General features: G+C 71.7%; 51 protein-coding genes and 2 pseudogenes (1 of these 53 cut by a window edge). 36 read left to right on the top strand and 17 right to left on the bottom strand.

The genetic code is table 11. The features are described 5' to 3' along the window. Positions 1-744 carry the 5' portion of a DUF1015 family protein gene (locus tag ACWDS7_RS07425; RefSeq protein WP_451928543.1) on the bottom strand. The gene continues 567 nt to the left of window position 1, outside the view, so only the first 744 of its 1,311 coding nucleotides appear in the window; it begins with the start codon at positions 742-744; its stop codon lies beyond the left edge, outside the window. A 101-nt stretch (positions 745-845) separates the two neighbouring features. On the opposite strand from ACWDS7_RS07425, the gene ACWDS7_RS07420 reads away from it, so the two are divergent. Beyond that, positions 846-1,295: a tetratricopeptide repeat protein gene (locus ACWDS7_RS07420; protein WP_451928542.1), complete on the top strand. Its 450-nt coding sequence runs from the start codon at positions 846-848 to the stop codon at positions 1,293-1,295. A gap of 25 nt (positions 1,296-1,320) precedes the next feature. Then, positions 1,321-2,337 carry an HAD-IIA family hydrolase gene (locus ACWDS7_RS07415; protein ID WP_306868777.1) on the top strand — a complete coding sequence of 339 codons (1,017 nt, stop codon included), beginning with the start codon at positions 1,321-1,323 and terminating at the stop codon, positions 2,335-2,337. A 99-nt stretch (positions 2,338-2,436) separates the two neighbouring features. Here the strand turns inward: ACWDS7_RS07415 and ACWDS7_RS07410 are convergent, their stop codons facing one another. After that, complete coding sequence (locus ACWDS7_RS07410) at positions 2,437-2,784, bottom strand: SCP2 sterol-binding domain-containing protein (protein ID WP_306868779.1); 348 nt, start codon at positions 2,782-2,784, stop codon at positions 2,437-2,439. Between the two features lie 565 nt (positions 2,785-3,349). Here ACWDS7_RS07410 and ACWDS7_RS07405 point away from each other — a divergent pair. The 12 genes from ACWDS7_RS07405 (at position 3,350) to pssA (ending at position 15,783) form a co-directional block, all read left to right on the top strand. Then, the gene (locus tag ACWDS7_RS07405) at positions 3,350-3,523 is read left to right on the top strand and encodes a hypothetical protein (protein ID WP_451928541.1); all 174 of its coding nucleotides are present in this window, start codon (positions 3,350-3,352) and stop codon (positions 3,521-3,523) included. Then, positions 3,520-4,338 (top strand): TlyA family RNA methyltransferase, encoded by an 819-nt coding sequence (locus ACWDS7_RS07400; RefSeq protein WP_451928540.1) that lies wholly within the window; start codon positions 3,520-3,522, stop codon positions 4,336-4,338. The genes ACWDS7_RS07405 and ACWDS7_RS07400 overlap by 4 nt, the downstream gene beginning before the upstream one ends. A gap of 25 nt (positions 4,339-4,363) precedes the next feature. Continuing rightward, complete coding sequence (locus ACWDS7_RS07395) at positions 4,364-5,269, top strand: NAD kinase (protein ID WP_306868788.1); 906 nt, start codon at positions 4,364-4,366, stop codon at positions 5,267-5,269. 90 nt (positions 5,270-5,359) lie between these two features. Beyond that, the gene (recN, locus tag ACWDS7_RS07390; protein ID WP_451928539.1) at positions 5,360-7,072 is read left to right on the top strand and encodes a DNA repair protein RecN; all 1,713 of its coding nucleotides are present in this window, start codon (positions 5,360-5,362) and stop codon (positions 7,070-7,072) included. Between the two features lie 118 nt (positions 7,073-7,190). Further along, on the top strand, positions 7,191-8,402 hold the full coding sequence (gene steA, locus ACWDS7_RS07385) for a putative cytokinetic ring protein SteA (protein ID WP_451928538.1): 1,212 nt from the start codon (positions 7,191-7,193) through the stop codon (positions 8,400-8,402). Next, positions 8,399-9,370 (top strand): copper transporter, encoded by a 972-nt coding sequence (locus ACWDS7_RS07380; protein ID WP_451928537.1) that lies wholly within the window; start codon positions 8,399-8,401, stop codon positions 9,368-9,370. The genes steA and ACWDS7_RS07380 overlap by 4 nt, the downstream gene beginning before the upstream one ends. A 4-nt stretch (positions 9,371-9,374) precedes the next feature. After that, positions 9,375-10,241 carry a hypothetical protein gene (locus ACWDS7_RS07375; RefSeq protein WP_306868795.1) on the top strand — a complete coding sequence of 289 codons (867 nt, stop codon included), beginning with the start codon at positions 9,375-9,377 and terminating at the stop codon, positions 10,239-10,241. Then, a complete protein-coding gene (gene murJ, locus ACWDS7_RS07370) occupies positions 10,238-11,887 on the top strand; it encodes a murein biosynthesis integral membrane protein MurJ (RefSeq protein WP_451928536.1) in 1,650 nt (549 codons plus the stop codon). Before ACWDS7_RS07375 ends, murJ begins: the two co-directional genes overlap by 4 nt. Continuing rightward, positions 11,880-13,001, top strand: coding sequence for a glycosyltransferase family 4 protein (locus ACWDS7_RS07365; protein WP_451928535.1), 1,122 nt, complete (start codon positions 11,880-11,882; stop codon positions 12,999-13,001). The genes murJ and ACWDS7_RS07365 overlap by 8 nt, the downstream gene beginning before the upstream one ends. Positions 13,002-13,197: 196 nt before the next feature. After that, positions 13,198-14,190 (top strand): TerC family protein, encoded by a 993-nt coding sequence (locus tag ACWDS7_RS07360; protein WP_306868800.1) that lies wholly within the window; start codon positions 13,198-13,200, stop codon positions 14,188-14,190. Positions 14,191-14,318: 128 nt separating this feature from the next. Further along, entirely contained in the window at positions 14,319-14,966 is a 648-nt protein-coding gene (locus ACWDS7_RS07355; RefSeq protein WP_451928534.1) for a phosphatidylserine decarboxylase, read from the top strand. Then, positions 14,953-15,783: a CDP-diacylglycerol--serine O-phosphatidyltransferase gene (gene pssA / locus ACWDS7_RS07350; protein WP_306868802.1), complete on the top strand. Its 831-nt coding sequence runs from the start codon at positions 14,953-14,955 to the stop codon at positions 15,781-15,783. Before ACWDS7_RS07355 ends, pssA begins: the two co-directional genes overlap by 14 nt. A gap of 288 nt (positions 15,784-16,071) precedes the next feature. Here the strand turns inward: pssA and ACWDS7_RS07345 are convergent, their stop codons facing one another. Both ACWDS7_RS07345 and ACWDS7_RS07340 read right to left on the bottom strand, forming a co-directional pair. Then, positions 16,072-16,713, bottom strand: a complete 642-nt coding sequence (locus ACWDS7_RS07345; RefSeq protein ID WP_306868804.1) for an MBL fold metallo-hydrolase — start codon at positions 16,711-16,713, stop codon at positions 16,072-16,074. Continuing rightward, the gene (locus ACWDS7_RS07340; protein WP_451928533.1) at positions 16,710-17,516 is read right to left on the bottom strand and encodes a maleylpyruvate isomerase family mycothiol-dependent enzyme; all 807 of its coding nucleotides are present in this window, start codon (positions 17,514-17,516) and stop codon (positions 16,710-16,712) included. The genes ACWDS7_RS07345 and ACWDS7_RS07340 overlap by 4 nt, the downstream gene beginning before the upstream one ends. Before the next feature lie 230 nt (positions 17,517-17,746). On the opposite strand from ACWDS7_RS07340, the gene uvrA reads away from it, so the two are divergent. The 12 genes from uvrA (at position 17,747) to ACWDS7_RS07280 (ending at position 30,929) form a co-directional block, all read left to right on the top strand. Next, complete coding sequence (gene uvrA, locus ACWDS7_RS07335; RefSeq protein ID WP_451928532.1) at positions 17,747-20,587, top strand: excinuclease ABC subunit UvrA; 2,841 nt, start codon at positions 17,747-17,749, stop codon at positions 20,585-20,587. A gap of 107 nt (positions 20,588-20,694) precedes the next feature. After that, positions 20,695-21,102, top strand: a complete 408-nt coding sequence (locus tag ACWDS7_RS07330; RefSeq protein WP_451928531.1) for a Rieske (2Fe-2S) protein — start codon at positions 20,695-20,697, stop codon at positions 21,100-21,102. A 121-nt stretch (positions 21,103-21,223) separates the two neighbouring features. Further along, entirely contained in the window at positions 21,224-21,679 is a 456-nt protein-coding gene (locus tag ACWDS7_RS07325; protein ID WP_451928530.1) for a Rieske (2Fe-2S) protein, read from the top strand. A gap of 139 nt (positions 21,680-21,818) precedes the next feature. Then, entirely contained in the window at positions 21,819-23,768 is a 1,950-nt protein-coding gene (gene uvrC, locus ACWDS7_RS07320) for an excinuclease ABC subunit UvrC (protein WP_451928547.1), read from the top strand. Continuing rightward, on the top strand, positions 23,765-24,640 hold the full coding sequence (gene rapZ, locus ACWDS7_RS07315) for an RNase adapter RapZ (protein ID WP_306868812.1): 876 nt from the start codon (positions 23,765-23,767) through the stop codon (positions 24,638-24,640). The genes uvrC and rapZ overlap by 4 nt, the downstream gene beginning before the upstream one ends. Next, positions 24,637-25,572 carry a gluconeogenesis factor YvcK family protein gene (locus tag ACWDS7_RS07310; protein ID WP_451928529.1) on the top strand — a complete coding sequence of 312 codons (936 nt, stop codon included), beginning with the start codon at positions 24,637-24,639 and terminating at the stop codon, positions 25,570-25,572. The genes rapZ and ACWDS7_RS07310 overlap by 4 nt, the downstream gene beginning before the upstream one ends. Before the next feature lie 92 nt (positions 25,573-25,664). Continuing rightward, a complete protein-coding gene (whiA, locus tag ACWDS7_RS07305) occupies positions 25,665-26,645 on the top strand; it encodes a DNA-binding protein WhiA (RefSeq protein WP_012892507.1) in 981 nt (326 codons plus the stop codon). Between the two features lie 398 nt (positions 26,646-27,043). Beyond that, the gene (gene gap, locus ACWDS7_RS07300; protein ID WP_451928546.1) at positions 27,044-28,048 is read left to right on the top strand and encodes a type I glyceraldehyde-3-phosphate dehydrogenase; all 1,005 of its coding nucleotides are present in this window, start codon (positions 27,044-27,046) and stop codon (positions 28,046-28,048) included. Beyond that, complete coding sequence (locus ACWDS7_RS07295; protein ID WP_451928528.1) at positions 28,048-29,235, top strand: phosphoglycerate kinase; 1,188 nt, start codon at positions 28,048-28,050, stop codon at positions 29,233-29,235. The genes gap and ACWDS7_RS07295 overlap by 1 nt, the downstream gene beginning before the upstream one ends. Before the next feature lie 121 nt (positions 29,236-29,356). Continuing rightward, positions 29,357-30,118 (top strand): triose-phosphate isomerase, encoded by a 762-nt coding sequence (gene tpiA / locus ACWDS7_RS07290; RefSeq protein ID WP_306875663.1) that lies wholly within the window; start codon positions 29,357-29,359, stop codon positions 30,116-30,118. A 135-nt stretch (positions 30,119-30,253) separates the two neighbouring features. Continuing rightward, positions 30,254-30,484, top strand: coding sequence for a preprotein translocase subunit SecG (gene secG, locus ACWDS7_RS07285; RefSeq protein WP_306868819.1), 231 nt, complete (start codon positions 30,254-30,256; stop codon positions 30,482-30,484). Positions 30,485-30,581: 97 nt separating this feature from the next. Further along, positions 30,582-30,929: an RNA polymerase-binding protein RbpA gene (locus ACWDS7_RS07280; RefSeq protein WP_012892502.1), complete on the top strand. Its 348-nt coding sequence runs from the start codon at positions 30,582-30,584 to the stop codon at positions 30,927-30,929. 218 nt (positions 30,930-31,147) lie between these two features. Here the strand turns inward: ACWDS7_RS07280 and ACWDS7_RS07275 are convergent, their stop codons facing one another. Beyond that, positions 31,148-31,795: a TetR/AcrR family transcriptional regulator gene (locus ACWDS7_RS07275; protein WP_451928527.1), complete on the bottom strand. Its 648-nt coding sequence runs from the start codon at positions 31,793-31,795 to the stop codon at positions 31,148-31,150. Between the two features lie 116 nt (positions 31,796-31,911). Between ACWDS7_RS07275 and ACWDS7_RS07270 the strand changes: the two genes are divergently transcribed. From ACWDS7_RS07270 to ACWDS7_RS07260, 3 genes and pseudogenes are all read left to right on the top strand, one after another. Further along, the gene (locus ACWDS7_RS07270; RefSeq protein ID WP_451928526.1) at positions 31,912-32,124 is read left to right on the top strand and encodes a hypothetical protein; all 213 of its coding nucleotides are present in this window, start codon (positions 31,912-31,914) and stop codon (positions 32,122-32,124) included. Positions 32,125-32,186: 62 nt separating this feature from the next. After that, positions 32,187-33,152: pseudogene (locus tag ACWDS7_RS07265) on the top strand (RNA polymerase sigma factor); the annotation flags it as partial. Positions 33,153-33,601: 449 nt separating this feature from the next. After that, positions 33,602-34,771, top strand: coding sequence for a UDP-N-acetylglucosamine--N-acetylmuramyl-(pentapeptide) pyrophosphoryl-undecaprenol N-acetylglucosamine transferase (locus tag ACWDS7_RS07260; protein ID WP_451928525.1), 1,170 nt, complete (start codon positions 33,602-33,604; stop codon positions 34,769-34,771). A gap of 42 nt (positions 34,772-34,813) precedes the next feature. Here ACWDS7_RS07260 and ACWDS7_RS07255 read toward each other — a convergent pair whose 3' ends face one another. The 4 genes from ACWDS7_RS07255 to ACWDS7_RS07240 all read right to left on the bottom strand — a co-directional run bounded on the left by ACWDS7_RS07255 (position 34,814) and on the right by ACWDS7_RS07240 (position 39,675). After that, positions 34,814-35,176, bottom strand: coding sequence for a DUF488 domain-containing protein (locus ACWDS7_RS07255; RefSeq protein WP_451928524.1), 363 nt, complete (start codon positions 35,174-35,176; stop codon positions 34,814-34,816). A 41-nt stretch (positions 35,177-35,217) separates the two neighbouring features. Beyond that, entirely contained in the window at positions 35,218-36,477 is a 1,260-nt protein-coding gene (locus tag ACWDS7_RS07250; protein WP_451928523.1) for an MFS transporter, read from the bottom strand. A gap of 128 nt (positions 36,478-36,605) precedes the next feature. Continuing rightward, positions 36,606-38,219 (bottom strand): amidohydrolase, encoded by a 1,614-nt coding sequence (locus ACWDS7_RS07245; protein ID WP_451928522.1) that lies wholly within the window; start codon positions 38,217-38,219, stop codon positions 36,606-36,608. A gap of 55 nt (positions 38,220-38,274) precedes the next feature. Beyond that, positions 38,275-39,675, bottom strand: coding sequence for an NAD(P)/FAD-dependent oxidoreductase (locus ACWDS7_RS07240; RefSeq protein ID WP_451928521.1), 1,401 nt, complete (start codon positions 39,673-39,675; stop codon positions 38,275-38,277). Between the two features lie 166 nt (positions 39,676-39,841). Here ACWDS7_RS07240 and ACWDS7_RS07235 point away from each other — a divergent pair, with 166 nt between their 5' ends. After that, on the top strand, positions 39,842-40,876 hold the full coding sequence (locus ACWDS7_RS07235) for an N-acetyltransferase family protein (RefSeq protein WP_451928520.1): 1,035 nt from the start codon (positions 39,842-39,844) through the stop codon (positions 40,874-40,876). Positions 40,877-40,987: 111 nt separating this feature from the next. On the opposite strand, the pseudogene ACWDS7_RS07230 reads toward ACWDS7_RS07235, so the two are convergent. Then, positions 40,988-41,524, bottom strand: a pseudogene (locus tag ACWDS7_RS07230) (Clp protease N-terminal domain-containing protein); the annotation flags it as partial. Positions 41,525-41,772: 248 nt separating this feature from the next. Here ACWDS7_RS07230 and add point away from each other — a divergent pair. The 4 genes from add (at position 41,773) to ACWDS7_RS07210 (ending at position 44,833) form a co-directional block, all read left to right on the top strand. Beyond that, a complete protein-coding gene (gene add, locus ACWDS7_RS07225) occupies positions 41,773-42,795 on the top strand; it encodes an adenosine deaminase (RefSeq protein WP_451928519.1) in 1,023 nt (340 codons plus the stop codon). Between the two features lie 219 nt (positions 42,796-43,014). Further along, complete coding sequence (locus ACWDS7_RS07220) at positions 43,015-43,347, top strand: YnfA family protein (RefSeq protein ID WP_451928518.1); 333 nt, start codon at positions 43,015-43,017, stop codon at positions 43,345-43,347. Positions 43,348-43,517: 170 nt separating this feature from the next. Continuing rightward, the gene (locus ACWDS7_RS07215; RefSeq protein ID WP_451928517.1) at positions 43,518-43,847 is read left to right on the top strand and encodes a hypothetical protein; all 330 of its coding nucleotides are present in this window, start codon (positions 43,518-43,520) and stop codon (positions 43,845-43,847) included. Next, positions 43,844-44,833 (top strand): BtrH N-terminal domain-containing protein, encoded by a 990-nt coding sequence (locus ACWDS7_RS07210; RefSeq protein WP_451928516.1) that lies wholly within the window; start codon positions 43,844-43,846, stop codon positions 44,831-44,833. Before ACWDS7_RS07215 ends, ACWDS7_RS07210 begins: the two co-directional genes overlap by 4 nt. A gap of 118 nt (positions 44,834-44,951) precedes the next feature. Here the strand turns inward: ACWDS7_RS07210 and ACWDS7_RS07205 are convergent, their stop codons facing one another. The 7 genes from ACWDS7_RS07205 to tkt form a co-directional block, all read right to left on the bottom strand. Then, positions 44,952-45,611 (bottom strand): class I SAM-dependent DNA methyltransferase, encoded by a 660-nt coding sequence (locus tag ACWDS7_RS07205; protein ID WP_451928515.1) that lies wholly within the window; start codon positions 45,609-45,611, stop codon positions 44,952-44,954. Positions 45,612-45,865: 254 nt separating this feature from the next. Further along, positions 45,866-46,639 (bottom strand): 6-phosphogluconolactonase, encoded by a 774-nt coding sequence (gene pgl / locus ACWDS7_RS07200; protein WP_306868845.1) that lies wholly within the window; start codon positions 46,637-46,639, stop codon positions 45,866-45,868. A gap of 70 nt (positions 46,640-46,709) precedes the next feature. Next, the gene (locus tag ACWDS7_RS07195) at positions 46,710-47,621 is read right to left on the bottom strand and encodes a glucose-6-phosphate dehydrogenase assembly protein OpcA (RefSeq protein WP_451928514.1); all 912 of its coding nucleotides are present in this window, start codon (positions 47,619-47,621) and stop codon (positions 46,710-46,712) included. Then, positions 47,622-49,304, bottom strand: coding sequence for a glucose-6-phosphate dehydrogenase (gene zwf, locus ACWDS7_RS07190; RefSeq protein WP_451928513.1), 1,683 nt, complete (start codon positions 49,302-49,304; stop codon positions 47,622-47,624). Further along, positions 49,305-50,933: a glucose-6-phosphate isomerase gene (locus tag ACWDS7_RS07185; RefSeq protein WP_306868850.1), complete on the bottom strand. Its 1,629-nt coding sequence runs from the start codon at positions 50,931-50,933 to the stop codon at positions 49,305-49,307. Positions 50,934-50,938: 5 nt separating this feature from the next. After that, entirely contained in the window at positions 50,939-52,042 is a 1,104-nt protein-coding gene (gene tal / locus ACWDS7_RS07180; RefSeq protein WP_451928512.1) for a transaldolase, read from the bottom strand. A gap of 2 nt (positions 52,043-52,044) precedes the next feature. Then, a complete protein-coding gene (tkt, locus tag ACWDS7_RS07175; RefSeq protein ID WP_451928545.1) occupies positions 52,045-54,078 on the bottom strand; it encodes a transketolase in 2,034 nt (677 codons plus the stop codon). Between the two features lie 385 nt (positions 54,079-54,463). On the opposite strand from tkt, the gene ACWDS7_RS07170 reads away from it, so the two are divergent. Further along, positions 54,464-55,417 carry a heme o synthase gene (locus ACWDS7_RS07170; protein WP_306868854.1) on the top strand — a complete coding sequence of 318 codons (954 nt, stop codon included), beginning with the start codon at positions 54,464-54,466 and terminating at the stop codon, positions 55,415-55,417. 89 nt (positions 55,418-55,506) lie between these two features. Beyond that, positions 55,507-56,742: a PrsW family intramembrane metalloprotease gene (locus ACWDS7_RS07165; protein ID WP_451928511.1), complete on the top strand. Its 1,236-nt coding sequence runs from the start codon at positions 55,507-55,509 to the stop codon at positions 56,740-56,742. Positions 56,743-56,752 lie beyond the last annotated feature (10 nt).

Below are 56,752 nucleotides of genomic sequence, written 5' to 3'. Positions count from 1 at the left end.
GGGCTCCGCCGGGTGCTGGGGAACGGCCGTGCCGTCCGTGTCCCGCTGCCCGCGCAGAAGGACGTGGTGCTCACGCTGGAGGGCAAGGTAGGTGGCGTAGCGGTGGTGGCCGTCGGCGATGAGGGCCTGCCGGGTGCGGAGATCGGCGTTGAGGGAGGCGAGCTCGTCGGGGTCGGTGATGGCCCACAGCCGGTGCCTGAGACCGTCACGGGTCTCCGCCTCGACCAGCGGCTGCCGGGAGAGGGCGACCTGGTCCACCAGGAGGCTGGCGGCGCCGCCGGCGCCTTCGTAGAGAAGGAAGATGGGCTCCAGGTTGGCCTCGGTCGTGCGCATGAGCGCCAGCCGGTCGGCGACCGGTCCGGGCATGACGTCCTCGTGCGGCAGGATGACATGCTGCTCCGGGCCTGCCAGGCCCACGTCGCCGATGAGACCGCGCTGCACGACCCCCGGGCCGATCTGCTCGTAGACGTATACGGCGGGTGTCTCGTCGGGGACCAGCACACCGGAGGAGAGCCAGGTTTGGAGGGTCTCCCGGGCCTCGGCGTAACGGTGGCGGTCGGCTCCGGGAAGGATCAGCCGCACCACGTTGTTGGGATGGGAGTCGAGCAAGTTTCGCACGTCGGCTTCTCCGACCAGGTCGTAGGGCGGAGAGGTCACCCTGGCCAGATCGTCGACCGTGAACCTCACGCCGTGAAACGGGCGTAGCACCAGCCCGTCCGGCACCGGCAGTTCAGGATTCGCCATAGGGGGCATGCTGCCATAAAGGCCTGAAACGTCCAGGGACCGCTCCGATGGCGCGGTGGTGCCCGGGCCGTCAGGAAATCGGCCAGAGCTGTCGTCTGTCGATGAAGGAGGCCTCACGTATGGTCCAAGGACGTAGCGGTCCGTCTGATTCCCCCAGCCCCGAGACGGGCGCTCCGGCCGGGGACGTCTATGACTGGTTCCAGCGAGGGATGAAACTTCTGGCGGAGGGAAGTCCGGCGGCGGCTGTCGCGCTGCTGGAGCGCGCCGCCGACGCCGAGCCGGAATCACGGAGTATCCGCGAGGCGCTCGCCCGCGCCCAGTTCAACTCCCGGCAGTACTCCGACGCGGTTGACAGTTTCCGCTGGATCGTCGATGCCAATCCGGCCGAGGACTACGCCTATTTCGGGCTCGGCCTCGCCCTGTGGCGCACCGGAGACATGGAAGGGGCCCAGGAGCCGCTGGCCATCGCCGCGGCCATGCGTCCCGACCAGCGGCACTACGTGTCGGCGTTGAAAAGCGTCCGGGCCACGTTACGCGCCCGCCGGACGTGATCCTCATGGGTGATGAAATGGGCAGGTGACTACAGAGACGCTGATAACCCCGTATGACACCCTTCTTCTCGACCTTGACGGCGTGGTGTACCTCGGGCGCGACGCCGTGCCCGGGGCTCCCGAGTCGTTGCGCGAGGCGGCGGAGCGCGGTGTGCGGCTCGCCTACGTCACCAACAACGCCTCGCGCACCCCGGGGGCGATCGCCGAGCACCTGAGCGCGCTCGGCGCCCCGGCGGCCCCCGAGGACGTGGTCACCTCGGCCCAGGCCGCCGCGCGGCTGGTGGCCGAGCGGTTCGGACCGGGCGCGGCGGTGCTGGTGGTCGGTGGGATGGGGCTGCGCAGCGCCCTGCGCGCGCACGGCCTGCGCCCGGTCAGCACCGCCCTGGACGGTCCGGCCGCGGTGGTGCAGGGCATCGCGCCCGGCCTCACCTACGGCCTGCTGTCGGAGGGCGCGCTGGCCGTACGGCAGGGCGCGCTGTTCGTGGCCGCCAACGCCGACTCGACCATGCCGACCGATCGGGGCGAACTGCCGGGGAACGGCGCCATGGTCCGGGTGATCGCCACGGCGACCGGGGTGGAGCCGATCGTCGCGGGCAAGCCCGAGCCGCCGCTGCACCGCGAGTCGATGCTGCGGACCGGCTCGGAGCGGCCGCTGGTGGTCGGCGACCGCCTCGACACCGACATCGAGGGGGCGACCAACGCGGGAGTGGACAGCCTGCTGGTGCTGACCGGGGTGGCGACCCCTCTCGACCTGCTGACCGCCGGTCCCCGGCATCGGCCCACCTACGTCGCCGCCGACCTGTCGGCCCTGCACAGGCCCTACCCGCGGGTGGAGCGCAACGGGAGCGGCTGGGCCTGCGAGGGGTGGACCGCCCGGTGGGAGGCGGACCGGCTCCGCCTCGACGGGCGGGGGGACCCTCTCGACGGGCTCCGGGCGGCCGCCGCCGCCACGTGGGAGGCCGCCGGAGAGGGACAGGCGGACGAGGACGCGGTGAAGGCCGTGCTCGACTCCTCGCTGTCCGGTCACACGCCCGCCGGATAGGCCGCCCGCCCGCCGGATAGGCGGCCCGCCTCCGGGCGGGAGGAACGCCCCGGGCGGAGACCCGGTGCGTCCTGTCCGCACTCTCCGGAGCCGGACCGCTCAGAGGAGCTTGCGGAGACGGAGAAGGTCGCCGAAACTCGCGTCGATCTTGACCCGGCCGCTGAACACCGCCCGCCCCATGTCGAGCTCGCCGTTCACCAGGGACACCAGGTCGTCGCTGCCGATGGTGAGTTTCACCTCGGCGGGCCTGCCGTCGGCGGGGGGCGAGTCGTCGAAGGGACCCAGGCCGCCGTGGTGGATGCGGCCGTGGAAGGTGACGCCGAGATCGCGGATGTGGCAGCTGATGCTGCGCTCGACCACGTGCCTGCTACGGCTCTCCTGGTCAACCTCGTCGAACTGCTCGGCGAGTTTGCGTAGTGCCACCCGGCACTCGTCGACGGTCGCCATCGCGCGGCGCTCCCTTCTGTTCGGGCCGACCCGAATCCCTTGAACCTACGGACGGTAGCGTTCCACATGAATACAGCGTGCGATCCGGCGCGCGGGGGACGCGCCGGAGGGGGAGGCCTCCGCCATGGCGTTCGGAGTCTTTCGAGGGGCGGGAGAATCTCAATGAGGTGACAACGAGCGGAACCCCCTCGATAGTTCGCGTATGCCCGCTTCCGGGGAGAGCGACATGTCCGCTTCCGGGGAGACCGGCCTGTCCCGCATGCCCGGCCAGGTGGTTGGAGGGCCGTGGGCCCGTCACGGCGGGCGGGGCCGTACGGCGGCCGGTCGGCCGGGCTTCATCAGGTCGCGGGGGGCGGATGACAAGGGTGCGCGTAAGGTCGCAGCGGGGGCGGAGACGGGGAAGGGCGCCGGGGGCGCGGAAGGGCATCGAGGGCGTGGCCGGGGGTGCCGGGGCGACGGGCGTCGCGGCTTCCGATACGGTCAAGGCGTCCACGGGCGGGGCGGCCCGCGCGCCGCGCGCCCGTACGACCACCAAGACGGCCAAGAGCACCTCCGGAGGGGGCGCATGACAGACCTGCCGGAAGAGACCGGCGAGAAGCGGGTCGACACGGCGCTGGGCGGGCTCGCCCGGCTCGGCGCGCTGCCCGTCTCGGCGCACGTGAGCGTGTTCGAGGAGGTCTTCACCGGGCTGGAGCAGGCGCTCGCCTCGGTGGACGGCGCCGTGGACCAGCAGCGATGAGCCGGCGGACGCGTCTCGACAGCGAGCTCGTGCGCCGCAAGCTGGCCCGGTCCCGGGAGCAGGCGGCCCAGCTCATCGAGGCGGGCCGGGTCAGTGTCGGCGGCCGGGTGGCGGCCAAGCCCGCGACCCAGGTCGACACCGCCTCCGCGATCGTGGTCACCGAGGCCGCGGAGGGCCCTGACTACGTCTCGCGGGGGGCGCACAAACTCCTCGGCGCCCTGGAGGCGTTCGGCCCGCGGGGGCTGACCGTCGAGGGGCGCCGCTGCCTGGACGCCGGGGCCTCGACGGGCGGCTTCACCGACGTGCTGTTGCGCGCCGGCGCGGGGCACGTGCTCGCCGTCGACGTCGGGTACGGCCAGCTCGCCTGGTCGCTGCGGACCGACGAGCGGGTCACGGTCATGGAGCGGGTCAACGTCAGGGACCTGACGCCGGACATGGTCGGAGAGGCTCCCACCCTGGTCGTCGGCGACCTTTCCTTCATCTCGCTGCGCCTGGTGCTGCCCGCCCTGGCGCGGTGCGCCGCCGACCGGGCCGACTTCGCGATGCTGGTCAAGCCGCAGTTCGAGGTCGGCAAGGAGCGGGTCGGCGCCGGCGGGGTGGTGCGCGACCCCGCACTGCGGGCGCAGGCCGTGCAGGATGTGGCCGAGGCCGCGCAGGCGCTCGGCCTGACCGTGCGGGGCGTCACCGCGAGCCCGCTGCCGGGTCCGTCGGGCAACGTGGAGTACGTCATCTGGCTGGGCAAGGGAGAGGGCGCGCCGCCGGTCGAGGACCTCGGCGCCGAGATCGGACGCGCGGTGGAGCAGGGCCCCCAGTAGTGGTTATCCCCCGAAAGAGTGGAACATGACTACCAAGCGCACCGTGCTGGTCACCGCCCACACCGGACGGGAGGCGGCCGTCGAGGCCGCCCGGACGGTGATCGGCCGGCTGGTGGACGCCGGGCTGACCGTGCGCATCCTCAACGCCGAGGCCGAGGCCATCGCCTGCGCGGGGGCCGACGTGGTGCCCGCCAGCGCCGCGGCGGTCCAGGACGCCGAGATGATGATCGTCCTCGGTGGCGACGGCAGCCTGCTGCGGGCCACCGAGCTCGCCCGTCCGGCGGGCGTGCCGCTGCTGGGCGTCAACCTCGGGCACGTCGGGTTCCTGGCCGAGGCCGAGGTCGAAGACCTGGCGGTCACGGTGGACTGCGTGGTCCAGGGCCGCTACGACGTGGAGGAGCGGATGACCGTCGAGGTCACCGCCCGCCTCAACGGGCAGCTGCTGGCCGACACCTGGGCGCTCAACGAGGCCACCGTGGAGAAGAACGACCGGATGCTGGAGGCGGTCGCCGAGATCGACGGGCGCCCGCTGTCGCGCTGGGGCTGTGACGGGATCATCTGCGCCACGCCGACCGGCTCCACCGCCTACGCCTTCTCGGCCGGCGGGCCGGTGGTCTGGCCGGAGGTGGAGGCGCTGCTGCTGGTGCCGATCAGTGCCCACGCGCTGTTCGCCCGGCCGCTGGTGATCTCCCCTCGCTCCACGGTGGCGCTGGAGGTGCAGCCGGAGACGGCCGGGGCGGTGCTGTGGTGCGACGGCCGCCGCCGGTTCGACCTGCCCGCCGGCGCACGGGTCGAGGTCCGCCGGGGCACGGTCCCGGTACGGCTGGCGCGGCTGCACGGCGTGGAGGACACCGGAGCGCCCTTCACCGACCGGCTGGTCGCCAAATTCGACCTCCCGGTGCAGGGGTGGCGTGGCAGGGTGCGGTCGTAGCGCGTCCGGGCGATCGTCGTCCCGAGCGCGTAGGATCGTGCCCGCGCACCGCACTGATGTTCGGTGAATTCGATGTGACGGGAGGGACCAGTGCGACCCAGGGTCGAGGAGGTCCGCATCCAAGGGCTCGGCGTGATCGACGAGGCCGTCCTGGTGCTGTCGCCGGGGTTCACCGTGCTCACGGGCGAGACCGGTGCGGGAAAGACCATGGTGGTGACCGGTCTGGGGCTGCTGTTCGGCGGCAGGGCCGATCCCGCCCGCGTCCGTCCGGGCTCGGACAAGGCCACCGTCGAGGGCACGCTCATGGTGGACCCGGCGGGCCGGGTGGCCCAGCAGGTGCAGGATGTGGGCGGCGAGATCGAAGACGGAGAGCTGATCATCTCGCGCACCGTCTCCGCCGAGGGCCGCAGCCGCGCCTGGCTGGGCGGCCGCACCGTCCCGGTGGGCACGCTCACCTACCTGGCCGAGGACCTGGTGGCCGTGCACGGCCAGATGGACCAGCAGCGGCTGCTCCAGCCGGGCCGCCAGCGGGCCGCCCTCGACCGCTACGCGGGTGAGGACCTGGTCAAGCCGCTGCGCGCCTACGAGCACGCCTACAAGCGGCACAAGCAGGTCGCCGACCAGCTGGCGGAGCTGACCGCCAGGGCCCGGGAGCGCGCGCAGGAGGCCGACCTGCTCAGGTTCGGGCTCGACGAGGTCGAGCAGGCCGACCCCAGGGCGGGCGAGGACGCCGAGCTCCGCGAGGAGGTGGAGCGGCTCTCCCACGCCGACTCCCTCCGGAGCGCGGCCGAGACGGCGCACCGGGCGCTGCTGGGGGACCCGATGTCCGGCGAGCAGGTCATGCAGGACGCCGTCACGCTGGTCGGCCAGGCCCGCACGGCCGTCGAGGCGGTGCGGGAGTTCGACCCGACGCTGGCCGGGATCGCCGACCGGCTCGCCGAGGCGGGATATCTCATCTCCGACGTCGCCACCGAACTGGCCGCCTACGCCGAGTCGGTCGAGGCCGACCCGGTCCGGCTCTCGGTCGTGCAGGAGCGCCAGGCCGTGCTCGCCCATCTCGTCCGCAAATACGGCGAGGACACCGGGGCGGTGCTCGCCTGGGCCGCCCAGGCGGCGCAGCGCGTCACCGAGCTCGAAGGCGACGACGAGCGGATCACCGACCTCACCCGGGAGCACGAGGAGCTCACCGGGCGCCTCACCGAGCTGGCCGCCGAGCTGACCCGGATCCGGGCCGCCGCCGCCGAGCGGTTCGGGCAGGCCGTCACCGAGGAGCTCACCGCGCTGGCCATGCCGCACGCCCGGGTGGTGGTCGGCATGACGGCCGCCGACGACTTCGGCCCGCACGGCGTCGACGAGGTCGAGCTGCGCATGTCCCCGCATCCGGCCTCGCCGCCCCTGCCGCTGAACAAGGGCGCCTCCGGCGGTGAGCTCAGCCGGGTGATGCTCGCCATCGAGGTCGTGTTCGCCGGTGCCGACCCGGTGCCGACCTTCGTGTTCGACGAGGTCGACGCGGGCGTGGGCGGCAAGGCCGCGGTGGAGATCGGCCGCCGTCTGGCCCGTCTGGCCCGCACCGCCCAGGTGATAGTCGTCACTCATCTGCCCCAGGTGGCGGCCTTCGCCGACCAGCACCTGGTCGTGGAGAAGGCAGGCGACGGCAGCGTGGTCCGCAGCGGCGTGGTGGCGCTCGACAAGGACGGGCGGGCGCGGGAGCTGTCCCGCATGCTGGCGGGGCTGGAGGACTCCGAGCTGGGCCGCGCGCACGCGGAGGAGCTCCTCGCGATCGCCGCGGCGGACAAGGCCTGAGGAGGACTGTTTTCGGATGCTCGGGGGAGCAGGAGCACGTGAGGATCTTCTGTGACGAATCCGACGTGCTGCCGTGGGTTTGGCGTGCCCGGTCATTCGCTCTGGCAGGATGGTCGTGATGAAGGTGCCGATTGACGAGCTTCAGAGCAGGCTCACCGGTTACCTCCGCCGCAGGAAGGTCACGGGCCTTCCCGGGGTGACGGCAGTGGCGAGAATCGATCGGCGGACCAAGGGGCTGACCAAACGCCTCCGGCCCGGGGAAATCGCGATTATCGATCACGTTGACGTCGACCGTGTGAGCGCGGAGGCGCTTGTCGCGTGCGGCGCGGCGAGCGTGGTCAACGTTGCCGCGGGCATCAGCGGCCGCTACCCCAACCTGGGTCCGCAGATCATCGTCGACGCCGGGGTGCCGTTCGTCGACAACGCCAGCCCCGAGCTGTTCGAGCGGATCAAGGACGGCGATCTGGTCCGGGTCCACGAGGGGGCGGTCTACCTCGAGGACGAGGTGGTGGGCAAGGGCGACGTGCAGACGGCCGAGTCGGTCGAGGCCGCGATGGCCGAGGCGCGGGCCGGGCTGACGGTCCAGATCGAGGCGTTCGCCGAGAACACCATGGAATACGTCCGGCGCGAGCGCGACCTCCTCATCGACGGTGTCGGCGTGCCCGACGTCCGGACCGTCATGGAGGGGCGGCACGTCCTCATCGTGGTGCGCGGTTACCACTACAAGGAGGACATCGCGGCGCTGCGCCCCTACATCCGCGAATACCGCCCGATCATGATCGGGGTGGACGGCGGCGCCGACGCGCTCATGGAGGCCGGCTACCTGCCCGACATCATCGTGGGCGACTTCGACTCGGTCTCCACCAAGGCGCTCACCTCCGGCGCCGAGCTGGTCGTGCACGCCTACCGGGACGGCCGGGCGCCGGGCCTGGAGCGGGTCCAGCAGCTCGGCCGCGACGCCGTGATCTTCCCGGCGATCGGCACCAGCGAGGACATCGCGATGCTGCTGGCCGACGACAAGGGAGCCGATCTGATCGTCGCCGTCGGCACGCACGCGACCCTGGTGGAGTTCCTCGACAAGGGGCGCTCGGGCATGGCCAGCACCTTCCTCACCCGGCTCCGGGTGGGCAGCAAGCTCATCGACGCGAAGGGCGTCAGCCGGCTCTACCGCAGCCGGATCTCCACCCCGTCCCTGCTCCTGCTCGTCGCCACCACGCTGATCACCATGGGGGTGGCGATCATCGTCTCCCCGGTCGGCAAGATCTGGCTGGACAGCGTCCGCGACGTCTGGAACGGCTTCATCTTCTGGCTGGTCGGACTCTTCTCGTGATCGATTTCCGCTATCACCTCGTCTCCATCGTCGCCATCTTCCTCGCGCTGTCGGTCGGCATCGTGCTGGGCACCAGCTTCCTGGAGGACCCGGCCATCAAGACGGCCGAGACCTTCGCCAACCAGCTCCGCATCAGGAACGACGAATACCGCACCGAGCTGGAGACCCTGCAGAAGCGTGAGGCGGCCAACGACGCCTTCGTCACCGCCGACACCCCGCGGCTCGTCCAGGACGCCCTCGCGACCGAGCGCGTCGTGATCGTGGAGGCCCCCGGCACCACGACGGCCATGCGTGAGGCGGTGCAGGAGGTGATCGCCAAGTCCGGCGCCACGGTGACCGGCCGCGTCATCCTCGGCGAGGACTACGTCGACGTCAGCCAGTCGGCTCTCATCGACAAGCTGGTCACCGAGGCCAAGCCCGTCGACATGACCCTCCCGGTCGAGGGCACGACCTACGACCGGGCCGCCGCGCTGCTCGCCGGCGCGATCGTGACCAGTGACCCCGCGCAGCTGGGCAAGGTCGATCCGACCGCGACCGGAGTCCTCGAAGCCTTCCAGCGCGCCGGTCTGATCACCGTCACCGACCAGCCCGCCAAGCGTGCCGACCTGGCCGTGCTGGTCGCGCCCGCGGAGCCGTACACCGGGGAGAGCGCCGCCCAGCAGGCGGGCGCGATCGTGTCGATGGCCCTGGGCCTGGACGAGGCCGGCCGGGGCACCGTGCTGATCGGCCCGCCCACCGGCGCCGCGGCCGGCGGGGCCATCGCCGCGCTGCGCGAGGACACCGCCGCCGCGGAGAAGGTCTCCAGCGTCGACAACATCGATATGCCCGCGGGCCGGATCGTGGTGGTCTACGCTCTGCGGGAGCAGTTGTCCGGGGTCGCCGGGCATTACGGCATAGGTGCCGGTGTCTCGGGCACCGAACCCAGTGCGCCCCCCGCCCCCACCCCCACGGCCACCTCCGGAGGATGACCCGATGGCCCGTCGTGCTTTTCTCGGCGCCCTGGCCGGCGCCTTTCTCGGTGCGGCGGCCGCCCGCGCCGCCTACGCCGCCTTCACCCGCAGGCCGCCGGTCGGCGACGCGGAGACCTGGGAGCGGACCAACCACCGGGGCGAGCCGATCACCCTGCTCGAGGGCCCGGCCGTCGTCGCGGGCGCGGGGGTGGCCGCCGCGGTGGTCCCGGGCCTGCCCGCCCGGGTCCGCGCGGCCGTCCTGCTGGCCGTGGCCGGTGCCGGCGGCCTCGGCGCCTACGACGACCTGTACGGCGCGACGTCCTCCAAGGGATTCAAGGGCCATCTGAGCGCCCTGGCCAAGGGCGAGGTCACCAGCGGCGCCGTCAAGCTCCTGGGCATCGGCGTGACGGGCCTGGCCGCCGCCGCCGCGACCTCCCGGGGTCCCGTCGACACCGCGGTCAACGGCGCGCTGGTCGCCGGCGGCGCCAACCTGGCCAACCTCTTCGACCTGCGTCCGGGCCGTGCCGTCAAGGCCGGCCTGCTCGCCGGCGCGCCGCTGCTGGCCGTGGGCCTGCGCCGGGACACCCCGGTCCCGGCCACCCTGGCCGCGCTGCCGATCGGCGCCGCCGTCGCGCTCCTGCCCGAGGACCTCGGGGAGCGGGCGATGCTGGGCGACGCGGGGGCCAACGCCCTGGGGGCGCTGCTCGGCCTGGCCGCCTCGGTCACCCTCGGCCGTCCCGGGCGCCTGGCCGTGCTGGGCACCGTGGTCGCGCTGACCGCCGCCTCGGAGAAGATCAGCTTCACCCGGGTCATCGCGGGCAACCCCCTGCTCAACCGCATCGACATGCTCGGCCGTCGTCCCGTGGAGCAGGCGCCCGGCGACCGATGATCAGAAAGATCGGGCAGGGGGTCGCCGGGGCGGCGCTCCTCATCGGGATCGTGACCGTCGCGGCCCGGCTCGTCGGGTCCGGCCGTTATCTCGTCCAGTCGCAGACCGTGGGCAACCTCTGCCTCAGCACCGCCTACAACACCGCCAACTACGTGCCCAACATCGTCTTCGAGCTGGTGGCCGGGGGCGCGCTGGCCGGGATGGTGGTGCCGGTGCTGGCCTCGGCGGCCTCCCGGGCCGGCGAGGACCCCGAGGCCAGGGCGGAGGTCAGCCGGACCACCTCGGCCCTGCTCACCTGGGTGATGCTCGCCCTGGTGCCGCTGACCCTGCTCATCACCGCGTTCGCCGGGCCCGTCGTCACGCTGCTGGTCGGGAAGGTCAAGGACTGCGACGTCTCCCTGGTGATCGAGGTCGGCACGGACATGCTCGTCGTGTTCGCCCCCCGGATGATCTTCTTCGGGCTCGCGGTGGTCCTGTACGGCGTGCTCCAGGCCCACCGGCGCTTCATGGGGCCTGCTCTGGCGCCGCTGGTCTCCAGCCTGCTCATCGTCGCCTCCTACCTGGTGTTCGAGGCGGTCGCGGACGGGGCCGCGGACGAGCTGTCGGATCTCACGACGGCCGGGATGCTGACGCTCTCCCTCGGCGCGACGATCGCCGCCGCGGCGATGGTGCTCACCGTGGCCGGCCCGGTGGCCCGGCTCGGGCTGAGGTTGCGGCCGTCGCTGTCCTTCCCCCCCGGGGTCGCGGCCCGCGCGCGGCGGCTGGCCACCGCGGGCATCGCCGTGCTCATCGCCCAGCAGATCGCCCTGACCGTCGTGGTCCGCCTGGCCAACGATCTGGGCGGGGCGGGGGCGACGGGCATCTACACCTACTCCTGGGCGCTGTACCAGCTCCCCTTCGCGGTGCTCGTGGTGCCGATCGCGACCAGCTCGTTCCCGGTGCTGTCCGCCCGGGCGGCGGAGGGGGACCGGGCCGGTTTCGACAGCCTGGCCTCCTCCACCACGCGGGCGATCCTGCTGGTGACGGGGCTGGCGGCGGGGGTGATGGCGGCGGTGGCCATGCCGGTGTCCCGGATCTTCGTCGAGGGCACCGTCGGCGGCGACCCGCCGGAGATGGCCGGGGCCGTCCTGCTGTCCGCGCCTGGCCTGGTGGGATACGGGCTGATGCTCCATCTCGCGCGGGTGCTGTACGCCTGCGGCCGGGGCCGGTCGGCGGCGGTCGCCTCCGTGACCGGGTGGGCGGTGGCGTTGCTGGCCCAGATCCTGCTGGCCCGCGCCGCCGGTGACCCGTCCGAGGTGGTGGGGCGGCTGGGGCTGGGCAGCACCGTCGGCATGACCGTGGGCGGGGTGCTGCTGGCGCTGGCAGTGTTCCGGGCCAGGGGCGCAGGCGGGCTGGCCGGCACGTGGCGGGCCGTGCTCGCCGCCGTGCTCGGCGGGGCCGCCGCCTACGGGGCCGGGCTGGCCGTCGTCACGGCGGCCGCCGGCGTGTCGAGGTGGATGTGCGTGGCGGTCGGGGCGGGGGCGGCGGTGGCCGGCGCGGCGGCGTTCGCGGCCGTGGCCGCGGTGGTCGACGGACCGGACGCCCGGATGCTGCTGGGCCGGTTCAGGCGGATGCCCATTCCAGGAAGGACCGGTGGCGATGACTGACTCGGGCGCACGGCTGGCGCTGGTGCTGGGGACCAGCGCGGGCGGGGTCGGACGGCATGTGGCGATGCTGGCCGAGGGGCTGGTCCGCAGGGGGCACCAGGTGGTCGTGGCCGGGCCGCCGGAGACCGAGGAGACCTTCGGGTTCGGCCGGTCCGGGGCGCGGTTCGTGCCGGTGCCGATCTCGGACCGGCCCCGCCCGCTCCATGATCTGCGGGCGGCGCGGGCGCTGCGGGCACTGCGCGGGGCGGACGCCGTGCACGCCCACGGGCTGCGGGCCGGGGCCCTGGCCGCGCTGGCGCTGGCCGGGACCCGGACCGGCCTGGTGGTGACCCTGCACAACGCCGCCACCGCGGGCGGCGCGGTCGGCGCGGTCTACGGGGTCCTGGAGCGGATCGTCGCCCGGCGCGCCGACCGGATCCTGGTGGTCTCTCCCGACCTGGGGGAGCGGATGGCCGGGCTGGGCGCCCGGCATGTCGAGGCCGCCGTCGTCCCGGCGCCCGCGCTGCCCCCCTCCGGGCGCGGGCCGCAGGAGGTCCGGGCCGAGCTCGGCACGGGGGAGCGGCCCGTCTTCCTGACGGTCGCCAGGCTCGCCCAGCAGAAGGGCCTGGAGACCCTGCTCGACGTCGCGGCGGCCTTCGGCTCCGGCCGGGCGTCCGCGCCGCGGGCGGTGTTCCTGGTCGCGGGGGAGGGGCCGCTCCGCCAGGAGCTCCAGAAGCGCGTCGACCGGGAGAACCTGCCGGTGCGCCTGCTGGGCGACCGGGGCGACGTCGGGGATCTGCTCGGGATCGCGCGGGCCCTGCTGGTGCCCAGCCGGTGGGAGGGACAGCCGCTGACCGTGCAGGAGGCGCTGCGGGCCGGGACGCCGGTGATCGCCACCGCGGTGGGCGGCATCCCGCCGATGGTGAGCGAGGCCGGGCTGCTGGTGCCGTACGGAGACGTCGCCGCGATGCGCGCGGCGGTGGAGAGAGTGCTCGCCGACGACGATCTCGCCGCCGCCCTGGCCGCGGCGGCCGCGCAGAGGGGCGGCGACCTACCTGGACGGGAGCAGGCGCTGGAGGCCGTGCTGGCGGTCTACGGGGGCCTGCCGCGTCGGGGAACAGCGGGCGGGGCCTGATTGTTCGGTTAGGTGCTGCCAAGCCGCACACCTATACTGGCTTGGTTAGGGGGGGAGTATCCCTTCGTGACAGTCTCGTCATCACGGTGCTGCCTCGCTCCACGAGGCCCCCGGGGCTGTCGGTCCGCGCCAGACTTCCGCGGGCGGGAGAGACCTCCGGCAGTCAGTCGTGCACGCCGCCGGAGGGTTATCTATCGTGACTGTTCCTTTCTGGGCATGGATCGCCGTCATCGGCGGTCTGCTGGTCGTCCTCGCCGTTGATCTCTGGATCGTCGACCGGGGCGAGCCCCGAGAGTTCTCCATGAAGCAGGCGGGTTTCTGGGTCGGCTTCTACGTCACGCTCGCCGTCCTGTTCGGCATCACACTGTGGATCTTCGCCGGGCCGACCTCGGCGGGCCAGTTCTTCGCGGGCTACATCACCGAATACAGCCTGAGCGTCGACAACCTCTTCGTCTTCTACATCATCATGACCCGCTTCGCGGTGCCCAAGATCCACCAGCACAAGGTGCTGCTGGTCGGCATCCTGCTGGCCCTGGTCATGCGTGGCGTCTTCATCGCCGTCGGCGCCGCCGCGCTGGCGAGCTTCAGCTGGCTGTTCTACGTCTTCGGCCTGTTCCTGATCTACACCGCGGTGCAGCTCGTCCGTCAGCACGGTCAGGACGAGGACGACTTCAACGAGAACGCGGTCCTGCGCTGGGCGCGGCGGGTGCTGCCGCACACCGACGACTACGTGGGCTCCAAGGTCGTCGTCAAGGTCGACGGCAAGCGCATGGTCACCCCGCTGCTGATCGTGATGGTCGCCATCGGCACCACCGACCTGCTGTTCGCCCTCGACTCGATTCCCGCGATCTTCGGCCTCACCACCGACGCCTTCATCGTCTTCAGCGCCAACGCGTTCGCCCTGATGGGGCTGCGTCAGCTCTACTTCCTGCTGGGCGGTCTGCTGCAGCGTCTGGTCTACCTGAGCTACGGTCTGGCGTTCATCCTTGGTTTTATCGGGGTTAAGCTGATTCTCGAGGCGCTGCACTCCAGTGGCGTGTCCTGGGCACCCGAGGTGCCGATCTGGCTGTCGTTGTCGGTCATCGGCGTCACCATGGTGATCACCACTGTGGCCAGCCTGATCAAGGCCCGTCGCGACGGACGCGAAAGCAAGGAAATCACCACCTCCGCGAGTGGCAAGCAGGGCTAGCGGATCGGGGCGTGAGGAGCTTTGCTTGTCTAGTTGCGCCGTATAAGGGCTGAGAGATGGGTAGCATCCTGCCCCAGGGCGGGTAGACATACCGGTCTAATGCCGCAAGACATCACAAAAGGTTCCCCGTGTCCCACGATTCAGCAAGCCATCAGCCAGGCCGGATACGGCTGGCACGTGGCGTCTCCCCGTGGTTGCTCCCGACCGTGACCGCCGCCGCAGTGACCTCGCTGCTCAGCCGCCGTGACCGGCGCTGGGCGCTCGCGGCGGCACCTCTGGCCGCGCTCACCGGTGGCATGCTCTGGTTCTTCCGCGATCCGGAGCGCACGCCGGGCTCCGCGCGGATCCTGTCGCCCGCCGACGGCGTGGTGCAGAGCATCGACCCCTGGCCGGACGGCCGCACGAGGGTGGCCATCTTCATGAGCCCCCTCGACGTGCACGTCAACCGTGCGCCGCTGGCCGGTACGGTCACCTCGGTGGAGCACGTGGCAGGCGGGTTCCTGCCCGCCTTCAACAAGGACAGCGACAAGAACGAGCGGGTCGTATGGCACCTGGACACCGCGCTCGGCGACATCGAGCTGGTCCAGATCGCCGGTGCGGTCGCGCGCCGCATCATCCCCTACCTGGCGGCCGGGGCGAAGGTGGCCAAGGCCGACAGGATCGGGCTCATCCGGCTCGGCTCGCGCGTGGACCTCTATCTCCCCGAGGGAATCGCACCCGCCGTGTCGGTCGGCCAGCGGACCGTCGCGGGGGTGACAGCTCTTGACCACGGCTGACGCGAGCTGGCCGCTGGACGAGACGGACGACGAGCCCCGGGGGCCCGTCGGCAAGGCGTTCCGGCTCTCGGCGGCTGACTCCCTCTCCCTCGGCAACGCGCTGTGCGGCTTCCTCGCGGTCTGCGTGCTGGCCTGGTCGGCGATCAACCAGCTCCAGGCGGGCGGGAAGTTCGCGGCCGTCCCCCAGTTCTTCGGCACCGCGGTGGTGCTGCTGCTGATCGGCGCCACCTGCGACCTGTTCGACGGCCTGGTGGCCCGCAAGTTCCGTGCCTCGGCCATGGGGGCCGAGCTGGACAACCTGGCCGATGTGATCAGTTTCGGCTTCGCCCCCGCCTTCATGGTGGTCATCTGGGGCGGTTTCACCCAGCGGGTGCCGTTCCCGCTGGTGATGGTCGCCGCGGCGTCGGTGCTGCTGGCCGGCGTCATCAGGCTGGCCCGTTTCGCCTGCGTGAAGACCAAGAGCGGCGACTTCATGGGCCTGCCCATCCCGATGGGCGCCATGACGGTGGTCTCGATCGTGCTGCTGTTCCCGCCGTCGCTGGTGACCCTGCTGCCGATCTTCGGCGTGGCCTACCTCATGGTGAGCCGGATCGAGTATCCCAAGCCCAAGGGCAACCTGGCGGCCGTCGTGCTCGCCTGGATGATGATCAACGTCGCCTGCCTGACCATCTGGGCCGCGGGCCTGCCCGGCGGTGACACCCTGATCAAGGTCGGCGCCATCATGCAGGTGGCCATCGTGGCCGCCATCCCGTTGCGCATCCTGATGTTCAAGCGGGAGAAGCGCAAGGAGCGCAAGGAGTCGGCCAGCATCACCTGAGGGCTCCGGGCACCGGCGCGCGGGCCAGGACCGCCGTGCGCCGGTCTCCGCGCCTGCCGGCCGCGTTCCCCGAGGCCCGTCCGCCCGGCGGTCGTGTTCCTCCTGGGGGCGCGGCCCGAGGCCCCTCCGTCCGCCGGTCGCGTTCCCCCAGAAGCCCGGCCCGTCCGTCCGCCGGTCGTGTTCCTCCTGAGGGGCGGCCGGAGGCCCCGCCCGCCGGTCGCGTTCCCTGGAGCGCGGCCGGAGGCTCCGCCCGTCCGCCCGGAGGGCGCCGGGTGGGCCGGGTGAGGGTTACCAGCCGCGCTCGCGCCACTGCGGCAGGGAGGGGCGCTCGGCGCCCAGCGTGGTGTCCCTGCCGTGCCCCGGATAGACCCAGGTCTCGTCGGGCAGCCGGTCGAAGACGCGCTCCGACACGTCCGTGAAGAGCTGGGTGAAGCGCTCCGGGTCCTTGTTGGTGTTGCCGACGCCGCCGGGGAACAGCGAGTCGCCGGTGAACAGGTGGCCGGGATGGTGCAGGGCGATCGAGCCCGGCGTGTGCCCGCGCAGGTGGATCACCTCCAGCGTGACCACCCCGACGGTGACCCCGTCGCCGTGGCCGACCTCCAGGTCCACCGGCACCGGCAGCGCGGCGGCGTCGAGCGGGTGGGCGACCACCGCCGCGCCCGTCGCCGCGGCGACCTGTTCCAGGGCCTGCCAGTGGTCGCCGTGCTGGTGGGTGGTGACGATCTTGCTGATCGGCCGGTCGCCGATGAGCTCCAGCAGGCGGTCCGGCTCGGCGGCGGCATCGATGAGCACGCCGTCCCCGGTCTTGTTGCACCGCAGCAGGTAGGCGTTGTTGTCGAAGGGGCCGACGGCCAGTTTGGAGATCGTCAGGGCGGGCAGTTCGCGCACGTCGGCCGGGCCGCCGACCTGCACGTCACCTGTGTACGTCACGGATACTCCTCGGGCGGGGTAGCGGGCAGGTGAGGAGGCGCGGACGTGGTCGGCCACGGCGGCGGCGCGGGCGGCCGCCCGGCGCCGGCGGGCCGGTTGCCGCTGGTCCCCTCGGGCATCACCCTAAGCCCCGCCCCCGGTGAGCGGCCGGTCAGCCAGCCCAGCAGGGCCCAGGCGTCGCCCTGCAGCACCGGCCCGGTCCCGAGGCCCGGCCAGACCTGGTGATGCTCCTCGCCGTCCTTGACCTCCTCGACGACGATCTCGCTGACCGTGCCGAGCTCATGCGGCCAGGAGACCATCGCGTCGTGCAGCTCCCTGCGGACGAACGCCTCCGGCCAGTCGGCGCACTCGTAGCCCGCCCCCAGGTCCACGTGGTGCATCTCGACCTCGCGCAGCCGGCGGACCAGCACGTACCAGGCCGGGTGGCTGGGCGGGTGGGCGCCGCCGACCATCGTCGCCCAGCCCTCGGCGGGCACCGCGGCGACTGCCCTGGCCAGCCGTGCCGCGCTCTCCTCCAGGTCGGCCAGCTGCTCCTTCGCCGGCCGTGCGGCTCCCGCCTCGATCCCGGCGTCGCGCGCCCCCGCATCGGGGTACTGCGGGGTCTCGACGCCGGTCCTGGCCCACGTCATCAGGTTGACGTGGCTGTCGGCGTTGCGGGCGACATGGGCGAGCACGTGCCCGCGGGTCCAGCCGGGCAGCCGGGAGGGGGCCGAGACGTCGGCGTCGGACAGTCTCGCGGCGGTGGCCAGCAGCCGACCGGTAGAGGCGGCCAGCTCGGCCTGGAAAGCTTCTACGACATCCATCTCCTCACTCCATCACCCGGGTGGGGAGGTGGGCCAGGGCATAAAACACCGTGTCGCCGCGGTTGGAACATGTGGTCGATGCATCAAGTGACCGGTAAGGCTCACGGGAAGACCGTAGTCTGGAGAGGGCCGGGAAGTTCGGCCCCCAGGCGCCGCCCCGAAATTGTCGGGCCCCCTCGCTAGTCTTCCCGCGACCGCTCTTAACCCTCTACAACGACGTCGGGATTGCTGTGGCTGACCGCCTCATCGTGCGTGGCGCACGCGAACACAACCTCAAGGACGTCTCGCTGGACCTGCCGCGAGACTCTCTGATCGTTTTCACTGGCCTGTCCGGCTCGGGCAAGTCCAGCCTGGCCTTCGACACCATCTTCGCCGAAGGTCAGCGTCGCTATGTCGAATCACTGTCGGCCTACGCCCGCCAGTTCCTCGGGCAGATGGACAAGCCCGACGTCGACTTCATCGAGGGGCTCTCGCCCGCGGTGTCGATCGACCAGAAGTCGACGAGCCGCAACCCGCGTTCGACGGTCGGCACGATCACCGAGGTCTACGACTACCTCCGGCTGCTCTGGGCGCGCATCGGCAAGCCGCACTGCCCCCGGTGCGGCCGGACGATCGCCCGGCAGAGCCCGGAGCAGATCGTCGACCGCGTGATGGAGCTCGAGGAGGGGACCCGCTTCCAGGTCCTCGCCCCGGTGATCCGCGGACGCAAGGGCGAATACGCCGAGCTCTTCAGCCAGCTTCAGGTCAAGGGCTTCGCCCGGGCCCGTGTCGACGGCACGGTGGTCCGGCTGGACGAGCCGCCGACGCTGAAGAAGCAGGAGAAGCACGACATCGAGGTGATCGTCGACCGGCTGGCGGTGAAGGAGAGCGCGCGCAGCCGCCTCACCGGCTCCGTGGAGACCGCCCTGCAGCTCTCGGGGGGCACGATCACGCTGGAGTTCGTCGACCTCCCCGAGGACGACCCCAACCGTGAGCGCTTCTACTCCGAGCACCTCTACTGCCCCTACGACGACCTGTCGTTCGAGGAGTTGGAGCCCCGCTCGTTCTCCTTCAACTCGCCCTTCGGCGCCTGCCCCGAGTGCACCGGTCTCGGGGTGCGGATGGAGGTCGACCCCGACCTGGTCGTGCCCGACCCGGACAAGACCCTGGGCGAGGGCGCGATCTCCCCGTGGGCCGGCGGGCACACCAGCGACTACTTCATCCGCCTCGTCGAGGCGCTCGGCCTCGCGATGGGCTTCAAGCTCACCACCCCGTGGGAGAAACTGCCGAAGAAGGCGCACAACGCCCTGCTGCACGGCTACGACGAGCAGGTCCACGTCCGCTACAGCAACCGCTACGGCCGCGAGCGCTCCTACTACACCACCTTCGAGGGGGCCATCCCCTGGGTGCAGCGCCGCCACGCCGAGGCCGAGAGCGACGGCATGCGGGAGAAATACGAAGGCTACATGCGGGAGATCCCGTGCCCGGCCTGCAAGGGGGCCAGGCTCAAGCCGGTCTCGCTGGCCGTCACGGTGGAGGACCGCTCGATCGCCGAGGTCTCGGCGATGTCGATCGGCGACTGCGCGAAGTTCCTGGCCGGGCTCAGGCTGTCCGACCGGGACATGCAGATCGCCGAGCGGGTCGTCAAGGAGATCAACGCCCGGATGGGCTTCCTGCTGGACGTGGGTCTCGACTACCTGACCATGGACCGCGCCTCGGGCACCCTCGCCGGCGGCGAGGCCCAGCGCATCCGGCTGGCCACCCAGATCGGCTCGGGCCTGGTCGGGGTGCTCTACGTGCTCGACGAGCCGTCCATCGGCCTGCACCAGCGTGACAACCAGCGGCTGCTGGAGACCCTGATCCGGCTGCGGGACATGGGCAACACCCTCATCGTGGTCGAGCACGACGAGGACACCATCGCCGCCGCCGACTGGGTGGTGGACATCGGCCCCGGCGCCGGTGAGCACGGCGGCCAGGTCGTCGTCTCCGGCACGGTCGCCGACCTGCTGGCCTCCGAGGGCTCGATGACCGGCGCCTACCTGTCCGGGCGCAGGAGCATCGCCATCCCCGCCAAGCGCCGCAAGCGTGACCGCAAGCGGCAGATCACGGTGAAGGGCGCCCGCGAGCACAACCTCAAGGGCGTGGACGTGGAGTTCCCCCTCGGGGTGTTCACCGCGGTCACCGGCGTCTCGGGGTCGGGCAAGTCCACGCTGGTCAACGACATCCTCTACAACGCCCTGGCCAAGGAGCTGAACGGCGCGCGCACCGTCCCCGGCCGTCACTCGCGGGTCAACGGCATGGACCTCGTCGACAAGGTCGTGCACGTGGACCAGTCGCCGATCGGCCGCACCCCCCGCTCGAACCCGGCGACCTACACCGGCGTCTTCGACAAGGTGCGCGACCTGTTCGCGCAGACCACCGAGGCCAAGGTCCGCGGCTACCAGAAGGGCCGGTTCAGCTTCAACGTCAAGGGCGGCCGCTGCGAGGCCTGCTCGGGCGACGGCACCATCAAGATCGAGATGAACTTCCTGCCGGACGTCTACGTGCCGTGTGAGATCTGTCACGGGGCGCGATACAACCGGGAGACGCTGGAGGTCCACTACAAGGGCAAGACGATCTCCGAGGTGCTCGACATGCCGATCGAGGAGGCCCTCGGCTTCTTCGACGCGATCCCGTCCATCAAGCGCTACCTCCAGACGCTGAACGACGTCGGCCTGGGCTACGTCCGGCTGGGCCAGCCGGCCACGACCCTGTCGGGCGGTGAGGCCCAGCGCGTCAAGCTCGCCTCCGAGCTGCAGCGCCGCTCCACCGGCCGGACGATCTACGTGCTGGACGAGCCGACCACCGGCCTGCACTTCGAGGACATCCGGCGGCTGCTGGGCGTGCTCGGCAAGCTGGTGGACGGCGGCAACACGGTCATCGTCATCGAGCACAACCTCGACGTGATCAAGACCGCCGACTGGCTGATCGACATGGGGCCCGAGGGCGGCTCCAGGGGCGGCACCGTGCTCGCCACCGGCACGCCCGAGGAGGTCGCCCTGGTCGACGAGAGCCACACCGGCCGCTTCCTGCGCAAGATCCTCGGGACCTGAGGCCGGATGGAGGACCGGGCTCCCGCCTCAATACCCTTGAGGCGGGAGCCCGGTATGCGGGGGACGTTGTGAGAAGGGCCACGATGAGCAGCAGTGAAGGTTCCGCCATGCCCACGCGCAGACATGTGATCGGCGCCACGGCGGCCGTGGCGTGCGGGGCGGCGCTCACCGGTTGCGGCGCGGGCGCGGGCGGACCCGGCCCGGGCATCGTGCCGCCGGGCATCAAGGGGAAGGTCATCGCCCAGACCGCCGAGATACCGGTGGGCGGCGGCAAGGTCATCAGCAAGTGGAAGATCGTGATCACCCAGCCTACCGCCGGGGTGTTCAAGGCGTTCACCGCGAGCTGCCCGCACAAGGGCTGCGCGGTCGGCCGGGTGGCCGACGGCGTCATCCGCTGCCCCTGCCACGGCAGTGAGTTCGCCGCCGACTCCGGCAAGTGCCTCAAGGGCCCGGCGGAGGCCCCGCTGGTGGAGTTCGCGCTGAAGGTCGACGGCGACGGCATCGTGATGGTCTGAGCCCTCCGGCCCGGGACGCGCCGAAAGTGGAATCCTTCACAGTTCTCTGACGCCGGGTACGGCATGCTGGACCGGCATCGGGACCGGCCGTACCCGAGGACGAGATCTTGGAGGGTGACTCATGACTGACACGACACGTCGCGCGGTGATGCTGGGGGCGGGAGGCGCCGGGATGGCGGCGATGCTGACCGCGTGCGCGGGTTACGGCGGATCGGCCGCCGACGGGGCGTCGCCGGCGTCGCCGGCGGCCTCCGAGGCGGGCGCGGCCCCGGTCGGCGCGGAGGCGGGGGCGGGGGCGCTGGCCAAGGCCGCTGACATCCCCCAGGGCGGCGGCAAGGTCTTCAAGGACCAGAAGGTGGTGGTGACCCAGCCCGCCGCCGGGCAGTTCAAGGCCTTCACCTCCGTCTGCACCCACCAGGGGTGTGACGTCGAGAGCGTCTCGGGCGGCACGATCAACTGCCCGTGCCACGGCAGCAAGTTCAAGATCGAGGACGGCTCCGTCGCCGGCGGCCCGGCCAAGAAGCCGCTGGCAGAGAAGGCGATCAAGGTCGAGGGCGGCTCCATCACCCTCGCCTGAGCGAGGTCCGCGGCGCCGGCGCCGACGCCGGGAGAGCGGCGCCGGCGCCGCGGGCACCCCGCGAAGCGGGGGCGGGTAGGGGTTCCGGAGAAGGGATCCTGTCGGTGAAGGCCGATAGGCTTCCGGTGTGGCGAGATCTGTGGTTGGTCCGGCGAGTTTCCGGCCGAGTCCGGGGTCGATCCCCGAATCCCCCGGCGTCTACCGGTTCAGGGACGCCGACGGCCGGGTCATCTACGTGGGCAAGGCCAAGAGCCTGCGCCAGCGGCTCAACTCCTACTTCGCCGACTTCGCCGGGCTCCATCCGCGCACCCAGACCATGCTCACGACCGCCGTCGACGTCGACTGGACGGTCGTCGGCACCGAGGTCGAGGCGCTCCAGCTCGAATACTCCTGGATCAAGGAGTACGACCCGCGGTTCAACGTCAAATACCGCGACGACAAGTCCTACCCCTACCTCGCGGTCACCATGGGCGAGGAGTTCCCCCGGGTCCAGGTGATGCGCGGGGCCAAGCGCAAGGGCACCCGCTACTTCGGGCCCTACTCCCACGCCTGGGCGATCCGGGAGACGGTCGACCTGCTGCTGCGGGTGTTCCCGATCAGGAGCTGCTCGGCGGGGGTGTTCCGGCGCGCCGGGCAGATCGGCCGGCCCTGCCTGCTGGGCTACATCGACAAGTGCTCGGCGCCCTGCGTCGCCAGGGTCACCGCCGAGGAGCACCGGACGCTGGCCGAGGACTTCTGCGACTTCATGGCCGGCAACACCGGCCGCTTCACCAAGCGGCTGGAGCGCGAGATGCGCCAGGCGGCCGCCGAGCAGGAATACGAGCGGGCCGCCCGGCTCCGCGACGACATCCAGGCACTGCTGCGGGCGATGGAGAAGCAGGCCGTGGTGCTGGGGGAGGGCACCGACTGCGATGTGATCGCGCTGGCGGAGGATCCGCTGGAGGCGGCGGTGCAGGTGTTCTACGTCCGCGGCGGACGCATCAGAGGGCAGCGCGGCTGGGTGGTCGACAAGGTCGAGGAGGCCGGGCCCGGCGAGCTGGTCGAGCAGTTCCTGCTGCAGATGTACGGCGAGGCGACCCCCGAGGCACTGCCCAGGGAGGTGCTGGTGCCCGCCCTCCCCCCTGACGTGGAGGCGGTCACCGAGCTGCTCGGCGAGCACCGCAAGGCCCGGGTGGAGATCCGCGTCCCGCAGCGCGGGGACAAGAAGGCGCTGATGGAGACCGTCGAGCGCAACGCCCTGGAGGCTCTGAAGCAGCACAAGCTCAAGCGGGCCAGCGACCTGACCACCCGGAGCAGGGCGCTGCAGGAGGTCGCCGACGCGCTCGACCTGGACCAGGCGCCGCTACGCATCGAGTGCTACGACGTCTCCCACACCCAGGGCACCAACGTGGTGGCCTCCATGGTGGTGTTCGAGGACGGTCTGGCCCGCAAGAGCGAATACCGCAGGTTCTCCGTCCGCTCCACCGAGGGCGACGTCGCCTCGATCCACGAGGTGATCTCACGCCGGTTCAAGCGCTATCTGGAGGAGCGTTCGGCCACCGGGGAGCTCGACGCCGAGGCCAACGCGGCCCTCGGCCCCGACGCCGACCTCGATCCCGGCGCCGGATCGCCCATCGACCCGGAGACCGGCCGGCCGCGCAAGTTCGCCTACCCGCCCAACCTGGTCGTCGTGGACGGCGGCCCGGCCCAGGCGGCGGCGGCCCGGCGCGCGCTGGACGAGCTGGGCGTGGACGACGTGGCGGTCTGCGGGCTGGCCAAGCGGCTGGAGGAGGTCTGGCTGCCGGGTGAGGACCTGCCGGTGATCCTTCCCCGGTCGAGTGAGGCCCTTTACCTCCTGCAGCGTGTGCGTGACGAGGCCCACAGATTCGCCATCGCCTACCATCGTTCGAAGCGGTCGAAGAGCGTCAAGGAAAGCGCCCTGGACGAGGTCCCCGGGCTCGGCCCGGCCCGCAGACAGGCCCTGATCAAGCATTTCGGATCGGTGAAACGGCTGCGGGAGGCCACCGCGGCCCAGATCTGCGAGATTCCCGGGATCGGCCCCGCCACGGCCGAGACGATCGTGTCGGCCTTGAAGGGGGAGAACCCATGAACAACGGAAGAGAACCGGCGTTCGTCATCGTCACCGGTATGTCGGGGGCGGGACGGAGCACCGCGGCCAAGGCCCTGGAGGACCTCGGCTGGTTCGTCATCGACAACCTGCCGCCCGGCCTGCTGTTCGCCATGGCGGAGGAGGCCGGGCGGGTCAAGCTGGCCGCCGACAAGGTGGCCGCGGTCGTCGACGTGCGCAGCCTGGCCTTCACCACCGACCTCAACGCCGCCATCGAGGAGCTGGACGGCCGCGGCGTCGCCGTCCGGGTGGTGTTCCTGGAGGCCAGCGACGAGGAGCTGGTCCGCAGGTTCGAGAACGTCCGCCGCCCGCACCCGCTTCAGGGAGAGGGCCGGCTGGTCGACGGGATCGCCCGCGAGCGGGGCATCCTGCGCGAGGTCCGGGCAAACGCCGACCTGGTCATCGACACCTCCAACCTCAACGTCCACGAGCTCCGCGGCAAGATCGTCGCCTTCTTCGGCGGCGAGGACCGGCCCGGCCTGCGGGTCAACGTCGTCTCCTTCGGCTACAAGTACGGCCTGCCCGTCGACGCCGACCTGGTCGTCGACTGCCGCTTCCTGCCCAATCCCCACTGGGTTCCGGAACTGCGCCCGATGAACGGGCTGGACACCCCCGTCCGGGAGTATGTTCTCAACCAGCCGGGGGCGAAGGAGCTCCTGGACGCCTACGACGAGGTGGTCGGCATCATCGCGGCCGGTTACACCCGCGAGGGCAAGAGCTATGCCACGCTCGCCGTCGGCTGCACCGGCGGCAAGCACCGCAGTGTCGCGATGGCCGAGCAGATCGGCGGCCGGCTGCGGGACCGGGGTGGCATGGAGGTGCAGGTAAGTCATCGGGATGTGGGCCGGGAGTGATCGAAGGTCTCAAGGTCGTCGCGCTGGGTGGAGGGCATGGCCTGTACGCGTCGCTGTCGGCGCTGCGCAGGGTCACCTCCAGGCTGACGGCGGTGGTCACCGTGGCCGACGACGGGGGGTCGAGCGGCCGGCTCCGCCGGGAGCTCGGCGTGCTGCCCCCGGGAGACCTGCGGATGGCGCTGGCCGCGCTCTGCGGTGACGACGAGTGGGGGCGGACCTGGAGCGAGGTCGTCCAGCACCGTTTCCGGAGTGAGGGCGAACTGCACGGTCACGCGATCGGCAACCTGCTGATCGTGGCGCTGTGGGAGAGGCTCGGCGACACGGTCGCCGGCCTCGACTGGGTCGGCAGGCTGCTCGGCGCGCACGGGCGGGTGCTGCCCATGTCCTCGGTGCCGCTCGACATCGCCGCGGAGGTGGAGCTGGACGGCCAGGTGAGCACCGTGCACGGCCAGGTGGCCTGCGCGCTCACCCCCGGCCGGGTCCAGGCCATCTCGCTGGTCCCGGAGGACCCGCCGGCCTGCCCCGAGGCGGTCCAGGCGGTCCTGGACGCCGACTGGGTGGTCTTCGGCCCCGGCTCGTGGTTCACCAGTGTGCTGCCCCACCTCAAGGTGCCCGAGCTGGCCCAGGCCCTGCACTCCACCCGGGCGCGCCGCCTGGTCGCCCTGAACCTCGCCCCGCAACCGGGGGAGACCGACGGTTTCTCCCCCCAGAAGCACCTGGAGGTGCTGCGCCAGCACGCCCCCGCCCTGGAGATCGACGTGGTGCTCGCCGACACCGGGGTGGCCGAGGACGGGGAGGAGCTGGCCAAGGCGGCCGCCGAGCTCGGCGGCCGGCTCGTCCTGGCGGCCGTGGCGGACGAGGACGGCTCGCCGCGGCACGATGCGCAACGTCTTGCCTCCGTCCTGGACGAGATTTTCCGTGAGAAGCGTTGATCCTGGTCAGCGGTGCTCAGGAGTGCGAGAAACTTCTGTGAGCCTGGTTTTATCGGGTCGCATGAGGTCTGTATGGGGGAGGACGAACGCACATGGCGATGACAGGTGTGGTCAAGGACGAGCTGAGCAGGCTGCCGGTCCTGAAGCCTTGCTGCCGTAAGGCCGAGGTGTCGACGCTCCTGCGGTTCGCGAGCGGACTGCACCTGGTGGGCGGGCGGATCGTGATCGAGGCGGAGCTCGACACCAACGTCACGGCCAGGCGGCTCATCAAGGACATCGGCGAGGTGTTCGGCCACAAGGCGGAAGTGCTCGTCCTGGCCCCCGCGGGGCTGCGCAAGGGCTCACGTTACGTGGTGCGGGTCTACCGCGACGGGGAGGCCCTGGCCCGCCAGACCGGGTTGATCGACAACCACGGCCGCCCGGTCCGCGGCCTGCCGCGCCAGGTCGTCGCGGGGGCGACCTGTGACGCCGAGGCCGCCTGGCGGGGGGCCTTCCTGGCGCACGGCTCGCTGACCGAGCCGGGCCGCTCCATGTCGCTGGAGGTCACCTGCCCGGGGCCGGAGGCGGCGCTCGCGCTGGTCGGCTCCGCCCGGCGGCTGAAGATCCACGCCAAGGCCCGCGAGGTCCGGGGCGTGGACCGGGTCGTGGTCCGCGACGGTGACGCGATCAGCGCGCTGCTGACCCGGCTGGGCGCCCACGACAGCGTGCTGGCCTGGGAGGAGCGGCGGATGCGCCGCGAGGTGCGGGCGACGGCCAACCGCCTGGCCAACTTCGACGACGCCAACCTGCGCCGCTCGGCCCGTGCCGCGGTCGCCGCCGGGGCCCGGGTCCAGCGCGCCCTGGAGATCCTCGGCGAGGAGGCCCCGGAGCACCTGGTGATCGCCGGCCGCCTGCGGGTCGAGCACAAGCAGGCCTCCCTGGAGGAGCTCGGCCAGCTCGCCGACCCGCCGCTGACCAAGGACGCCATCGCCGGCCGCATCCGGCGCCTGCTCGCCATGGCCGACAAGCGCGCCCAGGACATCGGCATCCCCAACACCGAGGCGAACCTCACGGTGGACATGCTGGCGCCGTAGACGCCCCTTGGCGTAGAAGGAGCCGGCCCCGCCGTCCGGTGCCCGGCCCCTTCCGCGTGGCCTGCCGCCTGTCCGGTGCGGCCCGCGGTGGCCGGCCGGCCCGCTGCGCGCGGTGGGGCCGCCGGGCCCGGCCCCGGCACCGGGACGGGGCCGTCCCCGGGTCTGCGGACCGGCCGCATGATGGCTGGTCCTGAGGGGATTGCGGGTATTTACAGTGACGAGTCGGGCACTTCACTTGAACGGCACGATACCTACCCATGGGTTAACGGAGAACGGACCCCACCCCGCCAGTGGTCTACACCAATTTGGGTCCGATAGGGTTCGTGGTTGAGGTTTCAGCCCGCCCCAAGTCGCCGGTCCGGTGGATCGGCGCACCGACGTACGAGGAGATCGGCACCGTGACCATCCGCGTAGGCGTCAACGGATTCGGCCGCATCGGTCGCAACTTCTGGCGTGCGGTCGCTGCCAGCGGCAAGGACATCGAGATCGTTGCGGTCAACGACCTGACCGACAACGCCACGCTCGCCCACCTGCTCAAGTACGACAGCATCCTCGGCCGCCTGCCGTACGAGGTGAAGAGCACCGCCGACGAGATCGTCGTCGACGGCAAGTCGATCAAGGCGTTCGCCGAGCGCGACCCCGCCAAGCTGCCCTGGGGCGACCTCGGGGTGGACGTCGTGGTGGAGTCCACCGGCTTCTTCACCGACGCCAACAAGGCCCGGGTGCACGCCGACAACGGCGCCAAGAAGGTCATCATCTCGGCCCCGGCCAAGAACGAAGACGTCACCATCGTGATGGGCGTCAACCACGACAAGTACGACCCGGCCAACCACACGATCATCTCCAACGCGTCGTGCACCACCAACTGCCTGGCTCCGATGGCCAAGGTCCTCAACGACACCTTCGGCATCGAGAAGGGTCTGATGACCACCATCCATGCCTACACGCAGGACCAGAACCTGCAGGACGGCCCGCACAGCGACCTGCGCCGCGCCCGCGCCGCCGCGCTGAACATCGTGCCCACCTCGACCGGCGCCGCCAAGGCGATCGGCCTGGTGCTGCCCGAGCTCAAGGGCAAGCTCGACGGGTTCGCGCTGCGCGTGCCGATCCCCACCGGCTCGGCCACCGACCTGACCGTGGAGGTCGGCCGTGAGACCACCGTCGAGGAGGTCAACGCCGCGATGAAGGCCGCCGCCGAGGGCGACCTCAAGGGCTTCCTGACCTACACCGAGGACCCGATCGTCTCCTCCGACATCGTCACCGACCCGTCCTCCTGCATCTTCGACGCGGGCCTGACCAAGGTGATCGGCAACCAGGTCAAGGTCGTCGGCTGGTACGACAACGAGTGGGGCTACTCCAACCGCCTCGGCGACCTCATCGAGCTGGTCGGCACCGGCCTCTGATGAAGGACCTGTCTGAGTTCGACGTGAAGGGTCGGCGCGTCCTCGTCCGCGCCGACCTCAACGTCCCCCTCGACGGGGACGTCATCACCGACGACGGCCGCATCCGCGCCTCGGTGCCGACGATCCAGGAGCTCGCCGGCAAGGGCGCGCGCGTGATCGTCTGCGCCCACCTGGGGCGCCCCAAGGGGACGGCGGACCCGAAATGCTCGCTGGCCCCGGTGGCCAGGCGGCTGGGTGAGCTGCTGGGCTCCGAGGTGGCCCACGCGACCGACGTGGTCGGGGAGTCGGCGCAGAGCGTCGTGGCGGCGCTCCAGGACGGCCAGGTGGCCCTGCTGGAGAACCTGCGCTTCGAGCCGGGCGAGGAGTCCAAGGACGACGGGCAGCGGGCGGCCTTCGCCGAGAAGCTGGCCGCGCTGGCGGAGATCTACGTCGGTGACGGCTTCGGCGCCGTGCACCGCAAGCACGCCAGCGTCTACGACGTCCCGCTGCTGCTGCCGCACGCGGCGGGCAGGCTGGTCGTGGCCGAGGTCGAGGTGCTCAGGAAGCTGACCGACGAGCCGGTCCGGCCCTACGCCGTGGTGCTGGGCGGAGCCAAGGTCTCCGACAAGCTCGGGGTCATCGGCAACCTGCTCACCAAGGTCGACAGGCTGATCATCGGCGGTGGCATGGCCTACACCTTCCTGGCCGCCCAGGGCTACGAGGTGGGCCGGTCGCTGCTCCAGCGGGACCAGCTCGACCAGGTCCGCGAGTTCCTCAACGAGGCGTCCAAGCGCGGTGTGGAGCTCGTCCTGCCGGTCGACGTGCTGGCGGCCGTGGACTTCGCCGAGGACGCCGAGTACGAGGTGGTCGACGCCACCGCGATCCCGGCCGACCGGCAGGGGCTCGACATCGGCCCGCGCAGCCGCGAGCTGTTCGCGGCCAAGCTGGCCGACGCCGCGACCGTGTTCTGGAACGGCCCGATGGGCGTCTTCGAGTTCGAGGCGTTCTCCGGCGGAACCCGGGCCGTCGCCGAGGCGTTGATCAGGTCGGAGGCGTTCACCGTCGTCGGCGGTGGTGACTCGGCCGCGGCCGTGCGCAAGCTCGGCCTCCCCGAGGACGGGTTCTCGCACATCTCCACCGGTGGCGGTGCCAGCCTCGAATACCTGGAAGGCAAGACCCTGCCCGGACTCGTCGCGCTGGAGGCCTAGGAGTGGACCGACGCAATGAGCACCGTGCCGTCCCGGGGTGCCCCGGGGCGGCGGGGGCGGGCCGTCCGACGAGCGAGCGAGGATCGAGGAGCGACAGGTGACCACGGCGCGCAGGCCGCTCATGGCCGGTAACTGGAAGATGAACCTCAACCACCTGGAGGCCATCGCCCACACCCAGAAGCTGGCGTTCGCACTGAACGACAAGGACTTCGACAGGGTCGACGTGGCGCTGCTGCCGCCGTTCACCGATCTGCGCAGCGTGCAGACGCTCGTGGACGGCGACAAGCTGCGGATCGTGTACGGCGGGCAGGACCTGTCGCGGCACGACGGCGGCGCCTACACCGGAGACGTCTCCGGGGCGATGCTCGCCAAGCTCGGCTGCACCTTCGTCCTGGTCGGGCACTCCGAGCGGCGCCAGTACCACCACGAGGACGACGACCTGGTCAACGCCAAGGTGTTGGCGGCCTACCGGCACTCGCTCACGCCGATCCTGTGCGTGGGGGAGGGCCTGCCGGTCCGTCAGGCCGGCGGCCAGGTGGCCCACAGCGTCTCGCAGCTCGACGGGGCGCTGCGCACGGTCACCGCCGAGCAGGCTCGGTCCGTCGTGGTGGCCTACGAGCCGGTCTGGGCGATCGGCACCGGGGAGGTGGCCACCCCGGCCGACGCGCAGGAGGTCTGTTCGGCGCTGCGTGCCCGACTCGCCGAGCTGTATGACGGTGAGGTGGCCGCCGCGGTCCGTATCCTTTACGGTGGCTCGGTCAAGTCTGACAACATCGCCGGCATCATGGACCAGCCCGATGTCGACGGTGCCCTGGTCGGCGGTGCCAGCCTCGATCCGGGGGAGTTCGTCAAGCTCTGCCGCTTCGGCGAGATGTCCGTCTGAGTAGGCTGTTCGGAGGGTACGACTTGACAGCACGTCGTACCCTCTTAGAGCAAGTTTGAATCGTCACGCCACAGGCGTCATACAAGGGGCGCGCCCCGGACGCGGGGCCGCGCGTAAACAGGGAACAGGTCAACGGTGACAATCGGAATCTCCATCGCCCTCATTCTGGCGAGCATGCTGATGGTACTGCTTGTGCTGCTTCACAAGGGCAAGGGCGGTGGCCTGTCGGATCTGTTCGGTGGCGGGTTCTCGTCGTCGTTCGGAGGCTCCTCGGTCGTGGAGCGCAACCTTGACCGCCTCACCATCATCACCGGGGTGGTCTGGTTCGTCTGCATCATCGCGCTGGGCCTGCTCCTTAAGCCCTGACCCCTGAAAGCCCTGACCTGGCTTTCGCGAAGCGTGACAGTGGTTCAGCCCCCCGCATCCAACCGAGCGGCGGGGCCATCGAGCGAGGAGTTCATCCGTGGGTAGTGGCAACGCGATCCGTGGCAGCCGTGTCGGCGCGGGCCCGATGGGGGAGGCGGAGCGGGGCGAGGCGGCTCCCCGTGTGAGGGTCCCGTTCTGGTGCGCCAACATGCATGAGACGCGTCCCAGCTTCGCCAGCGACGCGGCCGTGCCGGAGTTCTGGGACTGCCCCCGATGTGGTCTCCCGGCCGGTCAGGACGAGGCCAACCCGCCCGCGCCGCCGCGTAACGAGCCTTACAAGACGCACCTCGCCTATGTGAAGGAGCGTCGCAGCGACAAGGACGGCGCCCAGATCCTGGCCGAGGCCCTGGAGCGCCTGCGCTCCTCCTCGCGCCCGATCTACTAGGCACCGCCCGCCGAAGGCCCCCGTGGAACTTCTCCACGGGGGCCTTCGGCATGTCCGCGCGGGGGTGCGGGCCGGCACCCCCCGCGCGGACACGCCCCCGTGCGGGGTGGACCGCCGTACGGACACGTCGCCGCGTGGGGTGGACCGCCGTACGGACACGTCGCGGTGCGGGGCGGGTACCCCTCTCGCCGGGGGAGCCGCGCCGGCGTGCCGGCCGGTCAGCCGGCCGCCTGCCGTACGGCGTAGCCGCCGACGGAGGGCTCCAGCAGATCGAAGACACGGCGGGCCGATCCGGCGACGGCTGTGGCGATCTCCTCGTTGCTCAGGCCGTCGAGGGTGCGGCGCTGGACCTCGGTGAAGAGCACGCGGTGGGCGCCGCCGAGCTGGGTGGCCACCGCGCGCGGGGTGATGTCGTGCGGCCCGGCCCCCGTCTCGGCGGCCAGGATCTCGGCCAGCGCGTCCTCGCGCTGGTCGTGCAGATCGCGGATGCGGGCCACCAGGGTCGGACTGTCGGCGATCATGCGGGCGAACTGGACGCCGGAGAAGCCGATGACGGGGTCGTGACGCTCCACCGCCGCGAGGAACGCCCCGGCGAGCGCGGCGAGGGCCGACTGGCCGGGCTCTCGGCTCGCGACCGTACGGGCGGGACCGGCGACGAACTCCTCGTGGTGGTCGAGGGCCAGATCCTCCTTGCGCGGGAAGTAGTTGGTCACGGTCATCTTGGCCACCCTGGCCGCCGCCGCGACGTCGGCGATGGTCGTCCTGTCGAACCCGCGCTCGATGAAGAGCCGCGTGGCCTGGTCCGAGATGGCCTGGCGGGTCTCGCGCTTCTTCAGCTCCCGCAGACCCAGTGTCTCTGTGCTCATGCCCCCACCCTCTCATAGGTCCGACATTTTTTTAGGTCGGACCTGATTTTGTGTTGACATCCGTGTTGGTTGGACCTAAATTTATGTCCGTTCCAAGATTTACGGACGGAGAACGTGTGAACATCCAGCCGCTCGCCCCCTCCCACTCCCCGGCCGCCGGTGCCGCCACGGTCAAGCTCGACGGCCTCGATCTCGGGGCTGCCCGTGGCCCGGCGGTCCAAGGGGCCGGGCCGTACCGGCCGCACCGTCGCGAGCGCGACGGCGCGCGCTCCACCGGCAGGACGGTCCCCTCCCGCCGCCCCCTGCAGCAGACGCGGCGCACCTACTGAGCCAAGCCCCCGTCCCCTCGCTCCCGCACGGAGAGGTATCCGCTTTGTCCCTCAGCTCCACCCTCACCCGGTCCGACGACGGAGTCCCGGCCACCACGGCCACGACGGCGACCGGCGCGGGCGCCGCCGCCGACCCGGTCCGCGCCTACCTCAAGCAGATCGGCACGGTCCCGCTGCTCTCCGCCGAGCAGGAGGTCGAGCTGGCCCGGCGCGTCGAGGCGGGCCTGTTCGCCCAGGAGCGCCTCGACGCCGGGCGGCTCCCCGCGGGTCTGAGGGCCGAGCTGGAACACATCGCCGAGGACGGCCGCCGCGCCAAGGACCGCTTCCTGGAGGCCAACCTGCGGCTGGTGGTCTCGATCGCCAAACGCTACGCCGGACGCGGGATGCCCTTGCTCGACCTGATCCAGGAGGGCAACCTGGGCCTGATCCGCACGGTGGAGAAGTTCGACCACAGGCTGGGGTTCAAGTTCTCCACCTATGCCACCTGGTGGATCAAGCAGGCGATCACCCGGGCCATGGCCGACCAGGCGCGGACCATCCGCGTCCCGGTCCACATGGTCGAAATGATCAACAAGGTGGCCCGGGCGCGGCAGCGGCTCCTGCGCGACCTGGGCCGCGAGCCGGCCGCGGAGGAGCTGGCGGCCGAGCTCGACCTGACTCCGGAGAAGGTCGCCGAGATCCAGGAGTACGGCCGCGAGCCGATCTCCCTGCACACGCCGTTCGGCGACGAGGGCGACGGCGAGCTCGGCGACCTGATCGAGGACGCCGGGGCCGTCACCCCGGAGGCGGCGGCCGCCTTCACCCTGCTCCAGGAGCAGGTGCGCGCCCTGCTCGGCACGTTGGCCGGGCGCGAGGCGGACGTGATCTCCATGCGGTTCGGGCTGGCCGACGGCAGGCCCCGGACCCTGGACGAGATCGGCAGGGCCCACGGTGTCAGCCGTGAGCGGATCCGCCAGATCGAGGCCAAGGCCATGTCCAAACTCCGCCACCCCTCCAGGTCGGAGCCCCTGCGCGACTACCTGGACTGAGAAAGGCCCGCCCCGCCGCCCCGGTCCGGCCGCACCGCCTGCGTGGTACGGCGGGGCGGAGCCGCCGAGCCCAGGGCCCCGCCTCTCCGGTCGCGGCCCGGCCTCCGGGCGGCGCCCGGCGCCCCGGGCCGGAGATCCGGGAGTCGCGGACACCGAAGGCGGCCCGGCGGGGCGGCGGGGCCACTCATCCAGGCGACGGCCGCACACCGGGTAGGCTGGACGGACCCGTCCGCCCCGAGACCCCGACACCGGTCGTCTCGGCGCCGCCGGCGGTGCGGCGGGAGACCGGCGCCGGCGGTCCGGGCGGGCCGGTCGTCCAGCGCTCCGCGCCCCCGCCGTCCGCCGGAAATTGGATCTTCCCGCGACTCCGGGTAGCGTGCCCGGGGCCGTCGAGGTTTCGGCGCGGCCACGTCGCACGGATGATCGCAATCCTGGAAGGACACGCACGCATGAACGCCGGAGATCACCGCCCCCTGCGGATGCTCGTCACGGGAGGGGGGACCGGCGGGCACACCTATCCCGCGCTGACCACCGTCGCGGCCGTCCGCGAGCAGGCCGCCGCCCGCGGGCTCGATCTCGACGTGCTCTGGGTGGGCACCGCCACCGGCCTGGAGGCCCGCATCGCCGTCGAGCACGGCATCCCGTTCCAGGCGATCAAGGCGGGCAAGCTGCGGCGCTCGCCCAGCCCGCGCGAGCTGATCACCAACCTGGCCGACATGTTCCGGATCCCGGTCGGGGTCATGCAGGCGTTCGGCGTCGCCGCCCGCTACCGCCCCGACGTGGTGCTGTCCACCGGAGGGTATGTGTGCGTGCCGCTGGGGGTCGCCTCCCGGATGCTCGGCCGCCCGCTGGTGATGCACGAGCAGATCACCGCGCTCGGCCTGGCCAACCGCATCCTGGCGCGGTTCGCCACCCGGATCGCGCTCACCCACCCGTCGTCGGTCGAGCACCTGCCCGCCCCGGCGCGCGAGCGGGCCGTGGTCACCGGCAACCCCGTCCGGCCCCACCTGCTGAACGGCAACGCCCCTTCCGGCCGGTGGCACTTCCGCTTCTCGCCCGAGCTGCCCCTCGTCTACGTCACCGGCGGCGCCCAGGGGAGCCGGCAGATCAACACCATGGTCGAGGCGGTCCTGCCCGCGCTGCTCACCCGGGCGCAGGTGCTCCACCAGTGCGGTCCCGGCTGGATCGACCAGTTCACGCGGACCGCGGCCGGCCTGCCCGCCGAGCTCGCCGGGCGCTACCAGCCGGTGCCCTATGTCGGCGACGAACTGGCCCACGTGTACGCCGCCGCCGACATCGTGGTCTCCCGCAGCGGCGCGGGCACCATCGCCGAGCTGACCGCCGTCGGCAAGCCGTCCGTGCTGATCCCCCTGGTCCCGTCGGCGGGGGACGAGCAGCGTCAGAACGCCCGCTACCTGGCCGAGGCGGGGGCGGCCCGGGCGCTGCTGGAGACCGGTCCCGACGCCGGCCAACTCCTCGCCGAGCTCGACGCCCTGCTGGCCGACCCGCAGGCCCGCGTCACCATGGCCAAGGCCGCCAGGTCGCTCGGCCGTCTCGACGCCGCCGCCGCCCTGGCCCAGCTGATCCTCCAGGAGGCGGGTGTCGGCGGTTTCGGATGAACCGCTCCCGCTCCGTGCGGTCCCCGGCTCGCCGTGCCCTCCTTAGGCGGGCGCCGCGAGCCGGTCCCGCAGGTAGTCCCGCAGCACCACGGCGTTGTTGTGCTCGGTGTCCTTGGCCGCGTAGACGAGCGTGAGCGGCCCCCGGCGGGCGGCCTCCAGCAGCGGGCGCACGGCGTCCGGGGCGTGGTCCAGCTCCTGCCGGTAACGGAGGCGGAACTCCTCGAAGCGCTCCGGTCGGTGCCCGAACCAGCGGCGCAGCTCGGCGGAGGGGGCGAGGTCGCGGGCCCACCCGTCGAGCTTGAGATCCTCCTTGCGGACGCCGCGCGGCCACATCCCGTCGACGAGGAACACCGCCCCCTCGGCGGGCTCGGCGTCGTATACCCGGCTGATGACGATGTCCCCCATCTTCGGTGCCTACCCCGCCCGGGGGCGCCGAAGCGGGCGTGTCATGGGACGGCGTGTCCCGTGTGCTCGGGGTCGGGGCGGCGGATGGGGGTGAACAGGGCGACCACCGCGATCAGCAGGCAGCCCGCGCCGGCGAGCGGGTAGATCGTGGTGGCTCCGTAGCGGCTCACCCCCCAGGTGAGGACGGCCGCGCCCACCGGGCCCAGGGAGAAGTGGATGGTCCAGAACGCCGAGGTGACGCGGCCCAGCAGGTGGTCCGGGGTGACCTGCTGCCGCAGTGACATCGAGCAGATCCCGGCCACGCTGACGCCGCCGAGGTAGACGGCCACCAGAGCGGCGATCACCGGGACGCTGCGGGAGGCGCCGACGGCCGCCACGGCGAGCCCCGACACCGCCAGGGCGCCGATCCACGACGTGCCGAAACCCAGCCTGCGGCGGATGGGCGCCACGATCAGCGAACCGGCGACCGTGCCCACCGCCGCGACCGCGAGGACCGTGCCGACGGTGCCGTCGGACTGGCCGAGATCGTGCTTGAGGTGATAGATCAGGACGTCGGTCAGGCCGAGCGTCAGGAAGATGAAGAAGGACAGCAGGACGGTCAGGGCGCGCAGCACCGGGTGGCCCCAGAGGAAGCGGACCCCGGCCAGCAGTTCCAGCCAGGGCCGCTGGCGCGGCGGCGCGGGCGCGGCGTCCCCGTCCCGGGAGAACCGGAGGGAGTAGATGCCCATCGCCGACACCGCGAAGCTCGCCGCGTTGACGGCGATCGCCGCGGTCGGGCCGTACTGTCCCGAGACCACGCCGGCGAGGAGGGGACCGCCGATCCCGGCCGCGGCGGAGGTCGCGTAGAGCCGGCCGTTGGCCTCGGTGATGCGCTCGCCGGGGACGAGGTTGCGCACCGCGGTCACGTAGGTGACCTGGAAGACCATCCCGACGGCCTCGGCCACCGGCAGCACCACGTACAGCAGCCAGACCTGCGGGCCGAACGCCCAGACCAGCGGGACGAGCCCGTACAGCACGGTCCGGGTGAGATCACAGAAGATCATCAAGGCCCGCCGGTCGAGCCGGTCCACCAGGACCCCCGCGAAGATCCCGGCGCAGACCGACGCCGCGCCCGCCACGCCCGTCAGCAGGCCCATCTGCGCGACCGACCCGGTCACGTGTAGCACCAGCAGCGGGATGGCGATGTAGGCGAAGGAGTCTCCCGCGACGGAGAGCGTCTGGGAGGCCCAGAAGACGCCGAAGTCGCGGTCGCGCCAGAGCGGGCGGGCGGTACGGTGGCCGTTTCCCTCTGTCTGCGTCACGGGGCGACTATCGCCCATTCCAGGCGATGATCAAAGTAGTTTTCCCCGCCCGCTCGGGGACGTCCCCGTGCGTCCGGCCGCCGGCGGGCGGGTGGCGGAGCGCACGGGGGCTCACCGGGAGCGGTAGGTCAGCGCCGGTAGACCTGCTCGCCGCCGACGAAGGTCATCGCCACCTCGGTCCGCCAGATGTCGGCGGCCGGTTCGGTGAACGGGTCGCGGTCCAGCACCACCAGGTCGGCGCGGTTGCCCGGGGTGATCGTCCCGGCGTCGTCGTCGTGGTTGATCCAGGCCGAGCCGGCGGTGTAGGCGGTCAGCGCGGTGGCCAGGTCCAGGCTCTGGCCGGGCAGGAACGGCGTCTGCGCCGTCGGATAGTCGGCGTGCACCGAGCTGCCCGGCTCGGTGCGGTTGACCGCCACGTGCATCCCCTGGATCGGGTCGGCGTTGGAGACCGGCCAGTCGCTGCCGGCGCAGAACCGGGTGCCCGCCTTCAGCAGGTCGGCGAACGGATACTGCCAGGCCGAGCGCTCGTCGCCCAGGAACGGGATCGTCAGCTCATCCATCTGGGCGTGGTGGGTGGCCCACAGCGGCTGCAGGTTGGCCGTCACGCCGAGGGCGGCGAAGCGCGGCACGTCGGACGGCTCGATGATCTGCAGGTGCGCGATGTGGTGCCGGTTGGCCGGGTCGGTCCCCTCGAAGCTGTCCAGCGCCTCGCGGACGGCGCGCTCGCCGATCGCGTGGAAGTGCACCTGGAAGCCGTGCCGGTCCAGCTCGGCGACGTAGTCCTTCAGCAGCGCGGGGTCCACGTACGACAGCCCGGTGCCGCCGCAGCGGCAGTAGGGCTCGATCACCGCGGCGGTGAAGTTCTCGGTGATCCCGTCCTGCATGATCTTCACCGAGGTGGCGCGGAAGCGTTCGAGGCCCTCGGCCGACCGGCGGCGCTCGATGAGCTCGGGGATCTGCTCGGCGCCGCGCGTGCGGTCCCACCAGAGCGCGCCCACGACGCGGGCCTTCAACCGCCCGGAGGCCGCCGCCGCGATGTAGGTGGGCAGCTGGTCGTCGGAGCCCGCGTAGGAGCCGACGATGGCGTCCTGCCAGCCGGTGATGCCCTGGGAGAACAGGTGGGCCTGGGCCGAGAGCAGCGCCTCGGACAGGTCCCGCGCCGTGGGGCGCGGGGTGAGCAGGCCCACCAGGTCCATCGCGCCCTCGTGCAGCACGCCGCTCGGCGTGCCGTCCGCGTCGCGCTCGATCCGGCCGTCGGCCGGGTCGGGGGTGTCGCGGGTGATCCCGGCCAGCTCCAGCGCCCGGGTGTTGACCCAGGCGGCGTGGTGGTCGCGCTGGATCAGATACACCGGGCGGTCAATGAAGTCGAGCTGGGAGCGGTGCGGCAGGCCGCCCGGGAAGGCGGCCATGTCCCAGCCGCCGCCGTCGATCCACTCGTGGCCCGGGTTGGCCCCGGCGTAGGCGGCGATCCGCTCCAGATACTCCGGCAGGCCGTAGACCTCGGCCAGGTCGCACTTGGCCCGCTCCAGCCCGGCCTGGACCGGGTGCATGTGGGAGTCGGTGAAGCCGGGGGTCAGCAGGCCGCCGCCGAGGTCGACGGTCTCGTGGCCGGGGGCCGCCCGCCGTACGACGTCGGCCTCCGTGCCCACCGCGGCGATCCGACCGTCGCGGACCAGCACCGCCTCGGCGAAGGCGTCGGCGGCCAGGAAGGCCCGTCCGCCGCGGAACAGGATGTCGCTCACTCGGTCACCGTCGAGACGCGGGGAAAGGCGTCGGGCAGGTAGATCATGACTCTCCTTAACGTCCGGTGATGGAGTCGGCGACACTCGCCAGGACGGAGGTCCGGCCGAGCCCGGCCTTCTCCCTCGCGTCGGCCCGCCGGTACAGGTCGTACATGGCGTGCACGCCGATCCACCGCAGTGGTTCCACCTCCCAGCCTCGCACCTTGCGGTCCACCCAGGGCAGCGCGGTCAGCTCCGTGTCCTCGCGCAGGATCAGGTCGCGCAGGGTGCGGCCGGCCAGGTTGGCGGTGGTCACCCCGTGGCCGGTGTAGCCGCCCGCCCAGCCGATGCCGGTGGCCCGGTCGAGGTGCACGGTGGCGCACCAGTCGCGCGGCACGCCCAGCACCCCGGACCAGGCGTGCGCGACCCTGGAGGCCCTCACCGCGGGGAACATGCCGGTCAGCAGCTCCCACAGCGCCTCGACGGTCCACTCGTGGGTGTGGCCCCGGTCGTCCACGCGGGAGCCGTACAGGTAGGGCTTGCCGCGCCCGCCGAAGGCGATCCGGCCGTCGGCGGTGCGCTGGGCGTACATGTAGTAGTGCGCCATGTCGCCGAGCAGCTCGCAGCCCTCCCAGCCGATCGCGTCCCACAGCTCGCCCAGCGGCTCGGTGACGATCATCGAGCTGTTCATCGGCAGCCAGGTCCGGTGATACTGCTTCAGCTCGGCGGTGAACCCCTCGGTCGCGCGGATGACGTGGTCGGCGCGGACCGTGCCGTACGGCGTGCGGGCCTCGCGCGGGGCGATCTCGGTGACCGGGGTGCGCTCGAAGATCTCCACCCCCAGGTCGCGCACGGCCCGGGCCAGGCCGCGGGCCAGTTTGGCGGGCTGGATCCGGGCGCAGTGCGGGCTCCAGATCGCGCTGACCGCGCCGTCGACCCGCAGGCGGCTCTCCCGCTCGGCCGGGTCCAGCAGCCGGACGTCCTCCTCGGTCCAGCCCCAGTGGCGCTCGTGGGCGAGCAGCCGGTGCAGCCGCCGGTCCTGGGCGGCGTTGGTGGCGACCGTGGTGACGCCGCCCTTGACGATGTCGGCGTCGATGTTCTCGTCCTTGGCGACCGCGATGACCTCGTCGATCGCCTCGAACATCACCCGCTGGAGCCGCTTGGCCGCGTCCGTGCCGTGCGTGCGGGCGTAACGTTCCGGGGTGCCCGCGAGCTCGCCCACCAGCCAGCCGCCGTTGCGCCCGGACGCGCCGTACCCGGCGAACTCCTTCTCCAGCACCACGACCCGCAGGCTCGGGCTGGCCTTCTTCAGGTAGTAGGCGGTCCACAGGCCGGTGTAGCCGGCGCCGACGATCACCACGTCCGCGTCGCGGTCGCCGTCGAGGGGAGCGCCAGCCGTGGGGATGCCGAGGGAGCGGTACCAGAAGGAGACATCTCCATTGACAAAATCCCCAGACCGGGGAACACGCGTGCTCATGGCCACATATCCTGCTATATCCGTCAATTACGACGCAGCATCCGACGGAAACCGTTGTAGAACCGCGTCATGGGTGATCATCTCTGACGTAACGGCGGGCTCACTCATGTGTAGCAGGTCTGTAACAGGACTCCGGCAGGCTGTGCCTGACGGAGGGAGCGTTCTGATGGGTTTTCTGAGGATACGTACGACGGTTGACGAGCGTCCGGGACGACTGGCTTCACTGGCCGCCGCACTCGCCGAGAAGGGTGGCAACATCCTGGGCCTGAGCGTCCAGTCCGACGCGGACGGCACCGTGGACGAGTTCGTGGCCGAGATCCCCGCCGGGCCCGAGGCCGTGCGCGAGGCGCTGGAGGCGGCCGGCGGCCGGCAGGTCAAGGTCGTCGCCGCGACCGCCCACCAGCTCACCGACGAGCCCACCCGCGCGCTCCTGCTCGCCTCCCGCCTGCGCGCGATGCCCTGGCGCCTGCCCGAGCTGCTGGGAGAGCTGCTACGCGCCGACGACTCCCGGTGGGTCTACGGTGCGGACATGAGCGACCTGCCGGACCCGACGCTGCTGACCGTGCCGGTGGCCCCGCGCCGCGCCATCCGGCTGCGCCGGGCGGAGCTGCCCTTCACGCTGACCGAGGCCGCCCGGGCCGCCGCCTTCGTACGGCTGGCGCAGCCCCCACCCCACCGGCCGGCGGGCACCGAGCGGGCCGTCAAGCTGTCCGACGGCACCCGGACGCAGATCCGCCCGCTGACGCGGCTCTACCGCGAGGCGGTCCGTGACCTGCACGACCGCTGCTCGCCCGAGGCGCGCCGGTTCCGCTACTTCACCTCGATGCCCGTGCTGCCGCCCCGCGTCTTCGACCGGCTCTGCGACCGCACCCGCGGCCACTCCCTTGTCGCCGGGCACGACGGCCAGGTCATCGCGCTGGCCAACCTGATGTTCACCCCCGACCCCGGCATCGCCGAGATGGCCTTCCTGGTCGAGGACCGCTGGCAGGGCAGGGGCCTGGGCTCGGCACTGGCCAGGATGATCGTCGGCGAGGCCCGTGACCTGGGTTTCGCCGAGGTCAGGGCCACCCTGCTGGCGGACAACGCGCGCATGCGCAGGCTCCTGGTCTCGCTGGGCGCGACCCTGGGCCACACCGAGGACCCCGGCGTGGTGGAAGCCAGGCTGGCCGTGGGCGTGATGGCGACGGCATCCCCGAGCTGAACCCGTCACAGGTCCGCCCGGTCCGGGATCGCTCAGGGGCCCCGGACCGGGTGGACGCTAGCCGTCGTCCCGCGGGCCCGGGTCCGCGGGCGCTCCCATGGCGTCCAGGCGGCGCTCGATGCGGTCCAGGCTCTCCTGGATCCGCTCCAGCCGCGCGTCGGCCGAGTGTGCGGCGCCGTGGAAGCCCTCCTCGGCGACCGGCGGGCGGCCGGGGCCGCCCCGCCCGATGAGCGTGAGCACCTGGGCGCGTACGGCCTCCAGCCGGGCGCCCCGCCCGGTGAGGACCTGGGCCGCGACGCCCTCGCCCTCGCGGATCAGGCCGAGCAGGATGTGCTCGGTGCCGATGTGGCCGTGGTGCAGGTCGAGGGCCTCCCGCAGGGACAGCTCCAGCACCTTCTTGGCCCGCGGGGTGAACGGGATGTGGCCGGGCGGGGCGTCGGTGCCCCGGCCGATGATCCCCTCGATCTCGTCGCGGACCTGCTCGCGGCTGATGCCGACGGCCCGCAGCGCGCGGTCGGCGGCGCCGTCCTCCCCGAGCAGGCCGAGCAGGATGTGCTCGGTGCCGATGTGGTCGTGGCCGAGCCGCCGGGCCTCCTCCTGGGCCAGGACCACGACACGGCGGGCACGGTCTGTGAAGCGCTCGAACACGAGTGGCCTCCGTGGGGGTGCCGGGTTCCTAGCACCCACTATGCGCCAGGTTTCCCGCGAAGGGAGGGGCGTCCCGGTGCGGAATCCCGCTCCGCCCGCCGGCGGGGTGCCCGCCGGTCCGTCCGATTCCCCGGCGCCCGCCGGCCCGGACCCGGCTGTCCAGGCAAGACGCCATAGCCTTACATTTTTGTGTGAGATTGACGCGCTATCCCTACCGTGTGCCGACATGGCGTGCGTAGGGTCGCCCCATGATGATCGACGCCTTCATCGACCTGCTCCCCAAGGTCGAGCTCCACGTCCACCTGATCGGCTCCGCCTCCGTCCCCACCGTCCTGGAGCTGTCCCGGCGTCACCCCGGCAGCCGGGTGCCCACCGTGGAGGAGGAGCTGCGCGACTTCTACGCCTTCCGCGACTTCCCGCACTTCGCCGAGGTCTACGGGGCGGTCAACGCCCTGGTCCGCGAGCCCGAGGACGTGGAGACGCTGGTGGTCGGCCTGGCCGGGGACCTGGCGGCGCAGAACGCGCGCTACGTCGAGCTGACGGTCACTCCCTACGCCCACCACGTGGTGGGCATGCCCATGCGCGCGGTCACCGAGGCGCTCGACCTGGCCGCCCGGCGCGCGGCCGCCGAACACGGCGTCCGGGTCGGCTACATCTTCGACATCCCCGGCGAGTACGGGGCCGAGGCCGCCCGGGTGACACTGGACCATGCCCTCCAGGAACCTCCCCGGGAATTGGTAGGTTTTGGCCTGGCCGGTATCGAGCAGAAGCGCCCGCCGTACCGGGACGCCTTCAGAGACGCCTTCCGCGCCGCCACCGCCGCCGGGCTGCGCAGCCTCCCGCACGCGGGGGAGATGACCGGCCCGGAGACCATCTGGGAGGTCCTCGACGGGCTGGGCGCCGAGCGGATCGGCCACGGCATCGCCTGCCTGGACGACCCCCGCCTGGTCGCCCACCTCCGCGACACCCAGATCCCCCTGGAGGTCTGCCCCACCTCCAACGTCCGCACCGGCCAGGTCGCCCACATCAAGGACCATCCCCTGCCACGCATGCTGGAGGAGGGCCTGTACGTCACCCTGAACAGCGACGACCCGCCCATGTTCGCCACCACCCTGAGCGACGAGTACCGGGTCGCCGCCGAGGTCTTCGGCCTGGACCGGCGGGCGCTGGCGGCGCTGGCCCGCAACGCCGTCAACGCCTCCTGCCTGGACCCGGCGGGCAAGCGGGCGATCCTCGACGAGATCGACGCGCTGGACGGGGCCGGCTCCTGACCCGCCCCGGGGCCGAGGGAGGCGGGAACAGCGGTTGCCGCCGAGAAGGATGACGTCGACGGCGAGCCGGTGTCGCGTGGTGGTGGGGGCGCCGGCGGTGCCGTAGCAGGGCTGCTGCCGCACGCGGTCAGACCTGCCGATGCGGCGGCGGACGCCGACCGGTGCCGGCCGGCGGCCCGGGTGTCGTGTGCTCCCGTCCGGCCTGGTGCAATGACGGCCATGACGATCGTCCGCTCTCTGCTGTTGTTCGCCCTGGCCGCGCTGTTCGAGATCGGTGGCGCCTGGCTGGTCTGGCAAGGCGTGCGCGAGCAGCGCGGCCTGGTCTGGATCGGCGGGGGCGTGATCGCGTTGGGCCTGTACGGGTTCGTCGCGACCTTCCAGAGCGACCCGAACTTCGGCCGCGTGCTGGCCGCTTACGGCGGGGTGTTCGTGGCCGGCTCCCTGGTGTGGGGCATGGTCGCCGACGGCTTCCGGCCCGATCGCTGGGATGTGGTCGGGGCGCTGATCTGCCTGGCCGGAGTCTTGACGATCATGTATGCGCCGCGGGGCTGAGGTCCTTGGCCCATGAAGGTGAGCAAGCAGCCGCACAGCTCCGGCGCGGTCGCCCAGCTCCACGCTCGGACGCCCCGAACGATGACGACGGCGAAGAGGAGCAGGGCGACCTTGGAGCCGATGGGCACAGCGGTGGACTCTCCCCCCGTGGGAGAGTCCACCATGATGGCGTGCAAGACGGACTTCTCACCATCGGGCGCTCCGCCCGCCTGTGCCGACCCGGCGCCAAGCGGCTACCGCACCACGACGAGACGGGGCTGTCGGCTCCAGCTCGCGTGGACGCCGGCTCCGGATACCGCTGTCACGCGCCTGAACAGGCACGTGATGCCCTGACCTTCGCCCGGCCGCTGGCCTACCGCGTGCTCTCCGCCGCCGTCCACGAGCGCGGACCGCGCCCGCAAGCGCCCGTACGTGAGGCCTGTCTCGTCGGGCCGACAGCGGCACCGCGAGAAGAACCGATGACCCGGCTGATCATCCCCGTCCAGGAGAGCATGGCATGACCACGGTGAAAGACATCGACGCCCGCGGCATGCAGCACTGCGAGACGACGGCTCTGGGGGTGCTGCTGCGGCACCAGGGGCTCGATCTGTCCGAGCCCATGCTCTTCGGCCTCGGCTCCGGTCTGTCCTTCATCTACTGGGACGGCAAGAACATGGACTTCCCCTTCCTCGGGGGACGGGTCAAGCCTTTCGACCTCACCAGAAACCTGGCCGCCAGACTCGGGCTGGAACTCCTGGTCCAGGAGACCACTTCCCCCCGCAGGGCATGGGAGAACGCGGCAGCCCCCATCGACGCCGGCCGCCCCGTCGGACTGCAGCTCGACAGCTACCACCTGGATTACTTCGGGTCGAAGGTGCACTTCGGCGGTCATGTCGTCGCCATGTACGGCTATGACGACCACGACGCCTACCTGGTGGACACCGCCCAGCAGGGCGGAGCGGTGTCCACCAGCCTGACCAGCCTCGCCCAGGCCAGGGCCGCGCGCGGCCCGATGACCGCCAAGCACCGGTCCTTCACCCTCACCGCTCCGAGGAGCCTGCCCTCCCCGCGGGACCGGATCATTCCCGCCATCACCGCCTGCGCCGACGCCTTCCTCAACCCGCCCATCGCCAACCTGGGTCACCGTGGCATCGAGCGGGCCGGGAAGCTGGTACGCACCTGGCTCCAGCGGACCGACAACCCGCGACGGGACCTGCCTCAGGCCGCCCTCCTGATGGAGAAGGCCGGCACCGGCGGCGCCCTGTTCCGTAATCTCTACCGCGACTTCCTCGCCGACTGCACCCAACTGCTCGACAGCAGCCACCTGCGCACCGGCCACGGGCTGTACGCCGAGGCGGCCACCCTGTGGACGGGAGCCGCAGCATTGATCACAGAAGCCGGCGAATCAGGCGAGGCGCGGTATCTCGCGCAGGCGGGCACCGTCCTGTGCGATCTTTCACGCATAGAGCGCGAGGCCATGCAGGCGCTGAGCCGCCTGCGGGAGTGAGACACCGAGCGGATCCAGCTCTGACGGTCCTCAAAAATCTTCACTACCAGCCCGACGGACCCCGTCGAATCAACCGTCGAGGTGGTATGCCCCTGGTCCCTGTCGAAGTCGGGGCGATTCACCCCTGCTGGGTATCAGGCCGCCGACGCGCCATGAGAACTCCCCCGAGTGTGCTCTCGGCTGAGCTCAGAGTCATCTGCGCCTCGACCGTGAAGCCGGCGTCGTTGAGCCAGGCGGCCACTTGATCAGGCCGGCGGCGATGGACGTAGACCCTCATCGGATGCTCCCCGTAGCCTTTGGTGATCAATCTGGACCCATCGCCCACGTGGAAGCCGAGCAGCAGTGGACCGTCGGGCCGCAACACTCGATGGAAGTGCGTGAAGACCGCGCCGATCTCCTCGTCGGGAACGTGGATCAGCGAGTACCAGGCGACCAGACCGGCCATCGAGGCGTCGGCGAGTTCGAGGTCCGTCATGGAACCGACTTCGAACCGCAGGCCGGGGTGATCGCGCCGAGCTACCTCGACCATCGCGGGCGACAGGTCGATCCCGAACGCGTCCACGCCCAGTTTTTGCAGGTAGGCCGTGATCCTCCCGGAGCCGCATCCCACGTCCGCAACCGGCCCCCGGCCGGCGGTCCGCACCAGATCGGCGAACAGCGCCAGGAACGCGCGTTCGTAGGGCGTTTGATCGAGCAGGTCGCGCACCCGGTCCGCATAGCTTGCGGCGACGGTGTCGTAGGACGCCCGGGTGTCCGCCAACCAGCCCTCGGTGATCATGTCGGACAAGATAGCTCAAGTGGCCAAGCGTGCACACCGCTTCTCCGGAAGCACGTGCTCCTCACCCGCTGGTGATCGTCACGCACTGTCACCGCTTCACGGACCTTGATCCAGATCCTGACGCGTCCGGCCCGCGCCGACCGTCGCCGGTGCCGGGACCGTCCACGGCACCTTCACCGACGACAGGCCGGCTCGGAGGGCTCCGGGGGGCTCAGGGCAGGCCGGGGAGGGCTCAGGGGCAGGCCGGGGAGGGCTCAGGGGGAGGAGAGCCGTCCCAGGGACGAGGGGATCTTCGAGGCGGACGCCCTGTCCAGCAGGAACAGCGTCCCCTGCCGGCCACGCGCACCCGCCGCCGGGACCTGCACCGGACCCGAGTCCGACAGCGCCAGCCGTACGGCTCCCGCCTTCTCCTCGCCGGCGGCGATCACCCACACCTCACGCGCCCCCTGGATGACCGGCAGCGTGAGCGAGATGCGGGTGGGCGGGGGCTTGGGAGCGCCGTGCACCGCCACCACCGGGCGCGTCTCGTACAGGGCCGGCATACCCGGGAACAGCGAGGCCACGTGGCTGTCCGGGCCCATGCCCAGCATCATGACGTCGAACGACGGCGCCGGGCCGTGGTCTTCCGGACGTGCGGCCCGGCGCAGCTCCTCGGCGTAGGCCTCGGCGGACTCCTCGGCGGTCATGCCCGAATCGGGGCCGCGCATCACGTGGACGCGGGCGGGGTCGACGTCGACGTGGTCGAGGAGGGCCTTGCGGGCGCCGGTCTCGTTGCGCTCGGGGTGGCCGGAGGGCAGGAAGCGCTCGTCGCCCCACCAGATGTCCAGGTTGCGCCAGTCGATGGCGTCGCGGGCGGGGCTGGCGGCGATCTCGGCCAACGTGGCGATGCCGATGGTGCCGCCGGTCAGCACCAGCGAGGCCGAGCCCTTGCCCGACTGCACGTCGACCGTGCGGGTGATCACCCGGGCGGCGGCGGCCTTGGCGAGCATGTCGGCGTCGCGGTGGATGATCACGGTGGGAACGCTCACGGGGACTTCTCTCTCGACGGGCTTTCGATGAAAAGGAGCGCCCCGCGGACGACCGCGGGGCGCTCACAGGTCAGGACCTGTGCGTCCGGGCGAGTCGCCGGATCGCGGCCTCGTAGATCTCGTCGGGGTCCAGCCGCCGGAGCTCCTCGGCGAGCAGCTCCGACGTCGGGCGGCGGATCAGGGCGACCCGCCGGTCCGGCTGGCCCGGCCGGGACAGGGTGGCCAGGCGGCCGTCGCCCCGGTTGATGGAGATGTCGCCCTCGGGGGTGACCAGCTTGACCGTGGTCAGGCCGGGACCCGCCGACTCGGAGACCTTCACCTGGGCGCCCAGGCGCTCGCTGAGCCAGGCCCCCAGCAGAAGGGCGCTGGCGTGGCCGGGCACGGCCGCCACCTCGCCCTTCTTGACCTTGCCCACCGTCTGGTCGAACGCGGCGGCCAGCAGGCTCCGCCACGACGTCAGCCGGGTCCAGGCCAGGTCGGTGTCGCCGGGGACGTAGCCGCGGGCCCGGCTGGTGATCGCCTGCACCGAGTCGGCCGCCGACCGGGCGTCGACGATGCGGCGCTGGGCGAGCATGCCGATCGGGTCCTTGGCGGGCACCTCCGGGCAGTCGCCCGGCCACCAGGCCACCACCGGGGTGTCGGTGAGCAGCAGCGGCCCGACCACCGATTCGGCGTGCTCGGTGAGCTCGCCGTACAGGCGCAGCAGGATCACCTCGCCCGGGGTGGACTCGCCGAAGCGCAGCTCGGCGTCGAGCCGGTTGGGCTCCTGCGGGTCGCGGGGGATGACGACCAGTATCCGGGAGGGGTGCTCCCTGGCCGCCTCGGTCGCGGCCCGGACCGCGTCGTACTGGTTGCTCTCGTCGCTGATCACCACCAGGGTCAGCACCATGCCGACCGCGGGGGTGCCCATCTGGTGGCGCAGCTGGGTGAGCTGTGAGGAGATCTTCGACGCGGTCGTGTCGCTGAGCATGAAGCTCGCCATTTACAACCTCCTCCACGCGCGTCCGTCGCGGGCCATCATCTCGTCGGCCGACTTGGGACCCCAGGTGCCCGCCGGATACTCCTCCGGCGGTCCCTGGGAGGCCCAGAACTCCTCGATCGGGTCGAGGATCTTCCACGACAGCTCGACCTCGCGCTGATGCGGGAAGAGCGGCGGGTCACCGATCAGCACGTCCAGCAGCAGCCGCTCGTAGGCCTCGGGAGAGGACTCCATGAACGACTCGCCGTAGGCGAAGTCCATCGAGACGTCCCGGACCTCCATGGCGGTGCCGGGCACCTTGGAGCCGAACCGCACCGTGATGCCCTCATCCGGCTGGACCCGGATGACCAGGGCGTTCTGCCCCAGGATCTCGGTGTCGTCCTTGCTGAAGGGCAGGTGCGGCGCGCGCTGGAACACCACGGCGACCTCCGTCACCCGGCGGCTCAGCCGCTTGCCGGTGCGCAGGTAGAACGGCACCCCGGCCCAGCGCCGGTTGGCGATCTCCAGCTTGATGGCGGCGTAGGTCTCGGTGATGGAGTCCGGCGGGATGCCATCCTCCTGGGTGTAGCCGACGACCGGCTCGCCACCCTGCCAGCCTGACGCGTAGCGGCCGCGCGCGGTGGCCTCCGTCAGGTCGTGCGGCAGCTGCACGGCCTTGAGGACCTTCTCCTTCTCCCGGCGCAGCGAGTTGGCCTCGAACGACGTCGGGTCCTCCATCGCCACCAGGGCCAGCAGCTGGAGCAGGTGGTTCTGGATCACGTCCCGGGCCGCGCCGATGCCGTCGTAGTAACCCGCCCGGCCGCCGATGCCGATGTCCTCGGCCATCGTGATCTGGACGTGGTCGACGTAGCTCCGGTTCCAGATCGGCTCGAACAGGTTGTTGGCGAAGCGCAGCGCCAGGATGTTCTGGACGGTCTCCTTGCCCAGGTAGTGGTCGATGCGGAACACCGAGCTCTCCGGGAAGACCGCGCTGGTGATCGCGTTGAGCTCCTGGGCGCTCTTCAGGTCGTGCCCGAAGGGCTTCTCGATCACCACCCGGCGCCAGGACCCCTCGGGGCCGTGCGCCAGCCCGGTCCGCTTGAGCTGCTCGACCACGACCGGGAAGAACTTCGGCGGGACCGACAGGTAGAAACCGTAGTTGCCGCCGGTGCCCCGGGTCTGGTCGATCTCCTTGAGCATCATGGCCAGCGCGTCGAACGCGCCGTCGTCGGTGAACTCGCCCGGGCAGAAGAAGATGCCCTCCGACAGCTGCTTCCAGACCTCCTCGCGGAAGGGCGTGCGCGCGTGCTCCTTGACGGCGTCATGGGTGAGCTGCGCGAAGTCCTGGTCCTTCCAGTCGCGGCGGGCGAAGCCGACCAGGGAGAAGCCCGGGGGCAGCAGCCCCCGGTTCGCCAGGTCGTAGATCGCCGGCAGCAGCTTCTTGCGCGCCAGGTCGCCCGTCACGCCGAACAGCACCAGCACGCACGGTCCCGCCACCCGCGGCAGCCGCTTGTCGCGCGGGTCGCGCAGCGGGTTGGTCCGCACCACCTCCTCGGTGGTGGCGGCGGTCGCGGCCGCCGAGGCGACGGTCACCGACTCCTCGGCGTGCGCCCCGGCCGCCGGCAGGCCGTCGGCCTGCGCGGCGTCCGTCGGGGTGGTCTCGGGCTCGGCCGTGTCGGCCTGCGCCGTCGAGCGTTCCTTGGCCATTCAGACCTCCCGCGCTGCCGCGAGCAGGCGCGCGACACCGGCCGCGCGATCGGTCAGGTGCAGCCGTACGGTGGGACGCCCGCGCTTGGCCAGCGCGCCCTGGTCTCCCAGAGCCTGCGCGAGCTGGAGGCGGCCCAGGGTGTAGGGCCTGCCGGGCACCTCGACGTCCTCCTCCACGGCCCCGGTGATCTGCAGGAACACGCCGTTCTGCGGACCACCCTTGTGGTACTGGCCGGTGGAGTGCAGGAACCGGGGACCCCAGCCGAAGGTGATCGGCCGCTCGGTCCGGACCGCGAGCTGCGCGCGCAGCGTGGCCGGGTCGGCCGCGCTCCACGCGTCGGTCATCTCCTCGAACGAGGCACCCTCGGCGTGGGGGGCGTCGAAGGCCGCCTCCCGGTCGAGGTAGGCCATGATCGCGAGATAGCCGTCGCCGGGGACGGCCTCCAGCAGCTGGGTGAACACCTCGGACAGGTCCTTGGGGGCCTCCGGGCCGGGCAGCTCGCCGTAGACCTCGACCGGGCCGTCGACCAGGATCGGGGTGCCGACCGGCAGCTCCGTCCGGTCCAGCAGCTCGCCGGTGTTCTCCTTGGACTCGGCCACGTTCGGCTGGTCGAACGGGTTGATGCCCAGGACGCGGCCGGCGACGGCCGTGGCGTACTCCCAGACGAGGAACTGCGCGCCCAGCGGCCCGCTGACGGTCACGGCGCCGTCGGAGTCGATCCCGGCGACCAGCTCGTCCTCGGCCTCGCCCGGGTCGGCGCCGACGATCGGCAGGATGCCCTTGCCGTTCTTGCCGGTGGACTCGGCGACCAGCTGCTCGATCCAGTCGGGCAGACCGTTGATCTCCGAGAGGCTGTCCTCCAGCACGAGCTTGTCGCGGCCGGCGACCGCGGCGGCGCCCAGGGCGGCGCCGAGGTCCAGGCCGGGGTTGCCCTCGGCCTGCGCGAGCAGCGGCTGCACCGCGGCCGCGTCGTCCAGCAACTGCTGGACGTCGGCCCCGGCCAGCGCGCTGGGCACCAGGCCGAAGGCCGACAGGGCGCTGTAGCGGCCGCCCACGTCGGGGTCGGCCAGGAAGACCCGGTAGCCCGCCTCCGCGGCGGTCTGCTCCAGCGGCGAGCCCGGGTCGGTGACCACGACGATCCGCTCGGCCGGGTCGATCCCCGCCTCGCGGAAGGCCTTCTCGTAGATCCGCCGGTGGCTGTCGGTCTCGACCGTGCCGCCGCTCTTGCTGGCGACGACCACGATCGTGCGCTCCAGGCGGTCCTCCAGCGCCCTGCGCACCTGACCGGGGTCGGTGGTGTCGAGCACGGTCAGCGGCACGTCGGCGGTGGCGCAGATGACCTCCGGGGCGAGCGAGGAGCCGCCCATGCCCGCCAGGACCACGTGGTCCAGGCCCTCCGCGCGGACCCGCTCGACGAGCTTGCCGATCTCCGGCAGCAGCTCCCTGCTGGTCCGCGGGAGGCCGAGCCAGCCGAGGCGGATCGCCGCCTCGGGCTGGGCCTCCGGACCCCACAGGGCGGGGTCGCCGGCGGCCAGGGCCGCGGGCACCCCTTCGGCGGCCAGCCGCCGGGCCGTCTCAGCGGCCTGTTCGGCCAGGCGCTCCTCGCTGAACGTCACGGACACTGACATATGGTTCACGCCTTCCGCAGCTCGGCGGAGACGGTGGCCAGGAGCTCGTTCCAGGACGCTTCGAACTTCTCCACGCCCTCCTCCTCCAGCACCCTCACCACGTCGTCGTAGTCGATGCCCACCTCCTTGAGAGCGGCCATGGTGTTCCAGGCGTCCTCGTAGAAGGGGCGGATGGTGTCGCCGTCGATCCGGCCGTGGCCGGCCACGGCGTCGAGGGTCTTCTCCGGCATCGTGTTGACCGTGCCCGAGGTGACGAGCTCGTCGACGTAGAGGGTGTCGGGGTAGCTCGGGTCCTTGGTGCCGGTGGAGGCCCACAGCGGGCGCTGCGGACGGGCCCCGGCCGCGGCCAGCGCCTGCCAGCGCGGAGAGTTGACCACATCCTCGAAGGCGGCGAAGGCGAGGCGGGCGTTGGCGATGGCCGCCTTGCCCTTGAGCGCCTTGGCCTCGGGCGTGCCGGTCTTCTCCAGGCGCTTGTCGATCTCGCTGTCCACGCGGCTGACGAAGAACGAGGCCACCGACTCGATGCCGGCCAGGTCCAGGCCGTTGGCCTGCGCGCGCTCCAGACCCGTCAGCCAGGCGTCCATCACGGCGCGGTAGCGCTCCAGGGAGAAGATCAGCGTGACGTTGACGCTGATGCCCTCGGAGATCGCCTGGGTGATCGCGGGCAGCCCCTCGACCGTGGCCGGGATCTTGATGAACAGGTTGGGACGGTCGACCATCCACCACAGCGCGCGCGCCTCGGCGACGGTCTTGTCGGTCTCCCTGGCCAGGCGGGGGTCCACCTCGATGGAGACCCGGCCGTCCACGCCGCCGGTGGCGTCGTAGACCGGCCTGAGCACGTCGGCGGCCCAGCGGATGTCGTAGGTGGTGATGGCGCGCACCGCCTCCTCGACGTCCACCCCGCGCACCGACAGGTCGTGGAGCTGGCTGTCGTAGGCGTCGCCCTTGCTCAGCGCCGAGGCGAAGATCGTCGGGTTGGAGGTGACACCGACCACGTGCTTGTCGCGGATCAGCGACTCCAGGTTGCCGGTGCGCAGGCGCTCGCGGCTGATGTCGTCCAGCCAGATGGAGACACCCTGCTCGGAGAGCTTCTTAAGGATCTCACTCATGATCAGTTTCCCGTCGTCTCGCCCTTGTCGGCCCCGGTCCGTGCGAGGCTCCCCTTGGCGGCGGCGGCCACGCGCTCGGCGGTCAGTCCGAACTGCTCGAAAAGGGTCTTGTAGGGAGCCGAGGCGCCGAAGTGCTCCAGGCTGACCACTTCCCCTTCATCTCCCACGAACTGCCGCCAGCCCAGCGCGATTCCCGCTTCGACGGCGACGCGCGCGCGGACCGCCGAGGGCAGCACCGTCTGCTGGTAGGCCGCGTCCTGGGCCTGGAACCACTCGACGCAGGGCATCGACACGACCCGGGCCGGGATGCCCTCGGCCTCCAGCATCGCGCGGGCCTCCACGGCGAGCTGGACCTCCGAGCCGGTGCCGATCAGGATCACCTCGGGCTGGCCGTTGGAGGCGTCCTCCAGGACGTAGGCGCCGCGGGCGACCTTCGTGGCGTCGGCGGTGCCCGCGTAGACCGGGAGGTTCTGGCGGGTCAGCGCCAGCGCGGCCGGGCGGTCGCCGTGCTCCAGCACGACCCGCCAGGCGGCGGCGGTCTCGTTGGCGTCGGCCGGGCGGACGACGTCCAGGCCCGGGATGGCGCGCAGCGCCCACAGGTGCTCGACCGGCTGGTGGGTCGGGCCGTCCTCGCCCAGGCCGATGGAGTCGTGCGTCCACACGTAGGTGACCGGCAGCTTCATCAGCGCCGCCAGCCGTACGGCGGGGCGCATGTAGTCGCTGAAGACCAGGAACGTGCCGCCGTAGGGGCGGGTGCCGTTGTGCAGCGCGATGCCGTTGAGGATCGACCCCATGCCGTGCTCGCGGATGCCGAAGTGCAGGGTGCGCCCGTAGCGGTTGCCCGGGAACTCCTTGGTCTGGTATTCCTCCGGGATGAAGGACGGCTCGCCCTTCATCGTGGTGTTGTTGGACTCGGCCAGGTCGGCCGAACCGCCCCACAGCTCGGGCAGCACGGGCGCGAGGCTGTTGAGCACCTCGCCGGAGGCCTTGCGGGTGGCGACGGCGGCGCCGGGCTCGAAGGACGGCAGCGCCTCGGCCCAGCCCGACGGCAGCCGCCGCGCGCTGATCCGGTCGAACTCGGCCGCCCGCTCGGGGTTGGCCGAGCGCCAGTTCTGGTAGGCCTTCTCCCACTCGGAGTGGGCCGCGCGGCCGCGCTCGACGACCTTGCGGGCGTGCTCCAGCACCTCGGCCGGGACGTCGAAGCTCTTGGCCGGGTCCTGGCCCATGACCGTCTTGGTGGCGGCGATCTCCTCGGCGCCCAGGGCCGAGCCGTGGGCCTTGCCGGTGTTCTGCTTGTTCGGGGCGGGCCAGCCGATGACGGTGCGCAGGCGGATGAACGACGGCCGGTCGGTCTCGGCGCGCGCGGCCTCCAGGGCCTGGTGCAGCGCCTCGACGTCCTCGGTGTATTCGCCGTCGTTGGTCCAGTCGACCGTCTGGACGTGCCAGCCGTAGGCCTCGTAGCGCTTGGCGATGTCCTCGCTCAGCGCGATCTGGGTGTCGTCCTCGATCGAGATGTGGTTGCTGTCGAAGACGACGACCAGGTTGCCCAGCTTCTGGTGGCCGGCGATGGCGCTGACCTCGTGGCTGACGCCCTCCTCGATGTCACCCTCGGAGGCGATGCACCAGATCATGTGGTCGAACGGGCTGGTGCCCGGGGCCGCGTCCGGGTCGAAGAGGCCGCGCTCGCGGCGGGCGGCCATGGCCATGCCCACCGCGTTGCCCAGCCCCTGGCCCAGCGGGCCGGTGGTGGTCTCCACGCCGACGGTGTGCCCGTGCTCCGGGTGGCCCGGGGTCAGGCTGCCCCACTGGCGCAGCCCCTTCAGATCGTCCAGGGACAGGCCGTAGCCCGAAAGGAAGAGCTGGATGTAAAGCGTCAGACTGGTGTGTCCAGCGGAAAGAACAAAACGGTCCCGGCCCACCCAGGTGGGGTCGGAAGGGTCGTGCCGCAACGTCTGCTGGAAAAGCAGGTACGCGGCGGGCGCGAGGCTCATCGCGGTGCCCGGGTGGCCCGAACCCGCCTTCTCTACCGCGTCCATTGCCAGGGCCCGGACGACGTCGACCGCCTGACGGTCCAGGTCGCTCCATTCAAGGGCTGGCACGAGTTCGCTGCTCAAGTGCTCGATCTCCGGATCTTGTCGTGTGATGGTGGCGCCGGTTTGGCTTTTCCCGCCCACACCGGACCCTAACGGGTCGGCCTCGCTACCGTTGCGTAGGCCGATCCGGGGCGAGCCCACAGGAGTGGTGAGCTGCGCGGACGGAACGCCCACGAGGCATCCCGTCGTGCCGCCCCCGCACCCCATGCCGGAACCGGCCACCCCAACAACTACAGTTGAGTCTTCAAGGCTGGCTGGTGCCCGCATTCACGGATTCGCTCTAATCAGAGGTTACGCGTTGACCCCGCACGTGCTGGAAGCGCCTTAGATGGTGCTGACCGACAAGCAATCGACGGCCCCGTCGGCGACGGGCGCGACGGACGCCGTCGCGCCGCGTTCGCTCGGCGACGTCGTGAAGGCCTACGTCGCCCTCACCAAGCCGCGGATCATCGAGCTGCTGCTGATCACGACGCTGCCGGTGATGTTCCTGGCCGCCCGTGGCCTGCCGCCGCTGTGGATCGCCGTGTCCACCCTGGTGTTCGGCACCCTGTCGGCGGGCAGCGCGAACGCGCTGAACTGCTACATCGACCGTGACATCGACGCCGCGATGCGCCGCACCCGGCGCCGGCCGCTGGCCCGCGACCAGGTCCCGCCGGGCAACGCGCTCATTTTCGGGGTCGTCCTCGGCGTGCTGTCCACTCTTGGCCTCGGCTTGACGGTGAATTGGCTCGCGGCCGGCCTGTCGCTGGCGGCCAACCTGTTCTACGTCCTCGTCTACTCGATGATCCTGAAGCGGCGGACCTCCCAGAACGTGGTGTGGGGGGGCCTGGCGGGGTGCATGCCGGTGCTGATCGGCTGGGCCGGCATCACCGGCAGCCTCGACTGGGCCCCGGTGGTGCTGTTCGGCGTGGTCTTCTTCTGGACCCCGCCGCACACCTGGACCCTCGCCATGCGTTACAAGGAGGACTACGCCGCCGCGAAGGTCCCCATGCTCCCGGTGGTCGCCACCGAGCGCCGCGTGGTGCTGGAGAGCATCGCCTACACCTGGGCGACGGTGCTGTGCTCGCTGCTGCTGTGGCCGATCGCCGGCACCACGCTGCTCTACCCCGCCGTGGCCGTCGTCCTCGGCGCCGCCTGCCTGTGGGAGGTCTATCGCCTCCTCGGCCGCGTCAACGCCGGCAAGACCGGCGTGGACCTGCGCCCGATGCGCTTCTTCCACTGGTCCAACGCCTACCTGGCGCTGCTGTTCCTCGCCGTCGCCGTCGACTCGATGCTCGTCTGAGCGGCCCGGCCGGGCCGCGGCGGGCACTGCGCTCCCGGGAATCCCCCGCCGTCGTGCACGGCGAGGACGTCAGCGGTTACGGTTGCCACATGGCAAGCCGTGATCCTCGGTGGGTGTTCAAGGACCGCCCGTCTGTCGCGCTGATCGCCGGGCTTGTCGTGGCCGGGCTGTGCGCGCTGGCGTCGTTCTCCTTCGACGTGCTGAACGGCGATCCGGTCTACTTCTTCATCGCGCTCGCGCTGGCCCTGGCGCCGGTCCCGGTGCTGCTGGCCGCGGTGCTCGCGCTGGACCGCATGGAGCCGGAGCCGCGGAGCAACCTGATCTTCGCGTTCGCCTGGGGGGCGGGCGTGGCGGTCCTGGTCGCGGGCCTGATCAACTCCTTCAACCTGATCTACATCGAGAACACCGTCCGGCTGGGCTACGACAGCTCCCGCAACATCGCCGCGACCTTCGGCGCGCCCGTCGTGGAGGAGACGATGAAGGGGCTGGTCCTGCTGGGCCTGCTCAGGTTCAAGCGGGCCGAGCTCGACGGGCCCACCGACGGCATCATCTACGCCAGCATGGTCGGCCTCGGCTTCGCGATGAGCGAGAACGTCAGCTACTACGTGGCCGCGCTCGACGACATGGGCGCGCAGGGCCTGGCGGTGACCGTCGTGCTGCGGGGCATCCTGTCGCCGTTCGCGCATCCGCTGTTCACCTCGATGATCGGGGTCGCGGTGGCCTACGCCGCGCAGCGCCAGGGGCCGGTGCGGATCTTCGTGATCGCCGCGGGCTGGATCGGCGCGATGCTGCTACACGGCATCTGGAACGGCTTCGCCTCCTACGTCGGCATCGGCGGCCTGGCCATCGCCTACGTGCTGCTGATGGTCGTGCTGTTCGTCCTGATCGCGATCGTCTTCCGGGACCGCAAGCGCATCATCGGGCTCATCCAGACCTACCTGCCCGCCTACCAGGCGACCGGTCTGGTGGGCCCCCACGACGTGGCCATGCTCTCCTCGCTGCCGGGCCGCCGCGGGGCCAGGCAGTGGGCCAGGACGGAGGGCGGCCGGACCGGGCTGCGGGCGATGAACGACTACCAGCTCGCGGCCACCGAGCTCGGCCTGCTCCACGAGCGGGCCAGGCGCCGCATGATCGGTGAGCGCACGTTCGACGAGGAGCAGCAGGCGCTGCTGGAGTGCATGGCGGCCGCCCGCGCCCACTTCCCCGTCCCGGCCCCGCAGGCGCCCCCGGCCGCCGGGGGCCACGCCCCGCCCGGCCACGTCCCCCAGCCGCCTCCGGCCTGGCATGGATCAGGTCGTGATCCGTGTATGGCACCCCTGCGGTGAACCTCTGCCG

The sequence above is a fragment of the Streptosporangium sp. NPDC003464 genome (assembly GCF_053588315.1).
This window is presented reverse-complemented; position numbering and strand designations above follow the sequence as displayed.

Excerpts from the sequence above, each read along its gene's own strand:
- ACWDS7_RS07420 (WP_451928542.1), top strand. The coding sequence starts at position 846 with ATGAAGGAGGCCTCACGTATGGTCCAAGGACGTAGCGGTCCGTCTGAT.
- ACWDS7_RS07410 (WP_306868779.1), bottom strand. The coding sequence starts at position 2,784 with ATGGCGACCGTCGACGAGTGCCGGGTGGCACTACGCAAACTCGCCGAG.
- ACWDS7_RS07405 (WP_451928541.1), top strand. The coding sequence starts at position 3,350 with ATGACAGACCTGCCGGAAGAGACCGGCGAGAAGCGGGTCGACACGGCG.
- ACWDS7_RS07400 (WP_451928540.1), top strand. The coding sequence starts at position 3,520 with ATGAGCCGGCGGACGCGTCTCGACAGCGAGCTCGTGCGCCGCAAGCTG.
- ACWDS7_RS07395 (WP_306868788.1), top strand. The coding sequence starts at position 4,364 with ATGACTACCAAGCGCACCGTGCTGGTCACCGCCCACACCGGACGGGAG.
- steA (WP_451928538.1), top strand. The coding sequence starts at position 7,191 with ATGAAGGTGCCGATTGACGAGCTTCAGAGCAGGCTCACCGGTTACCTC.
- ACWDS7_RS07375 (WP_306868795.1), top strand. The coding sequence starts at position 9,375 with ATGGCCCGTCGTGCTTTTCTCGGCGCCCTGGCCGGCGCCTTTCTCGGT.
- murJ (WP_451928536.1), top strand. The coding sequence starts at position 10,238 with ATGATCAGAAAGATCGGGCAGGGGGTCGCCGGGGCGGCGCTCCTCATC.
- ACWDS7_RS07365 (WP_451928535.1), top strand. The coding sequence starts at position 11,880 with ATGACTGACTCGGGCGCACGGCTGGCGCTGGTGCTGGGGACCAGCGCG.
- ACWDS7_RS07340 (WP_451928533.1), bottom strand. The coding sequence starts at position 17,516 with ATGGATGTCGTAGAAGCTTTCCAGGCCGAGCTGGCCGCCTCTACCGGT.
- ACWDS7_RS07330 (WP_451928531.1), top strand. The coding sequence starts at position 20,695 with ATGCCCACGCGCAGACATGTGATCGGCGCCACGGCGGCCGTGGCGTGC.
- ACWDS7_RS07325 (WP_451928530.1), top strand. The coding sequence starts at position 21,224 with ATGACTGACACGACACGTCGCGCGGTGATGCTGGGGGCGGGAGGCGCC.
- rapZ (WP_306868812.1), top strand. The coding sequence starts at position 23,765 with ATGAACAACGGAAGAGAACCGGCGTTCGTCATCGTCACCGGTATGTCG.
- whiA (WP_012892507.1), top strand. The coding sequence starts at position 25,665 with ATGGCGATGACAGGTGTGGTCAAGGACGAGCTGAGCAGGCTGCCGGTC.
- ACWDS7_RS07295 (WP_451928528.1), top strand. The coding sequence starts at position 28,048 with ATGAAGGACCTGTCTGAGTTCGACGTGAAGGGTCGGCGCGTCCTCGTC.
- tpiA (WP_306875663.1), top strand. The coding sequence starts at position 29,357 with ATGGCCGGTAACTGGAAGATGAACCTCAACCACCTGGAGGCCATCGCC.
- ACWDS7_RS07275 (WP_451928527.1), bottom strand. The coding sequence starts at position 31,795 with ATGAGCACAGAGACACTGGGTCTGCGGGAGCTGAAGAAGCGCGAGACC.
- ACWDS7_RS07260 (WP_451928525.1), top strand. The coding sequence starts at position 33,602 with ATGAACGCCGGAGATCACCGCCCCCTGCGGATGCTCGTCACGGGAGGG.
- ACWDS7_RS07255 (WP_451928524.1), bottom strand. The coding sequence starts at position 35,176 with ATGGGGGACATCGTCATCAGCCGGGTATACGACGCCGAGCCCGCCGAG.
- ACWDS7_RS07240 (WP_451928521.1), bottom strand. The coding sequence starts at position 39,675 with ATGAGCACGCGTGTTCCCCGGTCTGGGGATTTTGTCAATGGAGATGTC.
- ACWDS7_RS07235 (WP_451928520.1), top strand. The coding sequence starts at position 39,842 with ATGGGTTTTCTGAGGATACGTACGACGGTTGACGAGCGTCCGGGACGA.
- add (WP_451928519.1), top strand. The coding sequence starts at position 41,773 with ATGATGATCGACGCCTTCATCGACCTGCTCCCCAAGGTCGAGCTCCAC.
- ACWDS7_RS07220 (WP_451928518.1), top strand. The coding sequence starts at position 43,015 with ATGACGATCGTCCGCTCTCTGCTGTTGTTCGCCCTGGCCGCGCTGTTC.
- ACWDS7_RS07210 (WP_451928516.1), top strand. The coding sequence starts at position 43,844 with ATGACCACGGTGAAAGACATCGACGCCCGCGGCATGCAGCACTGCGAG.
- ACWDS7_RS07205 (WP_451928515.1), bottom strand. The coding sequence starts at position 45,611 with ATGATCACCGAGGGCTGGTTGGCGGACACCCGGGCGTCCTACGACACC.
- ACWDS7_RS07195 (WP_451928514.1), bottom strand. The coding sequence starts at position 47,621 with ATGGCGAGCTTCATGCTCAGCGACACGACCGCGTCGAAGATCTCCTCA.
- zwf (WP_451928513.1), bottom strand. The coding sequence starts at position 49,304 with ATGGCCAAGGAACGCTCGACGGCGCAGGCCGACACGGCCGAGCCCGAG.
- ACWDS7_RS07185 (WP_306868850.1), bottom strand. The coding sequence starts at position 50,933 with ATGTCAGTGTCCGTGACGTTCAGCGAGGAGCGCCTGGCCGAACAGGCC.
- tal (WP_451928512.1), bottom strand. The coding sequence starts at position 52,042 with ATGAGTGAGATCCTTAAGAAGCTCTCCGAGCAGGGTGTCTCCATCTGG.
- tkt (WP_451928545.1), bottom strand. The coding sequence starts at position 54,078 with ATGGACGCGGTAGAGAAGGCGGGTTCGGGCCACCCGGGCACCGCGATG.
- ACWDS7_RS07170 (WP_306868854.1), top strand. The coding sequence starts at position 54,464 with ATGGTGCTGACCGACAAGCAATCGACGGCCCCGTCGGCGACGGGCGCG.
- ACWDS7_RS07165 (WP_451928511.1), top strand. The coding sequence starts at position 55,507 with ATGGCAAGCCGTGATCCTCGGTGGGTGTTCAAGGACCGCCCGTCTGTC.